This is a genomic window from Pseudomonas sp. GW821-FHT09H03 (assembly GCF_059415945.1).
In genome coordinates this window covers 56,372-112,098 of record NZ_JBWKOF010000009.1, presented here as the reverse complement: position 1 = coordinate 112,098, position 55,727 = coordinate 56,372, and the positions used below count along the sequence as shown (strand labels likewise).

The 55,727-nt window shown below is 61.0% G+C and carries 60 protein-coding genes (2 of these 60 running past the window's edge); 26 read left to right on the top strand and 34 right to left on the bottom strand.

Annotated features, from left to right (window positions below; genetic code table 11):
- The 13 genes from AC07OG_RS14870 to AC07OG_RS14810 all read right to left on the bottom strand — a co-directional run.
- Position 1, bottom strand: partial view of a S66 peptidase family protein gene (locus tag AC07OG_RS14870; protein ID WP_495067367.1) — a 1-nt sliver only. It extends 950 nt beyond the left edge of the window; just 1 of its 951 coding nucleotides falls inside the window; the start codon is cut by the window's left edge — 1 of its three bases falls inside, at position 1; its stop codon lies off the left edge, out of view.
- A gap of 174 nt (positions 2–175) precedes the next feature.
- Positions 176–1,198 carry a lipoyl synthase gene (lipA, locus tag AC07OG_RS14865; RefSeq protein ID WP_060543266.1) on the bottom strand — a complete coding sequence of 341 codons (1,023 nt, stop codon included), beginning with the start codon at positions 1,196–1,198 and terminating at the stop codon, positions 176–178.
- 1 nt (position 1,199) lies between these two features.
- Complete coding sequence (lipB, locus tag AC07OG_RS14860; RefSeq protein WP_060543265.1) at positions 1,200–1,847, bottom strand: lipoyl(octanoyl) transferase LipB; 648 nt, start codon at positions 1,845–1,847, stop codon at positions 1,200–1,202.
- Positions 1,847–2,122: a DUF493 domain-containing protein gene (locus AC07OG_RS14855; RefSeq protein ID WP_060543264.1), complete on the bottom strand. Its 276-nt coding sequence runs from the start codon at positions 2,120–2,122 to the stop codon at positions 1,847–1,849. Before AC07OG_RS14855 ends, lipB begins: the two co-directional genes overlap by 1 nt.
- An 87-nt stretch (positions 2,123–2,209) precedes the next feature.
- Positions 2,210–3,367 carry a D-alanyl-D-alanine carboxypeptidase family protein gene (locus AC07OG_RS14850; protein ID WP_495067366.1) on the bottom strand — a complete coding sequence of 386 codons (1,158 nt, stop codon included), beginning with the start codon at positions 3,365–3,367 and terminating at the stop codon, positions 2,210–2,212.
- 183 nt (positions 3,368–3,550) lie between these two features.
- The gene (locus tag AC07OG_RS14845) at positions 3,551–4,564 is read right to left on the bottom strand and encodes a septal ring lytic transglycosylase RlpA family protein (RefSeq protein ID WP_060543262.1); all 1,014 of its coding nucleotides are present in this window, start codon (positions 4,562–4,564) and stop codon (positions 3,551–3,553) included.
- Positions 4,564–5,574 (bottom strand): lytic murein transglycosylase B, encoded by a 1,011-nt coding sequence (gene mltB, locus AC07OG_RS14840; protein WP_060543261.1) that lies wholly within the window; start codon positions 5,572–5,574, stop codon positions 4,564–4,566. The genes AC07OG_RS14845 and mltB overlap by 1 nt, the downstream gene beginning before the upstream one ends.
- A gap of 17 nt (positions 5,575–5,591) precedes the next feature.
- Entirely contained in the window at positions 5,592–6,695 is a 1,104-nt protein-coding gene (gene rodA, locus AC07OG_RS14835; RefSeq protein ID WP_060543395.1) for a rod shape-determining protein RodA, read from the bottom strand.
- A 31-nt stretch (positions 6,696–6,726) separates the two neighbouring features.
- A complete protein-coding gene (gene mrdA, locus AC07OG_RS14830; RefSeq protein WP_495067365.1) occupies positions 6,727–8,622 on the bottom strand; it encodes a penicillin-binding protein 2 in 1,896 nt (631 codons plus the stop codon).
- A gap of 10 nt (positions 8,623–8,632) precedes the next feature.
- Positions 8,633–9,100: a 23S rRNA (pseudouridine(1915)-N(3))-methyltransferase RlmH gene (rlmH, locus tag AC07OG_RS14825; protein WP_003185785.1), complete on the bottom strand. Its 468-nt coding sequence runs from the start codon at positions 9,098–9,100 to the stop codon at positions 8,633–8,635.
- 9 nt (positions 9,101–9,109) lie between these two features.
- Positions 9,110–9,604 (bottom strand): ribosome silencing factor, encoded by a 495-nt coding sequence (rsfS, locus tag AC07OG_RS14820; protein ID WP_060543259.1) that lies wholly within the window; start codon positions 9,602–9,604, stop codon positions 9,110–9,112.
- Between the two features lie 73 nt (positions 9,605–9,677).
- Complete coding sequence (gene nadD / locus AC07OG_RS14815; protein ID WP_162237411.1) at positions 9,678–10,322, bottom strand: nicotinate-nucleotide adenylyltransferase; 645 nt, start codon at positions 10,320–10,322, stop codon at positions 9,678–9,680.
- A 46-nt stretch (positions 10,323–10,368) separates the two neighbouring features.
- Entirely contained in the window at positions 10,369–11,640 is a 1,272-nt protein-coding gene (locus AC07OG_RS14810; RefSeq protein ID WP_495067364.1) for a glutamate-5-semialdehyde dehydrogenase, read from the bottom strand.
- A 188-nt stretch (positions 11,641–11,828) separates the two neighbouring features.
- On the opposite strand from AC07OG_RS14810, the gene AC07OG_RS14805 reads away from it, so the two are divergent.
- The gene (locus AC07OG_RS14805) at positions 11,829–12,524 is read left to right on the top strand and encodes a DNA-3-methyladenine glycosylase (protein ID WP_218425422.1); all 696 of its coding nucleotides are present in this window, start codon (positions 11,829–11,831) and stop codon (positions 12,522–12,524) included.
- A 141-nt stretch (positions 12,525–12,665) separates the two neighbouring features.
- Complete coding sequence (locus AC07OG_RS14800) at positions 12,666–13,985, top strand: bifunctional DedA family/phosphatase PAP2 family protein (RefSeq protein ID WP_060543255.1); 1,320 nt, start codon at positions 12,666–12,668, stop codon at positions 13,983–13,985.
- 9 nt (positions 13,986–13,994) lie between these two features.
- Here AC07OG_RS14800 and AC07OG_RS14795 read toward each other — a convergent pair whose 3' ends face one another.
- Genes AC07OG_RS14795 through AC07OG_RS14785 form a run of 3 tightly spaced genes read right to left on the bottom strand, consistent with a single transcriptional unit; the run spans position 13,995 to position 15,672 of the window.
- Positions 13,995–14,585, bottom strand: a complete 591-nt coding sequence (locus tag AC07OG_RS14795) for an LON peptidase substrate-binding domain-containing protein (protein ID WP_060543254.1) — start codon at positions 14,583–14,585, stop codon at positions 13,995–13,997.
- Between the two features lie 11 nt (positions 14,586–14,596).
- A complete protein-coding gene (locus tag AC07OG_RS14790) occupies positions 14,597–15,313 on the bottom strand; it encodes an LrgB family protein (protein ID WP_495067363.1) in 717 nt (238 codons plus the stop codon).
- A complete protein-coding gene (locus AC07OG_RS14785) occupies positions 15,310–15,672 on the bottom strand; it encodes a CidA/LrgA family protein (RefSeq protein ID WP_495067362.1) in 363 nt (120 codons plus the stop codon). The genes AC07OG_RS14790 and AC07OG_RS14785 overlap by 4 nt, the downstream gene beginning before the upstream one ends.
- Positions 15,673–15,866: 194 nt before the next feature.
- On the opposite strand from AC07OG_RS14785, the gene AC07OG_RS14780 reads away from it, so the two are divergent.
- From AC07OG_RS14780 to AC07OG_RS14770, 3 genes are all read left to right on the top strand, one after another.
- On the top strand, positions 15,867–16,322 hold the full coding sequence (locus tag AC07OG_RS14780; RefSeq protein ID WP_060543251.1) for a MaoC family dehydratase: 456 nt from the start codon (positions 15,867–15,869) through the stop codon (positions 16,320–16,322).
- Between the two features lie 114 nt (positions 16,323–16,436).
- Entirely contained in the window at positions 16,437–18,155 is a 1,719-nt protein-coding gene (locus tag AC07OG_RS14775) for a C13 family peptidase (protein ID WP_495067361.1), read from the top strand.
- 27 nt (positions 18,156–18,182) lie between these two features.
- Positions 18,183–18,824, top strand: a complete 642-nt coding sequence (locus AC07OG_RS14770) for an oxidoreductase (RefSeq protein ID WP_495067360.1) — start codon at positions 18,183–18,185, stop codon at positions 18,822–18,824.
- 145 nt (positions 18,825–18,969) lie between these two features.
- Here the strand turns inward: AC07OG_RS14770 and AC07OG_RS14765 are convergent, their stop codons facing one another.
- The 4 genes from AC07OG_RS14765 to AC07OG_RS14750 all read right to left on the bottom strand — a co-directional run bounded on the left by AC07OG_RS14765 (position 18,970) and on the right by AC07OG_RS14750 (position 23,404).
- Positions 18,970–19,254, bottom strand: a complete 285-nt coding sequence (locus AC07OG_RS14765) for a YceK/YidQ family lipoprotein (protein WP_060543248.1) — start codon at positions 19,252–19,254, stop codon at positions 18,970–18,972.
- Complete coding sequence (gene ubiX, locus AC07OG_RS14760) at positions 19,247–19,879, bottom strand: flavin prenyltransferase UbiX (RefSeq protein ID WP_218425424.1); 633 nt, start codon at positions 19,877–19,879, stop codon at positions 19,247–19,249. Before ubiX ends, AC07OG_RS14765 begins: the two co-directional genes overlap by 8 nt.
- Positions 19,876–21,225, bottom strand: a complete 1,350-nt coding sequence (mpl, locus tag AC07OG_RS14755; RefSeq protein ID WP_495067359.1) for a UDP-N-acetylmuramate:L-alanyl-gamma-D-glutamyl-meso-diaminopimelate ligase — start codon at positions 21,223–21,225, stop codon at positions 19,876–19,878. Before mpl ends, ubiX begins: the two co-directional genes overlap by 4 nt.
- Before the next feature lie 268 nt (positions 21,226–21,493).
- Positions 21,494–23,404, bottom strand: a complete 1,911-nt coding sequence (locus AC07OG_RS14750; protein ID WP_495067358.1) for a sigma-54-dependent Fis family transcriptional regulator — start codon at positions 23,402–23,404, stop codon at positions 21,494–21,496.
- Positions 23,405–23,695: 291 nt separating this feature from the next.
- Between AC07OG_RS14750 and exaC the strand changes: the two genes are divergently transcribed.
- The 13 genes from exaC to AC07OG_RS14685 all read left to right on the top strand — a co-directional run bounded on the left by exaC (position 23,696) and on the right by AC07OG_RS14685 (position 38,713).
- Positions 23,696–25,216 carry an acetaldehyde dehydrogenase ExaC gene (gene exaC, locus AC07OG_RS14745; protein ID WP_495067357.1) on the top strand — a complete coding sequence of 507 codons (1,521 nt, stop codon included), beginning with the start codon at positions 23,696–23,698 and terminating at the stop codon, positions 25,214–25,216.
- A 186-nt stretch (positions 25,217–25,402) separates the two neighbouring features.
- On the top strand, positions 25,403–26,683 hold the full coding sequence (eutH, locus tag AC07OG_RS14740) for an ethanolamine utilization protein EutH (RefSeq protein WP_495067356.1): 1,281 nt from the start codon (positions 25,403–25,405) through the stop codon (positions 26,681–26,683).
- A gap of 98 nt (positions 26,684–26,781) precedes the next feature.
- Positions 26,782–28,176 carry an ethanolamine ammonia-lyase subunit EutB gene (locus AC07OG_RS14735; protein ID WP_060543242.1) on the top strand — a complete coding sequence of 465 codons (1,395 nt, stop codon included), beginning with the start codon at positions 26,782–26,784 and terminating at the stop codon, positions 28,174–28,176.
- Positions 28,177–28,184: 8 nt separating this feature from the next.
- On the top strand, positions 28,185–29,009 hold the full coding sequence (gene eutC / locus AC07OG_RS14730; RefSeq protein WP_495067355.1) for an ethanolamine ammonia-lyase subunit EutC: 825 nt from the start codon (positions 28,185–28,187) through the stop codon (positions 29,007–29,009).
- A 113-nt stretch (positions 29,010–29,122) separates the two neighbouring features.
- Complete coding sequence (locus tag AC07OG_RS14725; RefSeq protein WP_060543241.1) at positions 29,123–29,584, top strand: GNAT family N-acetyltransferase; 462 nt, start codon at positions 29,123–29,125, stop codon at positions 29,582–29,584.
- A gap of 233 nt (positions 29,585–29,817) precedes the next feature.
- Positions 29,818–30,474, top strand: a complete 657-nt coding sequence (locus tag AC07OG_RS14720; protein WP_218425430.1) for a DedA family protein — start codon at positions 29,818–29,820, stop codon at positions 30,472–30,474.
- A gap of 4 nt (positions 30,475–30,478) precedes the next feature.
- On the top strand, positions 30,479–31,288 hold the full coding sequence (locus AC07OG_RS14715; RefSeq protein ID WP_060543239.1) for a M90 family metallopeptidase: 810 nt from the start codon (positions 30,479–30,481) through the stop codon (positions 31,286–31,288).
- 113 nt (positions 31,289–31,401) lie between these two features.
- Entirely contained in the window at positions 31,402–31,929 is a 528-nt protein-coding gene (gene ppa / locus AC07OG_RS14710; RefSeq protein ID WP_003205933.1) for an inorganic diphosphatase, read from the top strand.
- Positions 31,930–32,158: 229 nt separating this feature from the next.
- Entirely contained in the window at positions 32,159–32,905 is a 747-nt protein-coding gene (locus AC07OG_RS14705; RefSeq protein WP_060543238.1) for a LexA family transcriptional regulator, read from the top strand.
- A 641-nt stretch (positions 32,906–33,546) separates the two neighbouring features.
- Positions 33,547–33,789, top strand: a complete 243-nt coding sequence (locus tag AC07OG_RS14700; RefSeq protein WP_007970180.1) for an exodeoxyribonuclease VII small subunit — start codon at positions 33,547–33,549, stop codon at positions 33,787–33,789.
- Positions 33,786–34,673 carry a (2E,6E)-farnesyl diphosphate synthase gene (gene ispA / locus AC07OG_RS14695; protein ID WP_060543228.1) on the top strand — a complete coding sequence of 296 codons (888 nt, stop codon included), beginning with the start codon at positions 33,786–33,788 and terminating at the stop codon, positions 34,671–34,673. The genes AC07OG_RS14700 and ispA overlap by 4 nt, the downstream gene beginning before the upstream one ends.
- Before the next feature lie 91 nt (positions 34,674–34,764).
- Entirely contained in the window at positions 34,765–36,663 is a 1,899-nt protein-coding gene (gene dxs / locus AC07OG_RS14690) for a 1-deoxy-D-xylulose-5-phosphate synthase (RefSeq protein ID WP_495067354.1), read from the top strand.
- A 166-nt stretch (positions 36,664–36,829) separates the two neighbouring features.
- Positions 36,830–38,713: a TonB-dependent receptor domain-containing protein gene (locus AC07OG_RS14685; protein WP_495067353.1), complete on the top strand. Its 1,884-nt coding sequence runs from the start codon at positions 36,830–36,832 to the stop codon at positions 38,711–38,713.
- 109 nt (positions 38,714–38,822) lie between these two features.
- Here the strand turns inward: AC07OG_RS14685 and AC07OG_RS14680 are convergent, their stop codons facing one another.
- From AC07OG_RS14680 to nrdR, 12 genes are all read right to left on the bottom strand, one after another.
- Complete coding sequence (locus AC07OG_RS14680) at positions 38,823–39,623, bottom strand: cobalamin-binding protein (RefSeq protein ID WP_495067352.1); 801 nt, start codon at positions 39,621–39,623, stop codon at positions 38,823–38,825.
- Positions 39,623–40,042, bottom strand: a complete 420-nt coding sequence (locus AC07OG_RS14675; RefSeq protein WP_495067351.1) for an MFS transporter — start codon at positions 40,040–40,042, stop codon at positions 39,623–39,625. Before AC07OG_RS14675 ends, AC07OG_RS14680 begins: the two co-directional genes overlap by 1 nt.
- Entirely contained in the window at positions 40,039–40,656 is a 618-nt protein-coding gene (ribA, locus tag AC07OG_RS14670) for a GTP cyclohydrolase II (RefSeq protein WP_060543223.1), read from the bottom strand. Before ribA ends, AC07OG_RS14675 begins: the two co-directional genes overlap by 4 nt.
- A gap of 245 nt (positions 40,657–40,901) precedes the next feature.
- Positions 40,902–41,639, bottom strand: coding sequence for a substrate-binding periplasmic protein (locus tag AC07OG_RS14665; RefSeq protein ID WP_495067350.1), 738 nt, complete (start codon positions 41,637–41,639; stop codon positions 40,902–40,904).
- A gap of 54 nt (positions 41,640–41,693) precedes the next feature.
- Positions 41,694–42,197 (bottom strand): phosphatidylglycerophosphatase A family protein, encoded by a 504-nt coding sequence (locus AC07OG_RS14660; RefSeq protein WP_060543221.1) that lies wholly within the window; start codon positions 42,195–42,197, stop codon positions 41,694–41,696.
- The gene (thiL, locus tag AC07OG_RS14655; RefSeq protein ID WP_495067349.1) at positions 42,194–43,159 is read right to left on the bottom strand and encodes a thiamine-phosphate kinase; all 966 of its coding nucleotides are present in this window, start codon (positions 43,157–43,159) and stop codon (positions 42,194–42,196) included. Before thiL ends, AC07OG_RS14660 begins: the two co-directional genes overlap by 4 nt.
- A 24-nt stretch (positions 43,160–43,183) precedes the next feature.
- On the bottom strand, positions 43,184–43,684 hold the full coding sequence (nusB, locus tag AC07OG_RS14650; protein WP_008053839.1) for a transcription antitermination factor NusB: 501 nt from the start codon (positions 43,682–43,684) through the stop codon (positions 43,184–43,186).
- On the bottom strand, positions 43,681–44,157 hold the full coding sequence (gene ribH, locus AC07OG_RS14645) for a 6,7-dimethyl-8-ribityllumazine synthase (protein WP_003228649.1): 477 nt from the start codon (positions 44,155–44,157) through the stop codon (positions 43,681–43,683). Before ribH ends, nusB begins: the two co-directional genes overlap by 4 nt.
- A gap of 91 nt (positions 44,158–44,248) precedes the next feature.
- Positions 44,249–45,340 carry a bifunctional 3,4-dihydroxy-2-butanone-4-phosphate synthase/GTP cyclohydrolase II gene (gene ribBA, locus AC07OG_RS14640; RefSeq protein ID WP_060543219.1) on the bottom strand — a complete coding sequence of 364 codons (1,092 nt, stop codon included), beginning with the start codon at positions 45,338–45,340 and terminating at the stop codon, positions 44,249–44,251.
- A gap of 31 nt (positions 45,341–45,371) precedes the next feature.
- On the bottom strand, positions 45,372–46,037 hold the full coding sequence (locus AC07OG_RS14635) for a riboflavin synthase (protein WP_060543218.1): 666 nt from the start codon (positions 46,035–46,037) through the stop codon (positions 45,372–45,374).
- A 47-nt stretch (positions 46,038–46,084) separates the two neighbouring features.
- Entirely contained in the window at positions 46,085–47,218 is a 1,134-nt protein-coding gene (ribD, locus tag AC07OG_RS14630; RefSeq protein WP_495067348.1) for a bifunctional diaminohydroxyphosphoribosylaminopyrimidine deaminase/5-amino-6-(5-phosphoribosylamino)uracil reductase RibD, read from the bottom strand.
- Positions 47,215–47,679 carry a transcriptional regulator NrdR gene (gene nrdR / locus AC07OG_RS14625; RefSeq protein ID WP_003228656.1) on the bottom strand — a complete coding sequence of 155 codons (465 nt, stop codon included), beginning with the start codon at positions 47,677–47,679 and terminating at the stop codon, positions 47,215–47,217. Before nrdR ends, ribD begins: the two co-directional genes overlap by 4 nt.
- Positions 47,680–47,797: 118 nt before the next feature.
- On the opposite strand from nrdR, the gene AC07OG_RS14620 reads away from it, so the two are divergent.
- The 3 genes from AC07OG_RS14620 to trxA all read left to right on the top strand — a co-directional run bounded on the left by AC07OG_RS14620 (position 47,798) and on the right by trxA (position 49,891).
- A complete protein-coding gene (locus AC07OG_RS14620) occupies positions 47,798–48,262 on the top strand; it encodes a YbaY family lipoprotein (protein WP_060543216.1) in 465 nt (154 codons plus the stop codon).
- A complete protein-coding gene (locus AC07OG_RS14615; protein WP_495067347.1) occupies positions 48,259–48,915 on the top strand; it encodes a class I SAM-dependent methyltransferase in 657 nt (218 codons plus the stop codon). The genes AC07OG_RS14620 and AC07OG_RS14615 overlap by 4 nt, the downstream gene beginning before the upstream one ends.
- A gap of 103 nt (positions 48,916–49,018) precedes the next feature.
- Positions 49,019–49,891, top strand: a complete 873-nt coding sequence (gene trxA / locus AC07OG_RS14610; RefSeq protein ID WP_060543214.1) for a thioredoxin — start codon at positions 49,019–49,021, stop codon at positions 49,889–49,891.
- Positions 49,892–49,966: 75 nt separating this feature from the next.
- On the opposite strand, the gene AC07OG_RS14605 is transcribed toward trxA, so the two are convergent.
- A complete protein-coding gene (locus tag AC07OG_RS14605; RefSeq protein ID WP_060543213.1) occupies positions 49,967–50,308 on the bottom strand; it encodes a hypothetical protein in 342 nt (113 codons plus the stop codon).
- A 135-nt stretch (positions 50,309–50,443) separates the two neighbouring features.
- On the opposite strand from AC07OG_RS14605, the gene AC07OG_RS14600 reads away from it, so the two are divergent.
- The 5 genes from AC07OG_RS14600 to AC07OG_RS14580 all read left to right on the top strand — a co-directional run bounded on the left by AC07OG_RS14600 (position 50,444) and on the right by AC07OG_RS14580 (position 54,519).
- Complete coding sequence (locus AC07OG_RS14600; protein WP_495067346.1) at positions 50,444–51,034, top strand: DUF2796 domain-containing protein; 591 nt, start codon at positions 50,444–50,446, stop codon at positions 51,032–51,034.
- Between the two features lie 65 nt (positions 51,035–51,099).
- Positions 51,100–51,810: an ABC transporter ATP-binding protein gene (locus AC07OG_RS14595; RefSeq protein WP_495067345.1), complete on the top strand. Its 711-nt coding sequence runs from the start codon at positions 51,100–51,102 to the stop codon at positions 51,808–51,810.
- A gap of 1 nt (position 51,811) precedes the next feature.
- The gene (locus tag AC07OG_RS14590; protein WP_495067344.1) at positions 51,812–53,077 is read left to right on the top strand and encodes an ABC transporter permease; all 1,266 of its coding nucleotides are present in this window, start codon (positions 51,812–51,814) and stop codon (positions 53,075–53,077) included.
- A gap of 11 nt (positions 53,078–53,088) precedes the next feature.
- Complete coding sequence (locus AC07OG_RS14585) at positions 53,089–53,607, top strand: DUF3299 domain-containing protein (RefSeq protein ID WP_218425443.1); 519 nt, start codon at positions 53,089–53,091, stop codon at positions 53,605–53,607.
- Between the two features lie 213 nt (positions 53,608–53,820).
- A complete protein-coding gene (locus tag AC07OG_RS14580; RefSeq protein ID WP_060543209.1) occupies positions 53,821–54,519 on the top strand; it encodes an OmpW/AlkL family protein in 699 nt (232 codons plus the stop codon).
- A 508-nt stretch (positions 54,520–55,027) separates the two neighbouring features.
- Here AC07OG_RS14580 and AC07OG_RS14575 read toward each other — a convergent pair.
- Positions 55,028–55,727: the 3' portion of an NAD-dependent epimerase/dehydratase family protein gene (locus AC07OG_RS14575; protein WP_495067343.1), read on the bottom strand. Its footprint extends 230 nt past the window's final position; the window shows 700 of its 930 coding nt (coding positions 231–930); its start codon lies off the right edge, out of view; it ends in the stop codon at positions 55,028–55,030.

The window sequence follows — 55,727 nt, the reverse complement described above, 5'->3', positions numbered from 1 at the left end:
TCCGTGAATCTCCCTGCGTGAAAACTTCAGCACACAGTAGTCAGGAACGGGAACAAACAGAAGAGGGTCAATCGTCCCGCAGGTTGCAGGAAAAAGCGGCCATCGCTGTAAGACAGGCAAAAAAATGCCCGCAGAGCTGTGGAGCCATGCGGGCATTTTCCGGTGAATCACCCAATCAGGCGCCGAGCAGCTCGGCCTTGACCAGTTTCGCCTGTTCGTCGGCGTGGTACGAGGAACGCACCAGCGGACCGGAGGCGACGTTCTTGAAGCCCATTTTGTAACCTTCCTCGGCGAACCAGGCGAAGGTGTCCGGGTGCACGAAGCGCTGAACCGGCAAGTGACTGCGGGACGGTTGCAGATACTGGCCCAGGGTCAACATGTCGATGTCGTGCTCGCGCATGCGCTTCATGACTTCGATGACTTCTTCGTCGGTTTCGCCGAGACCCAGCATCAGGCCGGACTTGGTCGGAATGTGCGGCATCATCTGCTTGAAGCGTTGCAGCAGGGTCAGCGACCACTGGTAGTCCGAACCCGGGCGCGCAGCCTTGTACAGGCGCGGCACGGTTTCCAGGTTGTGGTTGAACACATCCGGCGGCTCGGCGGCGGTGATTTGCAGCGCGATGTCCATGCGGCCACGGTAGTCCGGAACCAGGGTCTCGAGCTGCACGTTCGGCGACAGCTTGCGGATTTCACGGATGCAGTCGGCAAAGTGCTGGGCGCCGCCGTCACGCAGGTCGTCGCGGTCCACCGAGGTGATCACCACGTACTTGAGTTTCAGGTCGGCGATGGCGATGGCCAGGCTTTCCGGCTCGTTGACGTCAAGTGGCTTCGGCCGGCCGTGGCCGACGTCGCAGAACGGGCAACGACGGGTGCAGATGTCACCCATGATCATGAAAGTTGCGGTACCACCGGAGAAGCACTCGCCCAGGTTCGGGCAAGAGGCCTCTTCGCAAACGCTGTGCAGCTTGTGTTTACGCAACAGGGCCTTGATGCGGTCGACTTCCGGAGACACCGGGATGCGCACGCGAATCCAGTCGGGTTTCTTCGGCAGTTCGGTGGTCGGAATGATCTTCACCGGGATGCGTGCAACCTTCTCGGCGCCGCGCAGCTTTACGCCGGCTTCAACCTTGGCACGCGGGGCCGGACGCTCGGTGACATCCTGCGTCGGGATCATGGTTTGCACTGCATCAGTAGTCATATCAGTCGATTCCGCCCGTTAGGGTCGTCTGCTCAGCATAGTCGAGGTGTTTGACGAGCTGCGCACGCAGCCGGGCACTTACCTCGGCAAATTCAATCGATCCTGCGTGATCGCTCAGCTGGGTCATCGCCAGCCCGGCGTAGCCGCAGGGATTAATCCGTCGAAACGGTTCCAGGTTCATGTCCACGTTCAGGGCCAGGCCATGAAAGGAACAGCCGTGGCGGATCCGCAGACCCAGTGAAGCGATTTTCGCCCCGTCGACGTAGACGCCTGGTGCATCGGGCTTGGCCGCGGCGGTCACGCCGTAACTGGCCAGCAGCTCGATCAGGCATTGCTCCATCCGGCTGACCAGATCGCGCACGCCAAAACCCAATTTGCGCACATCGAGCAGCAGGTAAGCCACCAACTGACCCGGCCCGTGGTAAGTCACCTGACCACCACGGTCGACCTGCACCACCGGAATATCACCGGGAAGCAACAGATGTTCGGCCTTGCCCGCCTGGCCCTGGGTGAACACCGCAGGGTGCTCGACCAGCCAGATTTCGTCAGGGGCGTCGTTGCCGCGCTCGTTGGTGAAGCGTTGCATGGCATGCCAGACCGGCTCGTAAGCCATCTGGCCGAGCTCGCGAAAGCCCAGCGTGCCAGACATCACAGCACCATGTGCACGAAACCGGTGGCCCGCAGTTCGCTGTTGATGTTGTACAGCTGGTCCTGGTCGGTCGCGACAATGTGCAACTGAATGGTGGTGTATTTGCCGTTGCTGCTCTGGCGCTCGTCAACACGCTCATCGTTGATGGTGGCGTGTTTCCTGACGATGTCGATGATCCTGTCCTTGTTGCCCACGCCAGTATCGCTGATCACCTTAACCGGGTAATCAGTGGCAGGGAATTCGATCTTTGGCGCCTTTACTTCGGTATCGGTCATGGCGTAACGGCCTCGTAAGCGTAAGCCGTGGCGACGGGCATGGCCCCGCGCCGGATCAGCGCGGGGCCATGCAGGTGCACACTAAATTCAGTTGAACAAGCCGTAGAAGAATAGACGGATGCTATCCCACATGCGGCGGAAGATACCACCTTCCTCGACAGCGTCCAGAGCGATCAGATCGGCGCTGTGCACCACCTTGTCGTCCAGTTTCACTTCGACTTTACCGATCACGTCGCCCTTGGCGATTGGCGCGATCAGTTGCGGGTTCATGGTCATGCTCGCAGCGAGCTTTTTCAGCTGGCCTTTTGGCAGGGTCATGGTCAGGTCTTCAGCCAGGCCAGCCTTGACCTGGTTGGTGGAGCCTTTCCAGACAGGAGCCTGAGCCAGCTCGGTGCCCTTCTGATAGAAGGTCTGGGTTTCGAAGAAGCGGAAACCGTAGGTCAGCAGCTTCTGGGTCTCGGAGGCGCGAGCCACTTCGCTGTTGGTGCCGAACACCACGGCGATCAGGCGCATGCCATCACGTACAGCCGAGGACACCATGCAGTAGCCGGCTTCGTCGGTGTGGCCGGTTTTCAGACCGTCGACAGTCTTGTCGCGCCACAGCAGCAGGTTACGGTTCGGTTGCTTGATGCCGTTCCAGAAGAACTCTTTCTGCGAATAGATCGCGTAGTGAGCCGGGTCTTCGTGGATGATCGCGCGAGCCAGCACGGCCATGTCGTGAGCCGACGAGTAGTGCTCAGGGTTCGGCAGACCGGTCGGGTTCATGAAGTGGGTGTTGCTCATGCCCAGATCGGCAACGCTCTTGTTCATCATGTCGGCGAACGCATCTTCGCTGCCGGCGATGTGCTCGGACAGCGCCACGCTGGCATCGTTGCCCGACTGGATGATGATGCCGTGCAACAGGTCGCTGACAGTCACCTGCGAGCCGACCTTGATGAACATCCGCGAACCACCGGTACGCCAGGCGTTTTCGCTGACGGTCACCGGATCGTTTTCGCCAATCTGGCCACGACGGATTTCCAGGGTCGCAATGTAGGCGGTCATCAGCTTGGTCAGGCTGGCCGGCGGCAGTCGCTGGTCACCGTTGTTCTCGACCAGCACATTGCCGCTGCTGGCATCCATGAGCACGTAGGCCTTGGCGGCCAGTTGCGGTGGCGACGGCATCATCTCGGCCGCGAACGCGGCGGGTGAGAGGAGCAGCGGGACTAGCAGGAACAGGCGTTTGGCAAAGGTGGTGATGTTCATCCGTCTCTCGAAATCGCTAATGGAAACTTGCCCGCAGGCAAAACTAATCAAATGACTTTCTAACGAGTCATCGCGTGTTTAGTTGCTCACTCCAGTCACCCTTGCCGGGCTTTTGTTCTCGACGAGCCAACAACCTGGTTCACCCCCGACTGCGAGTGAACCGTCAATCAAGTCCTACGTATTTTACTCTGTCACTACGCTCGGCGAACCGAGGTTGGCCAGGCGCACACTGTTTTGCACTTGCTGGATTTCACCCGGCGATCCGATCGGCCCCAAGCGTACCCGATGCAGGGTTTGCTGATTGCGCACGATCGAGCTGATGAACACCGGAGCGCTCACCATCCCGCTGAGCTTGGATCTCAGGAGTTCTGCAGCGTCCGGGTTGGCGAACGCGCCCACCTGCAGATACTGGCCAGACGCTGCAGAAGCGGTTTTTTTGGTATCAAGCTGCACCGGCACCACGGCGGCAGCGTGTTGCTGTGGCGGCGGCGTCCATTGCTCAACGGTGCCGGTCGAAGGCGTAATCACCGGGGCGCTATTTTGCGCGACTTTTGGCTCGTTGAGCATCAGCGGCGCCGGCCGGCCCTTGGCAGCCCACCAGGCCTGCGGGTCGATGCCTTCGACCTTGACTCGCGCGGTACCGGTTTCGGCATAGCCGAGCTTTTTGGCGGCGGCGTAGGACAAGTCGATGATCCGGTCCGAATAGAACGGACCTCGGTCGTTGACCCGCAGGATCACGCTCTTGTTGTTGTCCAGGTTGGTTACCCGAACGTAACTCGGCAGTGGCAATGTCTTGTGCGCGGCGCTCATGCCGTACAGGTCATACACTTCGCCGTTGGCGGTGTTCTGACCGTGAAACTTGGTGCCGTACCAGGAGGCCGTGCCTGAAGCAACGTAGGTCTTGGACTCCTGCTGCGGGAAATATGTCTTACCCAGCACGGTATACGGGTTGGCCTTATAGGGCCCGGTGTGCAGAGTTGGCGTCGCATCAGGGATGCGCGAAACATCGACATCCCACCAGGGTGCGCCATCCTTGTGGGCACGGTTGATGTCCAGCCCCGGCGTGGTGCGCACGGCGGCGGTGGGGGCGGGTTTCTGAGGAGCCGGTGCACGACTGGTCGAGCAACTGGCCACCAGCACCGCCAATGCGGCGAAAGCCATCAGCTTCAGGGGTTTATCCATAGGCAATGCCCGCATTACTTGACGCCCCGTGCTTGGACCAGCTGTTCAGACAGTTGATGTACGGCCATGGCGTACATCACGCTGCGGTTATAACGCGTGATCGCGTAGAAGTTCTTCAGGCCCATCCAGTACTCGGGGCCATTGTCGCCTTCCAGGCGGAAAGCGGTAACCGGCATATCATCGCGCAGCGCATCATGACTTGACCACCCCAGAGCCCGCAACTCCCCGACGGTTTTCGTCGGTTCGATACCGGTGGTCAAACCTTCGTCCACCTGTTCGCCGCGTACATCGGCGCGACTGACCACCGGTTCGCCGGCAACCCAACCGTGACGCTTGAAATAACTGGCAACGCTGCCGATGGCATCGTCCGGATTGGTCCAGATATTGATGTGGCCATCGCCGTCGAAGTCCACGGCATAAGCGCGAAAGCTACTCGGCATGAATTGCGGCAGCCCCATCGCACCGGCGTAAGAACCTTTTAGCGTCAATGGATCAACCTGTTCTTCCCGGGCCAGCAACAGGAATTCACGCAATTCCTTGCGGAAAAATTCGGCACGGGGAGGATAGTCGAAACCCAGGGTCGACAGGGCATCGATCACCCGGAAATTTCCGGTATTACGGCCGAAAAAGGTTTCAACGCCGATGATCGACACAATCACCTGGGCCGGCACGCCGTATTCCTGCTCGGCACGGGCCAGTACCGCCTCGTGCTGACGCCAGAAGTCCACCCCGCGGGCGATCCGCGCGTCGGTGATGAACATCGGGCGATACTCGTTCCACTGCTTGACCCGTTCCGCGGGCCGGGAGATCGCATCCAGAATCGACTGCTTGCGCTCGGCTTCGCGGAACACTCCCATCAGTTGCTCACCGGCGAAGCCGTAGTCGCGGGTCATTTCACCTACGAATTCGGCCACCTGGGGTGAACCTTCATATTCGCCGGCCATTGCTGACTGCGTTGTGCCAAGGATGCTTACCAGGCTGACCCATGGCGCGTATCGAGTCACCCAGCCACGCATTGCTTGCATTGAAATCTTCACCTTATTCAAACCTGCGCGATCCACTTACGATGGGTATGGATCGACATCAAAACCCCAAACGCTGACAGCAGCGTCACCAGCGAAGTTCCTCCGTAGCTAATGAACGGCAACGGCACCCCCACCACCGGCAACAGGCCACTGACCATACCGATGTTGACGAAAACATAAACAAAAAACGTCATCGTCAGGCTGCCCGCGAGCAACTTGCCGAACAATGTCTGGGCCTGGGCCGTAATCACCAGGCCGCGCCCAATCAGCAACAGGTAAATCAGCAGCAGCGCGCAGATACCCACCAGGCCGAATTCTTCACCCATCACCGCGATGATGAAGTCGGTGTGGCTCTCCGGCAGGAAATCCAGATGCGACTGAGTGCCCAGCAGCCAGCCTTTGCCGAACACACCGCCAGAACCGATGGCCGCCTTGGACTGAATGATGTTCCAGCCGGTGCCGAGCGGATCGCTCTCGGGGTCGAGGAACGTCAGGATTCGCTGCTTCTGATAGTCGTGCATGATGAAGAACCACATGGCTATCGCCACAGGCACGGCAGCGGCGAGCACGCTGAGGATCCAGCGCCAGCGCAGGCCACCCATGAACAGCACGAACGCCCCACCGGCCAGAATCAGCAGCGAAGTGCCCAAGTCCGGTTGCCGCACGATCAGAATGAACGGGATGCCAATCAGCATGAGACTGATGCCCACGTGCTTGAGCTGCGGCGGCAAGGTGCGCTTGGACAGGTACCAGGCGATAGTCGCCGGCATCAGGATCTTCATGAACTCCGAAGGCTGGAAGCGAATGACGCCGGGAATGTTGATCCAGCGCGTAGCACCCATGGCGTTGTGACCCATTACGTCCACCACCACCAGCAACAGCACACCGACCACATAGCCGACCGGCACCCAGCGGGCCATGAAGCGCGGCTCGAACTGGGCGATGACGATCATCGACACCAGGCCGATGCCGAATGAAGTGGCTTGTTTGGCGAGCAGATCCCAGCTCTTGCCGCTGGCCGAATACAGCACGAACAGGCTACCGGCGGCCAGTGTCAGCAGCAGGATCAACAACGGGCCATCGATGTGCAGGCGTTGCAATAACGTCGCTCGACGACGCATCACATCCTCGCTGGAGAGCATGCGATCAAAATTATTCATCACGGGCGGTAGCCTCTGCACTGATAGGGTCGGCGTATTCGGGCTTCAACCGGCCGTCCGGGCCCAGCAGCCAGGCGTCCATGATTTGACGAACGACCGGCGCGGCGACGCCGGAGCCGGACTCACCGTTCTCGACCATCACCGACACTACGATTTTCGGGTCGTCGGCCGGCGCGAAGCCAACGAACAAGGCGTGGTCGCGATGGCGTTCCTGGACCTTGGAACGGTCGTACTTTTCTCCCTGCTTGATCGCGACCACCTGGGCCGTACCGCTCTTGCCGGCGATCCGGTATTGCGCACCGATCGCGGCTTTGCGCGCAGTGCCACGGGCACCGTGCATCACTTGCTGCATGCCATGGTTGACCTTGGTCCAGTCGGACGGGTCACGCAGGATGATGTCCGGCATCGGGTGCTCATCCACCGGCTTCTGGCCTTCGATGGTCCTGGCCAGGTGCGGACGGTTCCATACGCCTTTGTTGGCCACCAATGCCGTGGCCTGGGCCAATTGCAATGGCGTCGACTGCATGTAGCCCTGACCGATCCCCAGAATCAATGTTTCACCCGGGAACCAGGCTTGCCGACGGGTCGCGCGCTTCCATTCCCGGGTCGGCATAAGCCCCGGCGATTCTTCGAACATGTCCAGGGATACCTTCTGGCCAATGCCGAATTTGCTCAAATACGCCGACAACCGATCGATCCCCAGCTTGTGGGCCAGGTCATAGAAGTAGGTATCGTTGGAGCGCATGATTGCCGTATCCAGGTCGACAAAGCCGTCGCCAGTACGGTTCCAGTTACGGTATTTGTGATCGTAGTTGGGCAGCATGTAATAACCCGGGTCGAACACCCGGGAAGACGCGGTCACCACGCCCGCATCCAGCCCCGCGATCGCTACCGCCGGCTTGATGGTCGAACCCGGCGGGTACAGACCGCGCAGAACGCGGTTGAACAGAGGCCGGTCAATGGAGTCGCGCAATTCGGAATAGGCCTTTGAGCTGATTCCGGTCACGAACAGGTTCGGATCGAAGCTCGGCTGACTGACCATCGCCAGGACCTCGCCGGTTTTCGGGTCCAGGGCCACCACCGCACCTCGACGACCACCGAGCGCAGCTTCAGCGGCTTCCTGCAATTTGATATCCAGGCTCAGGACGATGTCCTTGCCGGAGATCGGCTCGGTACGCTTGAGTACCCGCAATACACGGCCCCGAGCGTTGGTCTCGACTTCCTCGTACCCCACCTGACCGTGCAACTCCGCCTCGTAGAAGCGCTCGATGCCGGTTTTGCCAATTTGATGGGTGCCGCTGTAACTCACCGGGTCCAGGGTCTTGAGCTCTTTCTCGTTGATCCGCCCCATGTAACCCACCGAGTGGGCAAAGTGCGCGCCCTGCGGATAATGACGGACCAGTTGCGCGACCACTTCCACACCGGGCAGGCGGAACTGGTTCACGGCAATACGGGCGATCTGCTCTTCGGTCAATTCAAACAGGATCGGCACCGGCTCGAACGGCCGTCGCCCCTGGCGCATGCGCTTCTCGAAAATCGCCCGATCCTCGGGCGTCAGCTCCAGCACTTCGACGATCACATCGAGCACCTTCTGCCACTCGCCAGAACGCTCGCGGGTCATGCTCAGGCTGAAACTGGGCCGATTGTCGGCGATCACTACGCCATTGCGGTCGAAAATCAACCCGCGGGTCGGCGGAATCGGCTGCACATGGACGCGGTTGTTTTCCGACAGGGTCGAGTGATAGTCGTACTGGATCACCTGGAGGAAATACAACCGGGCAATCAGCACGCCAATCAGCAGCACCACTGCGATGGCCCCGAACACGACGCGGCCACGCACCAGACGGGCGTCTTTTTCGTGGTCCTTGATGCGGATCGGCTGGGACATGAGGGCAGAACTACTTGTGGTAAGGGTGACCGGACAGCACGGTCCAGGCACGGTACAACTGTTCGCCGATCAAGATCCGCACCAGCGGGTGCGGCAAGGTCAGCGGCGACAACGACCAGCGTTGATCAGCCCGGGCACAGACTTCCGGCGCCAGCCCCTCGGGGCCGCCGACCATGAAATTGACCGTACGCGAGTCCAGCCGCCAGCGATCGAGTTCGACCGCCAGTTGCTCGGTGCTCCAGGGCTTGCCGTGGACTTCGAGGGTAACGATTCGCTCGTTCGGCCCGACCTTGGCCAGCATGGCTTCGCCTTCCTGGCGGATGAAGCGGGCCACATCGGCGTTCTTGCCCCGGGTATTGAGCGGTATTTCCACCAGTTCCAGCGCCAGCTCGGACGGAAGACGCTTGGCATATTCGTGCCAGCCTTCTTCCACCCATTTGGGCATGCGTGAACCGACGGCGATCAGTCGCAGTCGCACAGCGGTCCCTTATTGCTGGTCTTTGTTGAGCTTGGTGAAGTGCTCATGGGTGTTTTCCGGGCTGTGGTGAGCAGCGCTGGCCGAACGGCTCTGCTCGGCACCGGCCCACAGGCGCTCCAGGTCGTAGAACTGGCGAGCCGACGCGGTCATCATGTGTACGATGACATCGTCCATGTCCAGCAGGACCCAGTCGCTGTCGCCCTTGCCTTCTTCACCCAGCGGCTTGACGCCTTGAGCCTTGACCGCCTCGCGGACCTTGTCCAGCATCGCGCCGATCTGGCGGTTGGAGGTACCGGTAGCGATGATCATGTAGTCAGTGATGCTCTGCTTGTCGCGAACGTCGATCACCTGGATGTCCTGGGCCTTGACGTCTTCCAGGGCAGCTACGGCAACCTTGACCAGCTCTGCGCCGGCCAGAATCACGCCCGTGTGAGCCTCTACTGGCAGCGGGGCGCTCTTGAACGTGCCTTTGCGCTTAACTTTGGTTTGGTCTTTGTCTGTCATATAAAACTCGTTTTGCTCGTATGTTCGGGCGCTTCGATACACGTTGTTGCCACGTGCCTTGAAGCACTCCTATTCAGTTCGACGCACGGTAAAGTCCGTGCGCATCGATGTAGGCCAGGACCGCGTCGGGCACCAGGAAACGTACCGACTTACCGCTGGCCAGCAGTTGACGGATCTGGGTGGCGGATACCGCGAGCGGCGTCTGCCAGACGAATGCAATCTGTCCGCTCGGCCCTTTGAGGGCCAGCGGGTCGCTCACCGAGCGCGCGGCCAGCAGGTTGCGCAAGGCATCCGGCGGCTCGCTGTCGGCATCCGGGCGTTGCAACACCAGGATGTGGCAATGCTGGAGCAACTCTTCCCAGCGGTGCCAAGTGGGCAGGCCGCAAAAAGCGTCCCAGCCCAGAAGCAGAAAAACCTGGTCGTGCGCGGCCAACTCGGCCCGCATCAGTTCCAGGGTATCAATGGTGTAGGACGGTTTGTCCCGCTGCAATTCACGGGCGTCCACCACCAACGGTGCCACACCGGCCACCGCGCACTCGACCATCGCCAGACGGTCTTTCGCCGACACCTGCGGCGTATCCCGATGAGGGGGCCTGGCACTGGGTGTCAGGCGCAGCTCATCGAGCGCCAGTGTCTCGGCGACTTCCAGCGCACCGCGCAAATGGCCGATGTGCACCGGGTCAAAGGTTCCGCCCAGTACGCCAATGCGGCGAGGCACAGGTTCTGGGGCAGTGACCGGGGCTGACGGGTCGAAGTCGCCCAAGTCAGACCGGCTCCTGTCCGCGCAAATGGCCATCACCGACCACGATGTACTTCTCGCAGGTCAGCCCCTCAAGACCCACCGGGCCTCGGGCGTGCAGCTTATCAGTAGAAATGCCGATCTCGGCACCCAAACCGTATTCGAAGCCATCGGCGAAGCACGTCGGGGTATTGATCATCACCGACGCGGAGTCGACTTCAGCCACAAAACGCCGGGTGTCGCCCTGGTGTTCGCTGACGATCGAATCGGTGTGATGGGAACCGTAATGATTGATGTGCTCGATGGCCTGGTCCAGTCCGTCCACCACACGGATCGACAGGATCGCCGCCAGGTATTCGGTGCTCCAGTCTCCTTCGGTGGCCGGCAGCGCTTCGATGATCGCCCGGGTGCGCTCACAACCGCGCAGCTCGACGCCTTTTTCGCGGAACTGGGCGGCCATAGCTGGCAGGAAATCTTTCGCAACGGTTTGATCGACCAGCAGTGTTTCCATGGCGCCGCAGATGCCATAGCGGTAAGTCTTGGCGTTGAACGCGATGCGTTGGGCCTTGGCCAGGTCGGCGTGCTCACTGACGTAAACGTGGCAAATACCGTCCAAATGCTTGATCACCGGCACCTTGGCGTCGCGACTGACGCGCTCGATAAGGCCACGACCGCCACGGGGCACGATGACATCCACGTATTCGGGCATGGTGATCAACGCACCGACGGCAGCGCGATCCGTGGTTTCGACCACTTGCACCACCGCGGCCGGCAGATCGGCCTCGGCCAGGCCGCGCTGGATGCAGGCGGCGATGGCACGATTGGAATGAATCGCCTCGGACCCGCCACGCAGGATAGTCGCGTTGCCAGACTTCAGGCACAGGCTGGCGGCATCGATGGTCACGTTCGGCCGCGACTCGTAGATGATCCCGATCACGCCCAAAGGCACGCGCATCTTGCCCACCTGAATACCCGACGGCCGGTAGCTCATGTCACGGATAGCGCCCACCGGGTCCGGCAAGGCAGCAACCTGACGCAGCCCGACGATCATGCCGTCGATCCGTGCCGGAGTCAGTGCCAGGCGTTCCAGAAGCGCAGGCTCCAGCCCATTGGCACGGCCAGCCGCCAGATCCTGTTCATTGGCAGCGGTCAGCTCGGCGCGAGCGGCGTCCAGCGCATTGGCGGCAGCCTGCAGGGCGCGGTTCTTTTGCGCGGTGCTGGCACGGCCGATCACGCGGGAAGCTTCACGGGCAGCGCGACCCAGGCGGGTCATGTAGTCAAGAACGGACTCAGTCATGGTCTGGCGTGGCCTTTTCCAAGGTCGTGGCAAAGAGTAAAGCGGCAGATTATAGCTGCCGCGTCTCCTGACTAACAGCGGTGACGGGCGGATGGTCGAAATGGAGGGTGATTTGCCTGCATTCAGGCTCGATTAAGCTGCAAATTGTTATCATCACGACTCATTCAGCCCTTATTACGCCGCTTATCATGTCCGATCTGACTGTTCGCGCGAACGCAATGACCCAGCCCAAGGCACTTGGAGACGCCTTTTTCGATCGGGACGCCCAGGTCCTGGCCCGGGAATTATTGGGCAAGGTCATCCGCCACCGGATCGGCGACCTGTGGCTCAGCGCTCGAATCATCGAAACCGAAGCTTATTACTGCAGCGAGAAAGGCAGTCACGCCTCACTTGGCTACACGGAAAAGCGTAAGGCTTTATTTCTGGATGGCGGCCACATCTATATGTACTACGCCCGTGGCGGCGATTCGCTGAACTTCAGCGCCCAGGGGCCCGGCAACGCGGTGCTGATCAAATCGGCTTATCCGTGGGTCGATGAGATCAGCGGGCCGGCCAGCCTGGCGCAAATGATGCTGAACAACCCCGATACCCAGGGCCGTCCTCGCCCTTCGCAAAAGCTCTGCTCCGGGCAGACATTGCTGTGCAAGGCCCTGGGACTGAAAGTACCGGTGTGGGATGCCAAGCGTTTTGACCATGAAGTTCTGCTGGTGGAAGATGTCGGGCCGGTACCGACGCACATTATTCAGACCACGCGCCTGGGCATTCCCCACGGGCGTGACGAACATTTGATGTACCGCTTCGTCGACGCAGCGTATGCGCCCTACTGTACGCGCAACCCGCTGCGTCGCGGGCAAATCGAAGGTCACGACTACATACTGCTATGAACATCCCCCTGTAGGAGCGAGCCTGCTCGCGATGAATCTGAAGGCGACGCTTTTTTGCAGGCAGTGCGCGTCATCGTTCACGATCATCGCGAGCAAGCTCGCTCCTACAGGGGGAGGCACTTATAAACTGGAGTTTTGAATATGGGCCCATGGCTCGATAGCGTGACCGGATGGTTGGCGGTCAACCCGCAATGGCTGGCGGCGGCAGTGTTCATCGTGGCCTTTGTCGAATGCCTGGCGATTGCCGGGCTGATCGTGCCCGGCACGGTTTTGCTGTTCGCCGTGGCGGTGCTGGCCGGCAGCGGTGCGCTGTCACTGAGTGAAACCTTGCTGCTGGGCTTTCTCGCCGGCGTGCTGGGCGATGTGGTTTCGTATTTCCTCGGGCGCCACTTCCATCAGAACATCCGGCGCCTGCCTGGCTTGCGCCACCACCCGGAATGGATCGCGGGTGCCGAAGCCTATTTCCAGCGCTACGGCATAGCCAGCCTGTTGGTCGGGCGCTTCATCGGGCCCCTGCGGCCAATGCTGCCGATGGTCGCCGGCATGTGCGATATGCCCTTTCCACGATTCTTCGCCGTCAGCCTGCTGGCCGGCGCGGGTTGGTCAGTGGCTTATCTGATGCCTGGCTGGGCTACCGGCGCGGCGATTCGCCTGCCATTGCCCGAGGGTTTCTGGCTGCAGGCCGGGGTCGTTGCCGCCAGCATTGCGGCCATGGTCGGGATCAGTGCAACCAGCAGCCTGCGCCAACACCGCCGAGCCACGCTGTTCATTGCCGGCATGAGTTTGCTGATCCTTGCCGGTCTGTTTATCGGCTATCCGCACCTCAGCGCCCTTGATCAGGGGGTGATGACCCTGGTGCAGGAACACCGCAGCCCGGCGCTGGATGAAGTGGCCGTGGTTTTCACCTTGATCGGCGAGTTCCACTACATGCTGATGTTCAGTGGGTTGCTGGTAGCGCTGCTGCTTATTACCCGGCAGTGGCGGCATGCGATTTTCGCCTGCGCCACCCTGCTCTGCACATCGCTGGCCAATACCGGGACCAAGTTTTTCTTCGCCCGCGTGCGCCCGGAAGTGCTCAGCGATCCGCTGACCAGTTACAGCATGCCCAGTGGCCATGCATCGGGAGCGTTCGCTCTATTCCTGACCCTGGCCGTACTGGCGGGTCGCGGACAACCACCACGGATGCGCCTGACCTGGTTGCTGGTGGCTTGCTTGCCGGCACTGGCGATCGCCCTTTCCCGGGTCTACCTCGGCGTTCACTGGCCGACGGATGTCTTGGCTGGTGCGATGCTGGCGGCTTGTATCTGCGCGGCCAGCCTCTGGTTGACCCAGCGCCAGGCGCCGCTTACCGCTATGCCAACCAGAGTCTGGTGGCTGGTGCTGCCGGCACTGGTAGCGCTGTTCGGGTTCTTCGTATTGCGGCATTTGCCCCATACGCTGTTGCGGTATGCCTATCAGTAACCAGGCCTGTCAGGCAAACAACTCACCCTGCAATTCATCCAGCAGCGCCTGAATGGCATCCAGTCGCTGCTGCGGATCATCGAGTTGCAGCAGATCAATCTTGTCCACTTCGGCAAACGGCAACAGGTAGGCCAACTGATTGGCCAGCGATTGCTGACCAGTCGCTTCAGTACCCATGTTCAGGGCCTCGACCATAGGGTGCTCCGCCAGGGCCTTGAGCAAGGCGACCAGGTCGGCGTCCTCGTCCTGCAACGGTTGCTCCGGCTCGTCTTCCAGCCACTCGACCTCGGCGACGGTCAATTGATCGCGCTGGACTTCGCTGCGCAGCACATTGAAGCGCCGCGCGCCCTGCACGCGAATGCCCAACAGGCCATTATCCTGCTGCTTGAAATCGGTGATCAGCGCTTCACAGCCCACCAGCGCATACCCCTCGGGAGCAAGGCCAACTTCCTCGCCATCAAGGATGCATACCACGCCAAAGCCGCCGCCCTGCTTCATGCAGCGGCCGATCATGTCCAGGTAGCGCGCCTCGAAAATCTGCAAGTCGAGGATGCAGCCCGGAAATAGCACCGTGTTCAGTGGAAAAAGCGGCAGACTCATAGACATTTCCTTTACACCACCATCGATACCGCCAGCGGCAGCAACACCGCCGTGGCCACGCCCATCAGACTCATCGCCAGCGCGGCGAAGGCACCGCACTCTTCACTTTCCTGCAACGCCACCGAGGTGCCCACGGCGTGGGCGGTCATACCCAGGGCCATGCCCCGGGCTTCGGGACTGTGCACGCCGAGCCGGGTCAACAGGCTCGGGCCGAAGATCGCGCCGATCACACCGGTTATCAGCACAAACACAGCCGCCAGCGCCGCGACGCCACCGATCTGCTCGGCCACCAGCATGGCGATTGGCGAGGTCACGGACTTTGGTGCCATGGTCATCAGGATCATGTGTTCGGCCCCGAACCACCAGCCGAGCAGTACGCCCATTGCGGTGGCCACCACGCCGCCTATCACCAGCGTAGTAAATATCGGCCAGAACAACTGCCGAATCCGTCGCAGGTTGAGGTACAGCGGTACCGCCAGCGCGACAGTGGCCGGGCCAAGCAGGATGCTGAGAATTTCGGTGCTCTTGCGGTACTCGGCGTATGTCAGGCCACAACTCACCAGCACGCCGATCACCAACAACATGGAGAGCAGCACAGGCTGCAAAAAGATCCAGCGGGTTTTTTCGTAGGCTGCCAACACCAGTTGATAGGCGCCAAGGGTAATGCCGATGCCGAACAGTGGATGATGAATTACCGACGTCCAGGCGCCCTGCCAGTCCAGGATCATTGGCCGTCCTCAGGGTGCGTATGACGCTTGACCATGCGTTGCATCAGCACACCGGCAAAGGCCATGGACAGCAGCAGCGACAGAACCAGCGCACCGACGATGGCCCAGAAGTCGGCGGCAATGTCCTTGGCGTAAACCATCACACCCACCGCCGGCGGTACCAGCAGCAATGGCAGATAGCGCAGCAGGCTGCCGGCTGCCAGGTTCAACGACTCACCGACCTGGCCTCGACTGATGAGGTACACCAGCAGCAACAGCAGACCGACAATCGGACCCGGTAGCACCGGCAAAAACAAATGATTGATCGCCGTGCCGAGCAATTGGAACAGCACCAGCCATGTCAGGCCCCGTAACAACATCGTTGATCTCCCGCAAAAATCCATCACCCGCATTGGCACACGCATTATAAGCACGCCTGCGCTATGGATCGGCATTCGCCAAACGCATCGGCAGTTGACCGGGGCCTTTTGCCATGTTGATCTAAGGCAGTAAGCCGGGAGGTCGAAATCCCCCCTCAACAATTATAAAAGTGAAGAATCCAAGGAGTGTCTCAATGCCCTATGTTCCAGTTGCGGAGCTAAATGACTATATCGGCAAGGAACTTGGAAGTTCCGAATGGCTCACCATCGATCAGGAGCGCATCAACCTGTTCGCCGAAGCCACAGGGGATTTTCAGTTCATCCACGTCGACCCGGTCAAAGCTGCTCAAACGCCGTTTGGCTGCACCATTGCCCACGGCTTCCTGTCGCTGTCGCTGATTCCGAAACTGATGGAAGACATCCTCGTCATGCCTGAAGGCTTGAAGATGGTGATCAATTACGGCCTGGACAGCGTGCGCTTCATTCAACCGGTCAAGGTCAATTCGAAGGTGCGGCTCAAGGTCGAGCTGACCGAAGTCATCGAGAAAAAACCCGGCCAGTGGCTACTCAAGGCTACCGCCACCCTGGAAATCGAAGGCTCGGACAAACCTGCATACGTCGCCGAACCTCTGTCGCTTTGCTTCGTGTAAAACGTCCCGGATGCGAAACAGCTCACGCTGTTTCGCGCCCTCTCCCTGCTCCCGGCCCTATATATGGGCACATGGCTGCGGCATACTCGGTCGCCTAATTGCCCGGAACCCGCTATGCGCCCACTTGCACTCCTTGCCTTGACCCTGATGCTCACCGCTTGCGGGGACGGCGAATCGCCATTGCCTCCCGATGCCCGCCTGCCGGACGGCGGACGCTATCGCGGCGAACTGGTCAATGGAATGCTGCAAGGCCAGGGCCGCATCGACTATCCGAACGGCAGCTGGTACGCCGGCGAATTCGACAAGGGCCAGTGGCATGGCCGGGGCGAATGGCACGGCAGTAACGGCGAGGTTTATCGCGGGCAATTCAATCAGGGCCTGTTCGACGGCCAGGGCAGCCTGACCACCAGCGCCAGCAGTTACAGCGGCGGATTCAAGTCCGGGCGGCGCGACGGTGAAGGCACCCTCAAAGAAAACGGCATGACCTACCGCGGCGAATTCAAGGCCGATCAGTACTCCGGTCTCGGTCGCCTCGAACTCGAAGACGGCAGTAGTTATGAGGGCCAGTTCACCCGCGGCAAACCCAACGGCGAAGGCCAGCGTGGCGACAGCAGCGGCAATCAATTCACCGGGCATTTCGTCGACGGTCAGCTGGAAGGTAACGGTACATTCAACAGCGCCGATGGCGACATCTATGTCGGCGGCTTCAAGAACAATCAACTGCACGGCAAGGGACGCTACGAGAACGCCGACGGCGACGTCTGGCTGGGTCAGTTCAAGGAAGGTTCGCTCAATGGCAAGGGTGAGCTGATCGGTGCCGACGGCAGCCATTACATCGGCCATTTCAACGACTGGCGATTTACCGGCCAGGGTCGCTTGAACCTGGCCGACGGCAGCTTCTACACCGGGCAGTTCGACAACGACAGCTATCAGGGTCGCGGCACCCTGGTACTGACCGACGGCACCGTCATGAGCGGCACCTGGATCAACGGCCAGCGCGTGCGGGACGCCGACGGCAAATTGCTGCCTGACACACTGGAACTCGGCCTGCTGGCCCAGGGACGCCTGCTCGAAGAAGCACTGGCCAGCGTGCCGGCCTCGACCCCGGCAGTGGAACTCTATTCGCTGACCCTGGGTGGTGACGGCAAGCAGAGCGTGTTCCTGCGCGAGTCTGATTTCGTCGCCAACATGCTCACCTCGCGCTTCGGCGCCTATGGCCAGATCCGCCTGGTGAACCATCGCGACCACCTCGGCGACCGCCCGATGGCCACCCGGGAAAACCTGCGCCGCGCCGCTGTGACGCTGGCCGAACGCAGTGGCCCGGAGGATCTGGTTTTCATCTACCTGACCAGCCACGGCACCGCCGAACACGAACTGGTACTCGAACAACCACGCATGGAGCTGGCGGATCTGCCGGCCGACGAAATGGCTGCCGTCCTGGCCCCGCTGAAAAACCGTGACAAGGTCATCGTGATTTCCGCCTGCTACTCCGGCGGTTTCATCCCCGCCCTCAAGGATGAACGCACGCTGATCATCACGGCGTCCCGGGCTGATCGGGTGTCCTTCGGTTGCTCGGAAGAAGCCAACTTCACCTACTTTGGCGACGCCCTGTTTGCCCAGGCCCTGAACCAGACCGATGATCTGGAGCAAGCCTTCAAGCTGGCCAAGGCTACCGTCGCCGAGCGTGAACTGGCGGACGGTTTCGAGGCCTCCGAGCCGCAGCTCTGGGCACCGAAAACCGTCCTCTCGCACTGGCAGTTGTTACGCAAGCAACAGGCACGAAAGGCATTACAAAGTGTCTCTAACGACAGCAAGGATACAAACAGCAACTAAGCTGAACAGTATCAAGGGAGAAACACTATGTACTTGACGCCTCAACACGTGCTGCTTGCCGGAGCCACCGGCTTGACCGGTGAACACTTGCTGGATCGCTTGCTGAACGAACCAACGATCACCCGCGTGCTGGCGCCTTCTCGCCGGCCATTGGCCACGCACCCGCACCTGGAAAACCCTATCGGCGACCCCATTGTGTTTCTGCCGCAGTTGAACGGGCGCGTCGATATCGCCTATTGCTGCCTGGGTACCACCATCAAACAGGCGGGCTCCGAACAGGCATTTCGCGCGGTGGATCTGGACATGGTGGTGGCGTTTGCCAAACGCGCCCGGGAAATGGGCGCACGACACCTGATCGTGATCAGCGCCTTGGGGGCTGATCCGAAATCGTCGATTTTCTACAATCGGGTCAAAGGTGAGATGGAACTGGCATTGCGCGCGCAGGACTGGCCGCAGCTGACCATCTGCCGCCCTTCGTTGCTGCTGGGCGAACGCACCGAACCGCGCCTGGGCGAAAAACTCGCCGGCCCGCTGTCACGGCTGATCCCCGGTAAATACCATGGCATCGAAGCCTGCCAACTGGCCCGCGCGATGTGGCGCCTGGCCCTGGAAGAACAGGATGGCGTGCGGGTTATTGAATCCGATGAACTACGCAAATTAGGTAAATAGCGGACCTGTGGCGAGGGGGCTTGCCCCCGTACGGCTGCGCGCAAATCCTGTGCGTGTGGTGTATCTGTAAAACGGAGATGACCTTGTTGGGGGCTGCTTCGCAGCCCTACGGGGGCAAGCCCCCTCGCCACAAAAGCGCTTCCTCCTACAATCCCCCGGTCGCCTGAAAACCTACTCCAAGCACGGTCAGCAATGACAACGGCAACAGCAGCGTGTCGAGCAACGCACTGGCCGGCAGGTCGACGCCGGGATAACTCGGTGCTTCGGCACCGAATCGGTCCATGGCGCAACAACCGCCTTGGATCGCATACCAATCCAGACGAGTCCCCGAGTACACCACCGGCGCCCCCGGCTTGGCCGCGTCGAGGGTGCGTGCCGTGGCGCAACCAGCCAGTTGCAGCGCCAGCACAATCGCCAGCAGCTTATTCATCACTGGTCAGATGATGCTCGCCCCAGCGCGGCAGCATGTCCTGAGGAATGTTCAACAGGTTGAGAATCCGCGCCACGACGAAATCGATCAGATCATCAATGGTTTGCGGTTGATGATAAAAGCCCGGCGACGCAGGCAGGATCGTCACGCCCATGTTCGACAACTTGAGCATGTTCTCCAGATGAATGCTCGAATACGGCGCCTCACGAGGCACCAGAATCAGCTGGCGTCGTTCCTTGAGCGTCACATCGGCGGCGCGTTCGATCAGGTTGTTGCAAGCGCCCGTGGCGATGGCAGACAGGGTGCCCGTGGAGCACGGAACCACCACCATCGCCGACGGCGAGCCGGAACCCGAGGCCACCGGCGACATCCAGTCTTCCTTGCCGTAGACGCGAATCTGCCCTGCGGCAGCACCGGTGTATTCGGTGAGGAAGGCTTGCATCATCTGCGGCTTGGCCGGCAGCGTAACGTCGGTTTCCGTGGCCATCACCAATTGCGCGGCCTTGGAGATCAGGAAGTGCACTTCTCGATCTTCCCGCACCAGGCAGTCGAGCAGGCGCAGACCATACTGGGCGCCCGAAGCGCCGGTCATCGCCAGAGTGATGCGGTCCGGACCGTTGTTCATTTGAGCGCCTCGGCGAGTTTGCCGTGCAGGCCGCCAAAGCCGCCGTTGCTCATGATCACCACGTGAGTGCCGGGTTGAGCCTGGCTCTTCACACGCTCGATGATGCCTTCCAGGGAATCACTGACAATCGACGGTACGGTGCACAACGCAGCGGTGCCCGCCAGATCCCAGCCGAGGTTGGCCGGCGCGTACCAGATCACCTGATCGGCATCGACCACGCTTTCCGGCAAGCCATCGCGGTGAGCACCGAGCTTCATGGAGTTGGAACGTGGTTCGATGATCGCAATCAACGGAGCATCGCCGATGCGTTTGCGCAGACCGTCCAGCGTGGTGGCGATGGCTGTCGGGTGGTGAGCGAAGTCGTCATAGATGGTAATGCCACGCACGTCCGCGACTTTTTCCATCCGCCGCTTCACGCTCTTGAACGCGCTCAATGCGGCGATACCCATGGACGGCACCACACCGACATGGCGCGCGGCCGCCAACGTGGCCAGTGCGTTGGCGACGTTGTGCTGACCGGTCATGTCCCACTCGACCACACCTTGGGCGACGCCTTCGAACATCACTTCGAACTTCGAACCGTCTTCGCTGAGCAGCTTGACCTGCCACTGGCCGCCAGCGCCGGTGGTTTGCACCGGGGTCCAGCAGCCCATCTCGATGACGCGCTGCAAAGCCGGCTCAGTGGTCGGATGAATCACCAGGCCTTCGCTCGGGATGGTCCGCACCAAATGATGGAACTGGCGCTCGATGGCCGGCAGGTCCGGGAAGATGTCGGCGTGGTCGAATTCCAGGTTGTTCAGGATCGCCGTGCGCGGACGGTAGTGTACGAACTTTGAGCGCTTGTCGAAGAACGCGCTGTCGTACTCATCGGCTTCAATCACGAAAAACGGCGTGCCGCCCAATCGGGCCGACACCGAGAAATTCTGCGGTACGCCACCGATCAAAAAGCCCGGGCTCATGCCGGCGTGCTCCAACACCCAGGCAAGCATGCTGCTGGTGGTGGTCTTGCCATGGGTACCGGCAACCGCCAGCACCCAGCGCCCTTGCAGCACGTGATCGGCCAGCCACTGCGGCCCCGAGACGTAAGGCAGGCCTTTGTTCAGTACGTATTCCACGGCGGGATTGCCCCGCGACATGGCGTTGCCGATCACCACCAGGTCCGGCGCCGGATCGAGTTGCGCAGGGTCGTAGCCTTGGGTCAGCTCAATGCCCTGGGCCTCCAGCTGAGTGCTCATCGGCGGATAGACGTTGGCATCGGAGCCCGTCACGTGATGGCCCAGCTCTTTGGCCAGAACCGCCATCGAACCCATGAAGGTGCCGCAGATACCCAGAATATGAATGTGCATAGTCGACCTCGTAAAACATGGCCGCAGGTTAGCTTAGGGAGGGGAAAATCGCACTCTTTAGGTGAGGGGACCGAGGGATGGTGGCTTTGGCGTCTTGCGTTTTGCTCGAGATCCATCCCCTCACCCCAATGGGGAGAGGGGGAAGGGAGCTGATCTCGGTTGGTTTCATGTTCTCGGCTCACCTGGAAATATCAGGCCGCGAAATCATTGACAGACAACTCGGTCAGTCCCCTCTCCCTCCAGGAGAGGGTCAGGGCGCTTTTGAGGTCTACCGCGCAATCCCATGCTTACGCAACTTGCGATACAACGTATTGCGGCTCACCCCCAACTGCTGCGCCGTATGCGTCATATGCCAGCGCGTATGCTCCAGCGCATTGAGCAAGGCCAGCCGCTCAGCATCCTCCAGCGGATGCCCGGACGCCCCCTCAACCGGCAATGCCAGCGGCCGCGCCTGACGAATCATCGCCGGTAAATCCTCAAGCCCGATACGCCCGTTGTCACACAACGCCGCCAACGTTCGCAGCACATTGCGTAACTGCCGCACGTTGCCAGGCCAGGCAAAACTCAACAAGGCTTCCCGCGCCGGCGCGTCGATCAGCACGCTGTCCCCAGCGGCCTCTTCGGCCAGCAGGAAGTCGAGCAGTTGCGATTTGTCCGTGCGATCACGCAATGCCGGCAATGCCACTTCCAGCCCATTGAGGCGGTAATACAAGTCTTCGCGAAAACTACCGTCCTGCACCCGTCCCAGCAGGTCACGGTGGGTGGCGCTGATGATCCGCACGTTCACCGACTCCGGCTCGCCGCCGATCGGCACGACCTGCCGGTCTTCCAGCACTCGCAACAACCGTGTCTGCAGGGCCAGCGGCATATCGCCGATTTCATCGAGGAACAAGGTGCCACCATCGGCCTGTTGCAACTTGCCGCGCATACCTTCCTTGCGCGCACCGGTGAAGCTGCCACCGCGATAACCGAACAACTCGCTTTCAATCAGGCTCTCGGGAATCGCCGCACAATTGAGGGCGACGAAGGCTTTGTCGGCGCGTTGACTGGCGTGATGAATCGCTTTGGCGAACGCTTCTTTGCCCGATCCGGTTTCACCGTTGACCAGTAACGGCACGTCTCGCTCGTACACGCGCAGAGCCTTGCGAAAATCTGCCTGCAACGTCGCATCACCCAGGCAGATGCCAGGAATTTGCGCACGCTCTTCAACCACTGGCGCGGGCACCAGCGGCATGGGCGCGCGGCGGGCTTGCCCGCGCAACACTGCGAACAGGCAGCGCCCGTCACGGGTGCGCAACGGCCAACTGCCGCTGGCGTTCACGCACGCTCGGCCGAGCAGTTCGTCCAGTGAACAATCGAAGAACGCCTCAACCGGCTTGCCCAATAAACCGCCACGAATATGCCCCAACAGGTTCAGCGCACTCTGGTTGACCGCGCAGATCCGCCCTTCCCCGTCAAACGCCAGCAAGCCTTCGCTGAACAGCCCGACAGACTCGGCCTGTAAATGAAAACGCAGCAGCCATTGGTTATCGAAGCAGCGCAGGAAATAGCAGCTCTCGATCATCTTCGCCGACAGATTGACCAAGGCCATGGTGTGAAACTGACTCTGCCGGGAGACATCGCGTCGCGCCGAAGACACGTCGAGTACCGCCAGCAGTTCGCCATGGGGATCGAACACCGGGCTGGCCGAGCAGGTCAGCCCGGTGTGCCGACCGCGAAAATGTTCGTCCTGATGGATGGTCAGCGATTGCCGCTCCACCAGGCAGGTGCCGATGCCGTTGGTACCTTCGCAGGCTTCGCTCCAGTCGGCGCCGAGCCATAGCCCGGCGCGCTCGAAAATCCTGCGCTCGGCGGGGGCGGTGACGCAGTTGAGGATCACGCCGCGTGCGTCGGTCAGCAACACTGCGTGGCCAGCGCCCGAGAGTTGCTGGTGCAGGCTGGTCATCTCGTTGCCGGCGATGTGCAGCACTTGCTGCAAGCGCTCGCGACTTTCGAGGACGCGGCCGTGCTCCAGCACTGTCGGCGCCATGGTCTGGGCCGGGTCGAGGTGATAGTCCTCAAGGCAACGCAGCCAGGACCGGGCGATGGATGGATCGCTGCCAGGACCTTGCAGGTGGGCTTTGCCCTGGGTCACGGTCAGTACTTGCTGGGCATGGCGACTCAAGTGGTTGTCGTGCATTTCTTATTGTTCTCCCCGGTCCTCGGCGACGCGCACGTCCGAGCATCCTCCAGCCGGGCGGGCTTTGCAATGCTGGCGAGACTGGTCAGTCACTCGCTGTACCAGCAACGGTACAAAGTGTCACCCAGCTTGTACCGAAAGCGTCACAGCGGTCCTCCGCCCGTCCGACAAAAACCGCGCAAAGCCTTGATTTGCCTGAGCTGCAGGGCGCTGGCCCGGCCTTTGCTCTACGCTTATAACAAGCGCACATGCGCACCTCCCTATAAGCACAAAAGCAAGGAGAGACTCATCATGCGTTACGCTCACCCCGGTACTGAAGGCGCTATCGTTTCGTTCAAGAGCAAATACGGTAACTACATCGGCGGCGAGTTCGTCGCGCCTGTCAAAGGTCAGTACTTCACCAATACCTCGCCAGTGAATGGCCAACCCATTGCCGAATTCCCACGCTCCACGGCCGAAGACATCGACAAGGCCCTGGACGCTGCCCACGCCGCTGCCGATGCCTGGGGCGCCACGTCCGCCCAGGCGCGCTCGCTGGTGCTGCTGAAAATCGCCGACCGCATCGAACAGAACCTGGAACTGCTGGCAATCACCGAATCCTGGGACAACGGCAAGGCCGTGCGTGAAACCCTCAACGCCGACATTCCGCTGGCTGCCGACCACTTCCGCTACTTCGCCGGCTGCATCCGCGCCCAGGAAGGCAGCGCTGCCGAAATCGACGGCAACACCGTGGCCTATCACATCCATGAGCCACTGGGCGTGGTTGGGCAGATCATTCCGTGGAACTTCCCGATCCTGATGGCCGCCTGGAAACTCGCCCCGGCCCTGGCTGCCGGCAACTGCGTGGTACTCAAGCCTGCCGAGCAGACCCCGCTGGGCATTACCGTGCTGGTCGAACTGATCGGAGACCTGCTGCCACCCGGCGTGCTGAACATTGTCCAGGGTTACGGCAAAGAAGCCGGCGAAGCCCTGGCCACCAGCAAGCGCATTGCCAAGATCGCCTTCACCGGTTCGACCCCGGTCGGCTCGCACATCATGAAATGCGCCGCCGAAAACATCATTCCGTCCACCGTGGAGCTGGGTGGCAAATCGCCGAACATCTTCTTCGAAGACATCATGAAGGCCGAACCGTCCTTCATCGAAAAAGCCGCTGAAGGCCTGGTGCTGGCGTTCTTCAACCAGGGCGAAGTTTGCACCTGTCCGTCTCGCGCCCTGGTGCAAGAGTCGATCTACGACGACTTCATGAAAGAGGTGATGAAAAAAGTCCTGTCGATCAAACGTGGCGACCCGCTGGACACCGACACCATGGTCGGCGCCCAGGCGTCCGAACAGCAATTCGACAAAATCCTTTCGTACCTGGAAATCGCCAAGGGCGAAGGCGCCGAGCTGCTGACCGGCGGCAAAGTGGAAAAACTCGAGGGCAGCCTGGCGACCGGGTATTACATCCAGCCGACCCTGCTCAAGGGCACCAACAAAATGCGTGTGTTCCAGGAAGAAATCTTTGGCCCGGTAGTGAGCATCACCACCTTCAAGGACGAAGCCGAAGCCCTGGCCATCGCCAACGACACCGAGTTCGGCCTGGGTGCCGGTCTCTGGACCCGCGACATCAACCGCGCCTACCGCATGGGCCGCGCCATCAAGGCCGGTCGTGTGTGGACCAACTGCTACCACCTGTACCCGGCCCACGCTGCGTTCGGCGGTTACAAGAAGTCCGGCGTCGGTCGTGAAACCCACAAGATGATGCTCGATCACTATCAGCAGACCAAAAACCTGCTGGTGAGCTACGACATCAATCCGCTGGGCTTCTTCTGATCGAGCCTCCCGGCGACTTCGGTCGCCGGGAGGGGCTTGTTCCGGCAAGACCCATTTTTTGTCCAATGCATTCGGCCCCCGTCGGCGGCCGGATGCACGGCTGCACGCAAAAAAACGCAAAGGCCCGCGCGCCCTTGGTGAACACAGCGTCCGCGCTTGAAAACAACAATAAGGAAGGAGTCCGCATTGGATCAGATCGGCAACTACGTGCTCTATCTCATCATGTTCTGCGCCGTACTCGGCGCCTTCGCGGCGATCTACAACAGCGACGAAGGACTTGGTAAAGAATTCATGGAGGGTATCCACGCCACGGGGCACATCTTCGTGCCAGCGGCGGGGATCATGGCGTCCATCCCCTACCTGACCGTGGTCATCGAAAAAGCCTTCGGCCCGTTCTTCAGCTCCCTGGGCGCAGACCCGGCGCTGGCAGCGACCATGATCATCGCCTCGGACATGGGCGGCTATCACCTCGCCTCGGCCCTGGCGGCCAGCAAAGAAGCCCTGGTCATGGCGCTGATCACCGGGTTCATGGGCGGCGCAACCATTGTGTTCTCGATCCCGATGGGCCTGGCAATGCTCGACAAGCGTGACCATAAATACATGGCCCTGGGCATCATGTCGGGCATCCTGACCATCCCCCTGGGCGTGCTGATTGCCAGTGTCATCCTCGCGTTCAGCAACCCGCTGGTCCGGGAACTGGTGTCGACCAACGGCGAAGACACCTATCAATTGGCCCTGGGCCTGGGCAGCATCTTCGCCAACCTGTTGCCGATCCTGATCTTCGTCGTAGCCCTGGCCCTGGGCCTGCGCTTTTTGCCCGACCTGATGATCAAAGGCTTCATCATTTTCGGCCGCACCCTGGACGCGGCGATCAAGCTGGTGCTGGTGTTCTCCATCGTCGAGTACTTCACCGGCGTGTTCACCCTGGTGTTCGGCACTTGGGGGTTCCACCCGATCATCGCCGACGCCGAGGACCAGACCCGCGCCCTGGAAACCGCCGGCTATATCGGCATCATGCTGGCCGGCGCCTTCCCGATGGTCTACCTGTTGCGCAAATACCTGGGCAAACCGCTGGAAAGCCTGGGCAGCAAGATCGGCCTGAGCGCCGTTGGCAGTGCCGGCATGCTGGCCACCATCGCCAATATCCTGGCCATGTTCCGCCTGGTGCGCTTCATGCCGCCCAAAGACAAAGTGATCAACATTGCCTTTGGCGTGTGCGCGGCCTTCCTGCTGGGCGACCACCTGTCCTTCACCGCCAACTTCCAGCCCACCATCATTGTGCCGGTGCTGATTGGCAAGATAAGTGCAGGTTTCATTGCCGTGGGCCTGGCGTATTGGCTGTCGGTACCCAAGGCCTTGCAACTGGAGGCCGAGGACCGCGCCGCCGGGATCATTGCCAAGGGCGAGTACCTGGGCCTGCCACTGCCGGAAACCCTGCACCCCGACGGCACCAAGGCAACGGCCTGAGTCCGCTGCATTGAAGTGCGCTGCCCACACCGGGCGTGGCATGCTCAGCCACGGCCGGCCCCGGGCAGCGCACTGTCCCATTTGAAACGGAGACTGAAATGGCAAGTTTTTCCCATAGCGTGGGCGCCCAGACCTACCGCTTCGACGACCTCAAGGACGTCATGGCCAAAGCCAGCCCGGCACGCTCCGGGGACTTTCTGGCCGGTGTCGCCGCGCTCAACGATGGCGAGCGTGTGGCCGCGCAAATGACCCTGGCCGACATCCCGCTGAGTCACTTCCTGCAGGAAGCGCTGATTCCCTACGAAACCGATGAAGTTACCCGGTTGATCATCGACACCCATGACAAGCAGGCCTTTGCCATCGTCAGCCACCTCACCGTCGGCGATTTCCGCGACTGGTTGCTCAGCGACGCCGCCGACGAACACAGCCTGCGCGCGCTGGCCCCCGGCCTGACCCCGGAAATGGCCGCCGCCGTGTCGAAGATCATGCGCGTACAGGATCTGGTGCTGGTGGCCCAGAAAATCCGCGTGGTCACAAAGTTTCGCGGCACCCTGGGCCTGCGTGGCCGATTGTCCACGCGTCTGCAACCCAACCATCCCACCGACGAACCGGCCGGAATCGCTGCCAGCATTCTCGATGGCCTGCTGCACGGCAATGGTGATGCCATGATCGGCATCAACCCCGCCACCGACAGCATCGCGTCGATTTGCACGATGCTGGAAATGCTCGACGCAATTATCCAGCGCTACGAAATTCCCACCCAGGCCTGCGTACTGACTCACGTCACCACCTCGATCGAAGCCGTCAATCGCGGTGTACCGCTGGACCTGGTGTTCCAGTCGATCGCCGGCACTGAAGCGGCCAACGCCAGTTTCGGTATCAACCTGAACCTGTTGCAGGAAGGTTATGACGCCGGTCTGAGCCTCAATCGCGGCACCCTGGGGCAGAACCTGATGTATTTCGAAACCGGCCAGGGCAGCGCCCTGTCGGCCAATGCCCATCATGGTGTCGATCAGCAGACTTGCGAAACCCGCGCCTACGCCGTGGCACGGCATTTCAAACCGTTTCTGGTCAACACCGTAGTCGGCTTCATCGGCCCGGAATACCTCTACAACGGCAAACAGATCATCCGCGCCGGCCTCGAAGACCATTTCTGCGGCAAGTTGCTCGGCGTGCCCATGGGTTGTGACATCTGCTACACCAACCATGCCGAGGCCGACCAGGATGACATGGACACCCTGTTGACCCTGCTGGGCGTGGCCGGGATCAACTTCATCATGGGCATTCCCGGCTCTGACGACATCATGCTCAACTACCAGACCACCTCGTTTCATGACGCGCTGTACGCCCGCCAGACCCTTGGCCTCAAGCCGGCGCCGGAGTTCGAGCAATGGCTGGCGAAAACGGGCATCTTCACCCAGGCGGACGGCAAGGTCAGGTTTGGCAGCAACTTGCCAGCCGCCTTCCGTCAGGCCCTGGCACAACTGGGATGACTGCCGATATGGATAAACCACCCTACGATCCGCACAACCCTTGGCTGGAATTGCGCCGCCTGACCCCGGCAAGAATTGCCTTGGGCCGCACCGGTACCAGCCTGCCAACCCGCGCCCAGCTGGACTTCCAGTTCGCCCATGCCCAGGCGCGAGATGCCGTGCACCTGCCATTCGACCATGCGACCCTCAGCTCGCAGCTGGCCGAACAGGGCCGCGAAAGCCTGCTGTTGCACAGTGCGGCAATCGATCGCAACAGTTACCTGCAGCGCCCCGATCTGGGGCGAAAACTCAGCGATGCGTCGGCGCAGCGCATGCGCGAGTACGCTAGCGCCCATCCTGGCGGCGTGGATCTGGTGATCGTGGTCGCCGATGGCCTGTCGGCATTGGCGGTTCATCGCCACACCCTGCCGTTTCTGGCGCGCCTTGAAGAACAGAGCGCCGCAGATGGCTGGACCATGGCACCGGTCATGCTGGTGGAACAGGGGCGTGTGGCAATCGCCGACGAAATCGGCGAGTTGCTGGGAGCAAAAATGACCGTAATCCTGATCGGCGAACGCCCCGGCCTCAGCTCGCCAGACAGCCTGGGATTATATTTCACTTACAATCCCAAAGTCGGCCTGACCGATGCCTGGCGCAACTGCATCTCCAATGTCCGGCTTGAAGGGCTGAGCTATGGCGTGGCGGCACATCGTTTGCTTTATTTGATGCGCGAAGCCTGTCGGCGGCAGCTTTCAGGGGTCAATCTGAAGGACGAAGCGCAACTGCAAACGCTGGAAGCAGCCCCGGGCACAGAGCTCAAAGGCAACTTTCTACTCGACTCATCGCAAACCTGAACCGTTCCACATTGCGTTTGTGTGGCGGTTTCAGGCACGATCGTTCCGCGGCCGCCAAGGTTTCCCGTTGCCGTCAAATGACGTTAGACAGCCACTTGAAGACGAGACCTACGATGCGGATTATTCAAGCGACCCTCGAACACCTGGACCTGCTAGTGCCCTTGTTCGTCAGATATCGCGAGTTTTATGGTTCCCTGCCGTACCCGGACTCGTCGCGGGCGTTCCTCGAAAAACGCCTGCGCCGCAAGGAATCGGTGATCTACCTGGCCCTTGCCGATGATGACAACAACAAACTGATGGGCTTCTGTCAGTTGTACCCCAGCTTTTCTTCGCTTTCGCTCAAACGCGTGTGGATTCTCAACGACATCTTTGTCGCCGAAGACGCCCGCCGCCAGTTGGTCGCCGACAATCTGATCCGCACCGCAAAAAAAATGGCCAAGGAAACCAATGCCGTGCGCATGCGCGTTTCCACCAGCAGCAACAACGAAGTCGCGCAGAAAACCTATGAATCCATCGGATTCAAGGTGGATACCCAGTTCAAGAACTACGTGCTGCCGATCAGCGACGAACTGTAAATAGCCTCGCAAGAGATCGTCCGAACCGGCCCGAGCCTTCGGACGATCTTTGCACCACCCTGCCCGTCCCCCCGAAAACATCCCCCGCTACAATCTCGACGCGCTTTTCATCTCACGGCCCGTATAATGCCGACCTTTTCCGGCTTGTAAGAATAAACTACGCATGCATGTAGTCTTACGCGAAGTCATCCGCACAGGCCTGCTGAGCCGGGCCATCACCATAGGTGCTTTCCATGGATTTCAACCCGATCGATCTCATCCTGCATCTCGACGTCTACCTCGACATGCTCGTGACCAACTACGGGACCTGGATCTACGCGATTCTTTTCATGGTGATCTTCTGTGAAACCGGCCTGGTGGTCATGCCCTTCCTGCCGGGCGACTCCCTGCTGTTCATTGCCGGCGCCGTTGCGGCTGGTGGCGGCATGGACCCGGTATTGCTCGGCGGCCTGCTGATGCTGGCGGCGATTCTCGGTGACAGCACCAACTACCTGGTCGGACGAACAGCCGGGGAAAAGCTGTTCAGCAACCCGGACTCGAAAATATTCCGCCGCGATTACCTGCAACAAACCCACGATTTCTATGACAAGCACGGCGGCAAAACCGTGACCCTGGCGCGTTTCCTGCCCATCATCCGCACCTTCGCCCCGTTCGTCGCCGGCGTCGGCAAGATGCCGTACCCACGTTTCTTCGCCTTCAGCGTACTCGGCACCATTTTGTGGGTTGGCGGCCTGGTGACCCTCGGCTTCTTCTTCGGCAACGTGCCGTTCATCAAGCAGAATCTGTCGCTGCTGGTGGTCGGGATCATCCTGCTGTCGCTGTTGCCAATGATCATCAGCGTCGTGCGCAGCCGTCTCGGCGGCTCCAATCCCAAAGCCGAATCACGCTGACAGCATGTGGTCCCTCAGCGCCTGGCGTCGCCGGCGCATCCTGGCCAGGCACCCGATTGCCGATGACATGTGGCAACGGGTGCGCCATCACCTGAGCTTTCTCGATGGCATCAGCGCCGCCGAAGACCGCTGGCTGCGCGAAGCCTGCGTACTGTTTCTCGAAGACAAACACCTGACAGCCCTGCCCGGTGTCGAACTGCACCAGGAACAACGCCTGCTGCTCGCCGCCCAAGCGCAACTGCCGCTGCTGCATCTGGGCGACCTCAACTGGTATCAGGGTTTCCACGAGATCATTCTCTACCCCGACGACTTTCTCAGCCCCCAGCGTCATCGCGACGCCAGTGGTGTGGAGCACGAGTGGGACGGCGAACACAGCGGCGAAGCCTGGCAGCAAGGTCCGATCATCCTCGCCTGGCCGGGCGTGATGGCCAGCGGCGGCTGGGAAGGCTACAACCTGGTGATTCACGAACTGGCGCACAAACTCGACATGCTCAACGGCGACGCCAACGGCCTGCCGCCGTTGCACGCCGACATGCGGGTCAGCGATTGGGCCAGGATCATGCAAGAGGCCTACGACGACCTCGACCGGCAGCTGGAGCGCAACCCCGACGCAGAAACCGCCATCGACCCCTACGCCGCGGAAAACCCTGCCGAGTTCTTTGCCGTCACCAGCGAATACTTCTTCAGCGCCCCGGATCTGCTCCACGAAGCGTATCCACAGGTCTATGAACAGCTGCAACTGTTCTATCGACAGGACCCGCTGGGCCGGCTTCGGCAACTTCTGGCGCAAGATCCGGTCTACCGGGCTCACTGATGACTACACGACCTCTGGTACATGGCGTCGCCGTAGGAATATGCCTATAATCGCCGCCACTTTTTGGTCAATCCGGCCAAGTGTTTCTGGTCAACTAACGGGGGCAACGCCCAATGAGCTACAGCAAGATTCCGGCTGGCAAAGACCTGCCGAACGACATCTACGTCGCGATCGAGATTCCGGCCAACCACGCGCCGATCAAATACGAAATCGACAAAGACAGCGATTGCCTGTTCGTTGACCGTTTCATGGCCACCCCAATGTTCTACCCGGCCAACTACGGTTACATCCCGAACACCCTGGCTGACGACGGTGACCCCCTCGACGTGCTGGTCGTGACCCCTTACCCGGTTGCGCCAGGCTCGGTCATCCGCGCTCGCCCGGTCGGCATCCTGAACATGACCGACGACGGCGGCGGCGATGCCAAAGTCATCGCAGTTCCACACGACAAGCTGTCCCAGCTATACGTCGACGTGAAGGAATACACCGACCTGCCGCCACTGCTGATCCAGCAGATCGAGCACTTCTTCGCGAACTACAAAGATCTCGAAAAAGGCAAATGGGTGAAGATCGAAGGCTGGGCCGGCGCAGACGCCGCCCGCGAAGCGATCACCAAGTCGGTTGCGGCCTATAAAGGCTAAGTACAGCCAGTAGCTTTTAGCTGCTAGCGACAAGAAGAACCCCGGTTAAGCCGGGGTTTTTTTTGGCCGCGAAAAAGCACCAACCACACAGCACGTTTAATTCGATCTTATCTCGATATTTCCTGTTTAATTTTCCCCAAGAGCGTCTTACATCCGGTCTCGAATTTCCCGCTGATTTTGAACATAGCGTTTATTCAAAGCCTTATCCCGCGCCAGTAGACTCGTGTTTATGAAAAAGAACACCAGCGGCCCTCGCTTTAAAGAGCTACTTGAAGCAGCGAACATCACGACCACAGGATTTGCCGACTTCCTGGACACGGCACCGCAAAATGTACATAACTGGTACACCCGCGGCGTGCCCGCCCACTGCATGGAAGAAGTCGCCAGAAAACTGTCCGTCAACAGTGCTTGGCTGAAAACCGGCGAAGGCCCCAAGGACGCCCGGCACCTGCGCCTGCTCGACGACAGCGGCAATACCTTCGACGCCCAGACCATTCGTGGCGTCTACACGGTCGTCGAACCCACCGACGTCGAATTGCCTTTCTACAAAGAAGCCGTCACCGCCCCCGGTTCCAACAAAACCCACGTCATCGAAGATCGTGATCACTCCATCCGCCTGCCCCGCAGCCACCTCGACTCCCTGGAAGTCAAACACATCGACGCCATCTGCGCGCAGATGATCGGCAACAGCATGGCCGAGAAAATTGAAGACGGCTCCACCCTGGCAATCGACCGCGGACTGACCCAGATTATCGATGGCGAAATCTACGCCATCGAACATGACGGCATGCTGCGCATCAAGTACCTGCATCGAATACCCGGAAACGCGCTGCGATTGCGCAGCCATAACCGCGCCGAGTACCCGGATGAGATCTTCAGGGCGGCACAGATTGAAGAACAGAACATCAGGATATTGGGCTGGGTGTTCTGGTGGTCGACCTTGCATAAACGGCGGCCACAAGTGCCCTTCCTGTAAATGCACAACCCGCCGCCGCAGACGAAACCTGCGGCCGCACACCAGCAAAATCGCCCCACCCGACACACCAGACTGGGAATTCCCCAAAAAAATCAGTATGCTGCGCCCCACATTTGCGCATCGACCCGCCCCAACGCGGTTCAGATCGCATCGACCGGCAGATGACTTTCTCGCCAGGTCCCACAGCCGGACGCAAGATCCGGGTGTACGTTTTGAAGGCTGGCGCGGTTTACCAAAAATAAACCAAGCCAGTCCCCGAGAAGCCGGCCACAAGCCGGCTTTTTAATGCCTGAAGTATCGTCCATTGGGTGATGTCTCTCACAGATAACTGCCTCCTTCCAACAACGCACCCAATTGACCCTCTCCACCCTGCTTGCTCGGGCGCACCACCCTCATTCACCGACACCCACTCGGTGTAAAACACCAGCACCCACAAGCCTGAAACTCCACCGGCCAACCGTACACACTCCGCGGCCGTGAGCCGATTAGGGATCTATTCGGCTCACAAAATGAGCCGAATAGCTCCCGACCCCGGGTCCACCGCTCATATCACCCAAGGCCGTATCACCCTCGCTCATTTGCCCATAAACCCCATGTCTGCTAGTGTCGCGCCGGTTTAACGTCAACCGGAAATCGCCGCCATGGCCCGCAAAAAAGCTGCACTGGATTTCGAACAGTCCCTCGCCGACCTGCAAACGCTGGTGGAGCGTCTGGAGAATGGCGAATTGTCGCTGGAGGATTCGCTGGCCGCTTTCGAGCAAGGCATCGGTCTGACCCGTGATTGCCAGGCGGCGCTGGCCCAGGCCGAGCAAAAGGTTCAGGTGCTGCTCGAGCGTGATGGCGAGTTGGCCGAGGAACCCTTCGACGCGGATCAGCCAGAATGATTGCAACGTATTCGGCGACCAGCCAGGCCCGCGTCAATGCTGCCCTGGAGACTTTGTTCAGTGCGCCAAGCCCTGAGCTGGCGCGGTTGTACGAGGCCATGCGCTATAGCGTGATGAACGGCGGCAAGCGGGTACGTCCGCTGCTGGCCTATGCCGCGTGCGAAGCGCTGGGCGGCAAGGCCGAGCAAGCCAACGGCGCGGCCTGTGCGGTGGAGTTGATCCACGCCTATTCGCTGGTACACGACGATTTGCCGGCGATGGACGACGACGATCTGCGTCGCGGCCAGCCGACTACCCACAAGAAATTCGATGAAGCCTGCGCGATCCTGGCCGGCGATGGCTTGCAGAGCCTGGCGTTCACCGCCCTGCTCGATCCGCGCCTGAGCACGGTAGACGCCGAGATTCGCCTGCAAATGGTCAGTGCTTTGGCACAAGCGGCAGGCCCTGCGGGGATGGTCGGCGGTCAGGCGATCGACCTCGGTTCGGTCGGCTTGAAACTCGATCAGAAAGCCCTCGAATATATGCACCGGCACAAGACCGGCGCGTTGATCGAGGTCAGCGTCAAGCTCGGCGCTTTGGCCAGCGGCCTGGCCGAGGAAGACGAGCTGACGTCGCTGCAGACTTATGCACAGGCCATCGGCCTGGCGTTTCAGGTCCAGGACGACATTCTCGACGTCGAAAGCGATACCGAAACCCTCGGCAAACGCCAGGGTGCCGACATTGCCCGGGATAAGCCGACTTATCCGTCGCTGCTCGGTCTCGACGCCGCCAAGGCTTACGCTCTGGAGTTGCGCGATCAGGCCCTGCACGCGCTGCGACCGTTTGACGCGGCGGCCGAGCCGTTGCGCGAACTGGCCCGGTATATCGTCGACCGGCGCAGCTGACGGCGTTTCCGCCAAAAAAGACCTATGCGTGGGCAGGGTGCGATCCATCAGGTAAACTGCCGCATCTTTTATACCTATAACGATTCGCCTGATGCCCACGACGTTTCATGAGATTCCCCGCAAGCGCCCGACCACGCCACTGCTCGACCGTGCCAACACGCCGGACGGGTTGCGCCGGTTAGGCGAAGCCGAGCTGGAAACCCTGGCTGATGAGCTGCGCCTGGAATTGCTCTACACGGTCGGCCAGACCGGTGGGCATTTCGGCGCCGGCCTGGGCGTTATCGAGCTGACTATCGCGCTGCATTACGTGTTCGACACCCCGGATGACCGGCTGGTGTGGGACGTGGGTCACCAGGCTTATCCACACAAGATCCTCACCGATCGTCGCGAGCGCATGGGCACCCTGCGCCAGAAGGACGGCATTGCCGCTTTCCCGCGCCGCTCCGAGAGTGAGTACGACACCTTCGGCGTCGGCCACTCCAGCACCTCGATCAGCGCAGCGCTGGGCATGGCCATTGCCGCCCGCCTGCAGAACAGTGAGCGCAAGGCCATTGCCGTTATCGGCGATGGCGCGTTGACCGCCGGCATGGCCTTCGAGGCGCTGAACCATGCGCCGGAAGTGAACGCCAACATGCTGGTGATCCTCAACGACAACGACATGTCGATCTCGCGCAACGTCGGCGGGCTGTCGAATTACCTGGCGAAAATTCTTTCCAGCCGCACCTACGCAAGCATGCGCGAGGGCAGCAAGAAGGTCCTGTCGCGCCTGCCCGGCGCCTGGGAAATCGCCCGTCGTACCGAAGAATACGCCAAAGGCATGCTGGTCCCCGGCACCCTGTTCGAAGAGCTGGGCTGGAACTACATCGGCCCGATCGATGGCCACGACCTGCCGACCCTGATCGCCACCCTGCGCAACATGCGCGATCTGAAAGGCCCGCAGTTCCTGCACATCGTCACCAAGAAGGGCAAAGGCTTCGCCCCGGCGGAAGTCGACCCGATTGGTTACCACGCCATCACCAAGCTCGAACCACTGGACGCTCCGGCCGCTGCGCCGAAAAAAGCCAGCGGGCCGAAGTATTCCGGTGTGTTCGGCGAATGGCTGTGCGACATGGCGGCGGCCGACCCGCGCCTGGTCGGGATTACCCCGGCGATGAAGGAAGGCTCGGACCTGGTGGACTTCAGCGAGCGCTTCCCGCAGCGCTACTTCGACGTGGCGATCGCCGAGCAACACGCCGTGACCCTCGCGGCCGGCATGGCCTGTGAAGGCGCAAAGCCCGTGGTGGCGATCTATTCGACCTTCCTGCAGCGTGGCTACGACCAACTGGTGCATGACGTAGCGGTGCAGAACCTCGACGTACTGTTCGCCATCGACCGTGCCGGTCTGGTAGGCGAAGACGGCCCGACCCATGCCGGCAGCTTCGATTTATCGTACCTGCGCTGCATCCCCGGCATGGTCATCATGACCCCGAGCGACGAAAACGAACTGCGCAAAATGCTCACCACCGGTCACTTGCATAACGGTCCGGCGGCGGTGCGTTACCCGCGCGGCAGCGGTCCGAACGCCACCATCGAGAAAGACCTCGAACCGATCGAGATCGGCAAGGGGGTGGTGCGCCGCCAAGGCAGCAAAGTGGCCCTGCTGGTGTTCGGCGTGCAATTGGCCGAAGCACTGAACGTCGCCGAGAAGCTCGATGCGACCGTGGTCGACATGCGCTTCGTCAAGCCGCTGGATGAAGCCCTGGTACGGGAAATCGCCGGCAGCCACGAGTTGTTGGTGACCGTCGAAGAGAACGCGATCATGGGCGGTGCCGGTGGCGCGGTCAGCGAGTTCCTCGCCCGCGAGAACATCCTCAAGTCGATGCTGCACCTGGGCTTGCCGGACATCTACGTCGAACACGCCAAGCCTGCGCAGATGCTGGCCGAGTGCGGGCTGGATGAAGCAGGCATTGAAGCGTCGATTCGCGAGCGCCTGCGACTGCTGAACATTTAAACATCAGACATTTGCGAAACCCTGTGGGAGCGGGCTTGCCCGCGATAGCGGATTGACAGTCACCTCTTCATTGACTGACACACCGTCATCGCGAGCAAGCCCGCTCCCACATTGGTTTTGTACAACCCTTCAAGAATGTGTTCGCTCCAAGTACCAACGGACTGCCATGAAACTCTCCCCTCTCGCCCTGACGCTGACCTTGCTGCCAGCCGGCCCACTGCTGGCCGACTCCTTCGAACGCGATCAGGCCCTGAAACTGCCCGACGTGTTGATCAGCGCCAACCGCCAGGTCGAAGCGCGCAACGACAGCAGCGCTGCCAATACCGTGTTCACCCGCGAAGACATCGATCGCCTGCAACCCGACAGCGTCACCGACCTGTTGCGTCGCGTACCGGGCGTGCAAGTCTCGCAAACCGGAGGGCGCGGCAGTCTGCCGGGGGTTTACATCCGCGGCACGCAATCGGCCCAGAGCCTGGTGCTGGTGGACGGTCAGCGCATCGGCAGCTCGACCTCTGGCGACAGCAACCTGCAACACCTCAACATCGAACAGGTCGAGCGCGTGGAAGTGCTGCGTGGCTCCCGTTCGGTGATCTACGGCAGCGATGCGATTGGCGGGGTGGTGCAGATCTTCACCCGACGCGGTGGCGAGCAAGGCCTGCAGCCACGGTTGCACATGGGCGTTGGCAGCAACCAGACCTGGGAGCGCAGCCTCGGGTTGTCCGGCGGCGATGAAAAAACCCGTTTCAATCTCGGTGCCAGCCTCGATGAAACCGCCGGGATCAATCGCACCCACGAGTCTTACCCCAGCGATGGCGACCACGACGAGTACCGCAACAAATCGCTGAGCCTGAGCCTGAGTCATGCGCTCAGTGATGACATCGAAGTCGGCGCCAATGTGCTGAATAACAGCGGCAAGAGCGAATTCGACAACCCGTTCGGGCGCTTCGACATGACCACTTTCGAGTCGGTCCAACAGCAGCCCTACAGCGATTTCGATGTGAGTAGCGTCAGCAGCTACGCCGATGCGCGGATCCATGAACGCTGGAAAACCCGTGTCGAACTCGGTCACAGCGAAAACCGCGAAAAGACCCGCGACAAGCTCAGTGACGAACGCACCGTATTCAATACTTACCGCGACTCGCTGAACTGGCAGAACGACCTGACGCTCACCGAGCGCAACAGCCTGATGGTTGGTGGCGACTGGTATGAGGACCGGGTCAACAGCAGTACGGCGTACGATGAAGACAGCCGCTGGAACCGCGCGGCGTTTATCCAGCATCGCTATCAGGCCGACCGTTTCTCCACTGAACTTGGCCTGCGTCACGATGATAACCAGCAATTTGGCAGCCAAAATACCTGGAGCGGCACCTTTACCCTGCCGCTGAACCCGGATAACGAAGTACTGCTGACCTACAGCGAAGGCTTCCGCGCGCCGACCTTCAATGACCTGTACTACCCCGACTTCAGCAACCCCGACCTGAAGCCTGAAACCTCGAAAAGCTACGAGTTACAGTGGCGCAGCCAGTTGAGCGAAAACAGTCGCCTGGAGGCCTCGCTATACCGCACAGACCTGCAAGACGCGATCATCTTCGGCAGCAATTCGCGCCCGGAGAACGTCGCTTCGGCGCGGATCAACGGCTTCGAAGCGGCGTTGAAGCAGGAACTGTTCGGCTGGCAGAGCAACCTCGGCGTGGCGATCATCGATCCGCGCGACCGCGACACCGGCCACACCCTGGCCCGACGCGCCCGGCGCACCCTGAGCCTGGATCTGGATCGGCAGTTCGATCGCCTCGGTCTCGGCGCCAGTTGGCAGGCGGTCAGCAGCAGCTATGACGACGTGAACAACCAGCAGTCGTTGGCTGGGTATGCGTTGTTGGGGCTACGAAGCAGATGGGAGCTCAATCGTGAAATCCAGCTGGAGCTCAAGGTCGACAACCTGCTGGACAAGGGTTACAGCCGGGCGATGTACAGCCATGACGGCAATCAGTATGGGTATCGTGAGGAAGGTCGGGCGTGGATGTTCGGGGTGAGCTGGACACCGGAGATCTGATCTGAAATTTGTATCGCCTGCATAGACCTCTTCGCGGGCAAGCCCGCTCCCACAGGTTTAGCGCGATCCTGTGGGAACGGGCTTGCCCGCGATTGCAGACGCCTCGGTCTCAGCGCTCGGGCGCGATCAAGTGGCAGAGTTTTGCTGTCGCTTCAATCATCTGCCCACTCGGCCGCTCCAGCCCTTTATCGGTCACCAGTCGCAACTGCCCCTGCGCTACCGCCGCCACCTGCGGCCAGGCCTGCCACGCATCGAGCTGGACCTGATCGCTGGCCAGGATCACCTCGGGATTACGCTGTAACACGGCTTCCACGCTGACCTGCGGTGCCGGCAATGTCTGGTCCCCGAACACGTTCCGCGCGCCGCAAACCTCGAGCGCATCGCTGATGATCTGTCCGCCGCCAACGGTGTACAACGGGCGGTCCCAGACCTGATAGAACACCCGCAACGGCGTGTCCCGTCGATAGCGCTGACGCAATTCATCCAGGCGCCGGCGCAAATCGCCGGCCAACGAAGTTCCACGCTCAGCCCGACCGAGCTGGGCAGCGATGGCCTCGATCTGCGCGGTGAGTTGTTGCAGATTATGGGGCTCGGCAACGTAGGTCGGGATGTTCAAGCGTTTGAGCTGGTCACGCTGGGCCGGGCCGACGCTAACGGGCCATAACAGCAACAGATCGGGTTTCAGACTGACCAGGCGCTCCATGTCCAACTGGCCGTAGCGGCCAACGGAGGGCAGGTTCTTGAGTTCGGCAGGTCGTTCACCGGCGTCCAGCACACCGACCAGGAGGTCGGCGGAACCCAGTTCAACGACGATCTCCGAGAGCGATGGCGCGAGGCTGACAACCCGTTCGACCGCCACTGCCGGGCCGCTGGCCGCCAGCAGCAAAACCGCCAGCCAGACAGCGCGCATCAACCGAGTTGACGCGGAATACGGTAAAGGTAGAACAACACCGCGGTCGACAGTGCCAGCAGCATCAGCGGCACAGCTTCGAGGCCTACGAAAACCGCCAGGGCACCAATCCAGGCGGGCAGCCCGGCGGCCAGGAAGGCCGTACGACGTTTGGCGGCGAGACTGATCCAGGCAGCGGGCTCTTCAGGAGTGTCCAGGGCTTTCTGGGTAGCGATCAGCGCGTGCTTGTAGCCGCCGAAGAACTTCAGGCTGACAAACATCGAGGCTACGCCGGCGATGAACAACGGCATCGCCAGCACCGGCAGAATCGCCTCACCCTGACCAAACACCGCGTTGATCACCAACAGCGGCAACAACGCCAGCGCCAGGTATTGCCACCAGTTGACGGACAGTCGCCGCCGGACCTGACCGCGGGTCACGCCCGGTCTACCTCACCCTGATGTTCATTGCCCATCATGTGGTCGAGTTTGCTCGCCTTGGTCGCCAGATACAGCTTGTTGTGCGGGTTGTGACCGGTATGCAGCGGCACACGCTCGGCAACCACGATGCCCATGTCGGTCAAGGCTTTGACCTTGCGCGGGTTGTTGGTCATCAGGCGCAGGGATTTGACGCCCAGGTGCTCCAGCATCGGCAGGCACATGGCGTAGTCGCGCTGATCGGCCGCGAAGCCCAGGCGCTCGTTGGCTTCAACGGTATCGGCGCCGCCGTCCTGCAATTCATACGCGCGGATTTTGTTCAGCAGACCGATGCCACGGCCTTCCTGACGCAAGTAAAGCAACACGCCACGACCTTCGCGGGCGATGGCCTGCAACGCGGCTTCAAGTTGCGAGCCGCAGTCGCAACGCTGGCTGAACAAGGCGTCGCCGGTCAGACATTCGGAGTGCAGCCGGCCGAGTACCGGGGCACCGTCGGCGAACTCACCCAGGCTCAGCACGACGTGCTCGCGGCCGGAGGCTTCATCGAGAAAGCCATGCATGGTGAATTGCGCAAAAGGCGTTGGCAGCTTGGAAGCGGCGACAAAAACGACAGGCACCGTTGTGCTCCTGATCTAAAGTCTGTAGTTCGCAAAGCCGGCATTGTAACAGCAGGTTCCAGCCGACGCTTAGGCTGAATTATCGGCCATAACGATCTAAATGTTTGATATTCACCCCCCTAAAACCCTGTGGGAGCGAGCCTGCTCGCGATGGCGCAATGGTAGTCGACACATGAATTGACTGATACACCGCTATCGCGAGCAGGCTCGCTCCCACAGGATTATCGTCCGCCACCAGACTATGGTCAGTTTGAATCAAACGGATAAGGCTGTTTCCAGCGCTCGAAGACGGGCTTGAGCTCGCCGTTTTTCACCAGTTGCTCCATGCGCTGGTCGAACAATGCCATCAGGGCGCGAGCCTTGGGGGTCTTGGCGAAACACAGATACAGCGGCAATTCCGCAATATGGCTGCGGCGTAACTGCGATGGATCCTTGGCGCGACTCATGACGTAATCGACTTCTGTCAGTGCATCAATGTAGAAGTCGGCGCGATTGCGGGTCAGCATCGACACGATGCCGGTTCGCCGCATCACTTCGTCATAGCGACGCACGTTGGGAAGGTAATGCTGGTAGCCGTAGCCGCGGACCCAGGCCAGCCGGTAGTTGCCCAGGGTTTGTAAGGTCGGCACCGGAGTGCTGGCGAGCCCCAGGGCGTAGATATGATCGGTATCGAAATTCCAGCGCGGATACAGCACTTCGCTGGACTCGTCACGGTAGGAACCGACACAGGCGTCGACCTCGCCGCGCTCGGCCAGGCCCACGGAGCGCAAGTAGGGCTCGGTGCGGATATTCACCTTCACGCCTGCCGGTTCGAAGACGTGTCGCAGCACGTCCCAAGCCAATCCATGACCATCAGCGGCGGTGTAGTCTTCCCACTCTTCGCTCGCCAGTTGAATCACCGATGGCGGAGTGTCGACGTCTCCCGCCCGGGCGAAAGAGCAAAACACCGCAAACAGCAGTACCAATATCCCGCGCAGAGCCATCCTTAGTTCTCCCGACTGACAGTTCTCCTGATTAACCCCTGGCCATCCGTCTGGTCAGTTGAAAAACCACACCAGCCCCTGCATCGCCAACCAGGCAAACACCCCGGCCAGGACGTCATCGAGCATGATCCCGACGCCACCATGCACATGCCGGTCGATCCAGCGGATCGGCCACGGCTTGAGAATATCGAAGAAGCGGAACATCAGGAAACCCGCTAGCAGCCATTGCCAACCTTCCGGCACCAGCCACAGGGTGATCCACATCCCGACCATCTCGTCCCAGACGATGCCTTCGTGGTCGTGCACGCGCAAATCGTCGGCCACTTTGCCGCACAGCCAGAAGCCGAACAGCATGGTGATGCCGAGCATCAGCCAGTAAGCCCAGTCGGGCATCATCTGCCATAACGGGATAAAGGGTAGCGCAACTAACGAACCCCAGGTTCCCGGAGCCTTTGGCAAGGTGCCCGAGCCGAAGCCGAACGCCAGAAAATGCCACGGGTTACGCCAGACCGACGGCGGTACGAATTCCGCCGGGACCTGCTTGGGGTGATCTGTCACGGTGACTCCCGAAAATGTTGATAACCCCGGGTTTGCGGGGTGATGTCTTGTCCATCGGCATCCAGCAGCGTTACGCCCTGCCCGTCCACCACTCGCCCGATCACATGGATCGGCCAGCCATCCGCCAGCAACAGCGGCAACTCGACGGACGGCAAGGTAAAAGCCAGCACGTAATCGTCACCACCGCTGAGCGCAGCGTCTTGGGCAGCCGCTTGGCCAAGGAATGCAACCAGCGCCCTGGACAACGGCAAACGATCGCGCTCGACCTCAATGCCAACCTTCGATGCCAGCGCGATATGTCCACAGTCAGCGAGCAGGCCATCGGAGATGTCCAGCGCTGAAGTGGCCTTGCCACGCAGGGCTTGCCCCAGGCGAAGCTGCGGTTGCGGCGACCAGTAATGCGCCAGCAGAGGATCGGCAGTGGCCGCTTCAGCGCTGCGCTGGCCGAGCACCAGCGGCAAGGCGCCAGCGGCATTGCCCAGCTCACCGCCGACACACAACAGGTCGCCCGGTTGCGCGCCGCTGCGGGTCAGGGCCAATCCAGCCGGCACACGGCCGAACACCGTCATGGTCAGGCTCAACGGCCCGCGGGTGGTATCGCCGCCCACCAGTGCCACGCCGCAGCTTTGCGCCATGAGGTTCAAACCACGGGCATAGGCTTGCAGCCAATCGGCAGTCACCGTCGGCAAGGTCAGGGCAAGGGTAAAGGCAACGGGGGTGGCGCCCATGGCGGCCAGGTCGCTGACGGCCACGGCCAGCGAGCGCTGACCGAGCAGAAACGGATCGCAGGGGTCGGCGAAATGCACACCGGCCACGAGGGTGTCGGTGGAAATCGCCAACTGCTCCCCGGGAGGAACAGCCAGCAAGGCGCAGTCATCGCCGATCCCGAGGGCAACGCCTTCGCCGCCCTGCGCACAAGGCGCGGCGGCGAAGAAATTGCGGATCAGCTCAAACTCGCCCATCAGGACACTGGATTCAAGCGCAGGTTAGCGCTTGAACGCCTTCACTTCAGCTTCACGCAGACGCGGGGCCAGCTTGTCGAGCACACCGTTGACGAACTTGTGGCCGTCGGTGGAACCGAAGACCTTGGCCAGTTCGATACCTTCGTTGATCACAACGCGGTACGGCACGTCGACGCGCTTGAGCAGTTCCCAGGTGGACAGGCGCAGAACCGCCAGTTCAACCGGGTCCAGCTCTTCGATGGTCAAGTCCAGGCAAGGCGTGAGTGCAGTGTCGATTTCGGTCTTGAACTGCGGAACCCCGTGGAGGATTTCGCGGAAGTAGGCACCATCGACATCGGTGAAATCGTTATCGACCCGGAATTGCGCTTCGATCTCGTTCAGCGACTGCTTGGCCATGTGCCATTGGTACAGCGCCTGAGTCGCGAGCTGACGGGCTTCGCGACGCTTGACGCTTTTCGATGGCTTGCCGGCGTCCGCAGGCTTTGGATCGCGCGGGTTGAAACGATCGCTTTCGTCGCTAATCACTTGGCCTCCAACTGCGCCAGCAGGCTGACCATTTCCAGGGCGGACAGGGCAGCTTCGGCGCCTTTGTTACCGGCCTTGGTGCCGGAACGTTCGATGGCTTGCTCGATGGAATCAACGGTCAGGACGCCGAAAGCGACCGGAACGCCGAACTCCATGGAGACCTGGGCCAGGCCCTTGGTGCACTCGCCAGCCACGTATTCGAAGTGCGGAGTACCGCCACGAATGACCGCGCCCAGGGCGATGATTGCTGCGAACTCGCCTTTCTGAGCGACTTTCTGCGCAACCAGCGGGATTTCGAAGGCGCCAGGTGCGCGGATGATGGTGATGTCGCTTTCGCTCACGCCGTGGCGAACCAGGGCATCAACTGCACCGCTGACCAGGCTTTCAACGACGAAACTGTTGAAACGGCCCACTACCAGAGCGTAGCGGCCTTTAGGGGCGATGAAGGTACCTTCGATGGTCTTCAGGGTCATTCGATAGATCTCTTAAAGAGCCGGGACGCGTCTCGTACGCGTCCCTCGGTGATATTTGAACCGCGAATTCAAGGCCGGGAACAACCGGTCATTATTCGGAGGGCACGTATTCTACAACTTCCAGATCGAAACCGGATATCGCATTAAATTTCATTGGTGCCGACATCAGGCGCATTTTGCGTACGCCGAGGTCACGCAGGATCTGCGAACCGGCACCCACAGTGCTGTAGGTGGTCGGTTTTTTCACCGCTGTGTGATCGGCGGTTTCGCGGATATGCGCCAGCAACACGTCGCCATCGAGTGGGTGACCGAGCAGCAGCACCACACCGCTACCGGCCTCGGCAACCGCGGACATGGCGGCGCGCAGGCTCCAGCGGCCCGGTTGCTTGACCATCAACAGGTCGCGCAGCGGGTCCATGTTGTGCACACGGACCAGGGTCGGTTCTTCAGCGCAGACAGTGCCCAGGGTCAGGGCCATGTGCACATCGCCCTCCACGGAATCACGATAGGTCACCAGGTTGAATTGGCCCAGTTCGCTGTCCAGCGGCTGCTCGGCAATCCGCTGAACGGTACGTTCGTGGATCATCCGGTAGTGAATCAGGTCGGCGATTGTGCCGATCTTGATGTCGTGTTCTGCAGCGAAGGCTTCCAGTTCGGCGCGACGGGACATGGTGCCGTCGTCGTTCATCACTTCGCAGATCACGCCACTGGGCTCGAAACCGGCCATGCGCGCAAGATCACAGGCGGCCTCGGTGTGGCCAGCACGAGCCAGGGTGCCGCCGGCCTGGGCCATCAGCGGGAAGATGTGGCCGGGGCTGACGATGTCTTCAGCCCGGGCATCACGGGCAGCGGCAGCCTGGACAGTGCGCGCACGGTCGGCGGCGGAGATGCCGGTGGTCACGCCGGTGGCCGCTTCAATGGAAACGGTGAACTTGGTGCCGAAACCGGAACCGTTGCGCGGTGCCATCAATGGCAGCTTGAGCGTTTCGCAGCGCTCGCGGGTCATCGGCATGCAGATCAGGCCACGGGCGTGCTTGGCCATGAAGTTGATGTGCTCGGACTGGCAGCACTCGGCGGCCATGATCAGGTCGCCTTCGTTCTCGCGGTCTTCGTCATCCATGAGGATGACCATCTTGCCTTGGCGGATGTCTTCAACCAGTTCTTCGATGCTATTGAGCGCCACAAGGCACCCCCCTTCTTTCGAAATTAGAGCTTCAGGATTTGAGGTAGCCGTTTTGGGCCAGAAAGCTTTCAGTAATGTTGCTGCCCGATGCTGGCTCTGCGGCCTTGTCGCCGAGCAACAGGCGCTCCAGGTAACGGGCCAGCAAGTCCACTTCCAGATTCACCCGGCGGCCTGGCTGGTACGACGCCATGATGGTTTCGCTCAGGGTGTGCGGAATGATAGTCAGCATGAACTCGGCGCCATCGACCGCGTTCACGGTCAGGCTGGTGCCGTCGACGGTGATCGAGCCTTTATGGGCAATGTACTTGGCCAGATCTTTTGGCGCACGGATGCGAAACTCCACGGCACGCGCGTTTTCGGTACGGGCAACCACTTCGCCCACGCCGTCGACATGGCCGCTGACCAGGTGCCCGCCGAGGCGAGTGGTCGGGGTCAGGGCTTTTTCCAGGTTGACCGGGCTGCCGCTTTTCAGGTCATTCATGGCGGTGCAGTCGAGGGTTTCGCGACTGACGTCGGCAGCGAAGCCGTTGCCCGGCAGTTCAACCGCTGTCAGGCACACGCCGTTGACCGCGATGCTGTCGCCCAGCTTGACGTCGCTCAGGTCGAGCTTGCCGGTGGCTACGTGGACCCGCACATCTCCACCTTTAGGGGTCAATGCACGAATACTGCCGATGGATTCGATGATGCCGGTGAACATGGGGTTCTCCTCGAGAACAAGGCCAGCGCTATAGCGATGGCCGGGAATTATACGCTCGCTGCTGGCGAAGGAATGGCAGTGACCCGCCAGTCATCGCCAACCGCGCGAATTTCGGTAATTTTGAGCTCGGGCGCATCCTTCATTTGCACGAGCGGCCAGTCCAGCAGCGGCCGCGCCGAAGAGCCCAAAAACTTGCCGGCAATGAAAATCTGGAACTCGTCCACCAATCGGAGCTGAGCAAAAGCTCCGGCCAGACGCGGGCCGGCCTCGACCAACACTTCATTGACTCCGCGAGCGGCAAGTTCGACCAGCAGCTGACGCAGGTCGACCTGACCATCGTAGCCAGGCACGATCAGGCATTCCGGGCCGTTGGCGTATTGCTCTTCAACCGCCACGCAAGTGGCGACCAGCGCCGGGCCGGCCTTGAAAAACGGCGCATCCAGCGGCACCCGCAAACGACCGTCGACCAATACGCGCAGCGGCGGCCGGCTCATGGCCAGGGCAGTTTGCGCGGCATCCAGACCCAGTTCATCGGCACGCACGGTCAAACGGGCGTTGTCCGCCAGCACCGTGTCGGCGCCGGTCAGCACCACACTGGCCTGGGCGCGCAGACGTTGTACCGCAGAACGCGCCGCCGGACCGGTGATCCATTGGCTCTCGCCGCTCTCCATCGCCGTACGACCGTCCAGGCTCATGGCCAACTTGACCCGCACGAACGGCAAGCCGTGTTCCATGCGCTTGAGGAAGCCTTGATTGAGTTTGCGCGCCTCGCTTTCCAGCACGCCGCTATCGGTGGCGATGCCCGCCTGGGCCAGACGTTGCAGGCCGCGACCGGCCACTTCCGGGTTCGGATCCTGCATTGCCGCCACTACCCGCGCGACACCGGCATTGACCAGCGCATCGGCGCAGGGCGGCGTGCGGCCATGGTGGCTGCAGGGCTCGAGGGTCACGTATGCCGTGGCGCCCCGGGCCTGTGCACCGGCGGCACGCAAGGCGTGGACTTCGGCATGGGGCTCACCGGCGCGCTCATGCCAGCCTTCGCCGACGATCTGCCCGTCACGCACGATCACGCAGCCAACCCGAGGGTTGGGGTGGGTTGTGTAATGACCTTTGCGCGCCAGTTCCAGGGCACGGGCCATGAAATGAGCGTCGAGGATGGCAAGCTCTGCGGGCGAGGTCATTCTTTCACCGGCTCACGGGCCAGGCGATCGATCTCTTCGCGGAACTCGTTGAGGTCCTGGAAGCGGCGATACACCGAAGCGAAACGGATATAGGCGACTTCGTCGAGCTTTTGCAGCTCGGCCATCACCAGTTCGCCGACCACGAGGGATTTGACCTCGCGTTCGCCGGTGGCGCGCAGTTTGTGTTTGATGTGCACCAGCGACGATTCGAGGCGCTCGACACTCACCGGGCGCTTTTCCAGCGCGCGCTGCATGCCGGCGCGGAGCTTTTCTTCGTCGAACGGCTGGCGACTGCCGTCGGTTTTGATCAGGCGCGGCAACACCAGTTCAGCCGTCTCGAACGTCGTGAAACGCTCGCCGCAGGCCAGGCATTCACGCCGGCGGCGCACCTGTTCGCCCTCGGCGACCAGACGTGAGTCGATGACCTTGGTGTCGTTGGCACCGCAGAAGGGACAGTGCATGGTGGCAGGCAACAAAAAAAGGGAGGGCCATGGTAGCGCATCCCCGTGGCAAGACAAGCCATAGGGTTTGCGGTATACAGATTGGTTATATATGGATTACGTCTTGCCGGAGCCGCAAATGTCCCTGAGACCACTCGTTTTGCTCAGTTTTTTCAGCCTGCTGGTCGCTTGCAGCAGCGATGCCCCCAAGCCCCAGCCGCCAACGCCAGGCCCTGCACCAGAACAGGCGCAGAAGAAAGCCCGGGAATCGGCGAATCTCGGTCCACTGCCGGCGTATCAGCGCGAATTGAGCGGTACGCTGCAAGGTGTGCCGGCAGGGGCTGAAGTGGAGCTGGCGCTGCTGGTGATCGACGAAAAAGATCGGCCGCAGCAATTGCTCGCCAGTTCCAACCTGATCGGCAACAACCAGGCGCTACCGTTTCACCTGCGCTTCAACCCCGAATCGTTCCCGGTCGGCGCCCGTGTAGAGCTGCGTGGCCGCGCCAGTCAGTCCGGCCAGTTGATCCTGCACCTGCCGTCACAGCTGATTAGCCAGCCGACCACCCAGGCGCTGGGCCAATTGCAATTCGTCAAAGCGCCATGAGTGCACCGCACGACCTGCAACAGGCTTTGGGCGAATTGCTGGGTGATGCGCAGCTGGTCGCCTGTCAATTACCGGGGACCGATCTGAAGTTGTGGTTGATTGATGGCGACAACATGGACCGGGCCTTCAGCCCGGAAGAAACCCGGCGGATCCTGCATGAACCGCCTTATTGGTGTTTTTGCTGGGCCAGTGGCCTGGCGGTGGCACGTCATCTCGCCGACTTCCCTGAGTGGGTCAAGGGCAAGCGCGTGCTGGATTTCGGCGCGGGCTCCGGCGTGGCCGGGATTGCCGCAGTGAAGGCCGGGGCGCTGGAAGTGGTGGCTTGTGACCTTGACCCATTGGCGATTGCCGCCTGTCGGGCGAATGCTGAACTCAATGATGTCGAGCTCAGCTATTCGACGGACTTTTTTGCCGAGGCCGATCGCTTTGATTTGATCCTGGTAGCCGATGTGCTCTACGACCGGGCGAACTTGCCGTTGCTGGATGAATTTCTCAGTCGCGGCCGGGAAGCGTTGGTAGCCGATTCACGGGTGCGCGATTTTCGTCATCCGCTGTACCGGCGCATCGAGATGCTGGAAGCCATGACCCTGCCGGATCTGGCCGAGCCACACGAATTTCGGCATGTAAGCCTGTACCACGCCTCCCGGCCTTGATTGATTGATCGTTCCCACGCGTGGGAACGATCGGTGTCCTGTCTTCCGGCCGCCCCCCGTCAAGCCGTATAGTTGCCCCATTCACGCTTTTACGAGATCCCCCATGAGTCAGCCAACGCCGTACATCTTCGACGCCACGACTGCCGATTTCGACCAGTCAGTAATCGAGAACTCCTTTCACAAGCCGGTGCTGGTGGATTTCTGGGCCGAATGGTGTGCGCCTTGCAAACAGCTGATGCCGATGCTGCAGGCCATCGCCGAGAGCTATCAGGGCGAACTGCTGCTGGCCAAGGTCAACTGCGACCTCGAACAGGACATCGTCGCTCGCTTCGGCATCCGCAGCCTGCCGACCGTGGTGCTGTTCAAGGATGGCCAGCCTGTCGACGGTTTCGCCGGTGCGCAACCGGAGTCAGCCGTTCGCGCCCTGCTCGAACCCCACGTGCAAATGCCGCCACCGGCCGCCGCCGACCCGTTCGAACAGGCCCAGGCGCTGTTCGACGACAGCCGCTTCGCCGATGCCGAAGCCCAGCTCAAAGTGCTGCTGGGCGAGGACAACACTAACGCCAAGGCGCTGATCCTCTACGCCCGCTGCCTGACCGAGCGCGGTGAACTGACTGAAGCGCAAACCGTACTCGATGCGGTCAAGAGCGACGAGCACAAGGCCGCCCTGGCCGGTGCCAAAGCACAGATCAAGTTTCTTGGCCTGGCCAGGGACTTGCCGGACGCCGCCGACCTCAAAGCCCGCCTGGCGAAAGACCCACTGGACGACGAAGCGGTGTATCAACTGGCGATCCAGCAACTGGCCCGTCAACAGTACGAAGCCGCCCTGGATGCATTGCTCAAGTTGTTCATGCGCAACCGCAGCTACAGCGAAGGTTTGCCGCACAAGACCTTGCTGCAGGTGTTCGAGCTGCTGGGCAACGACCACCCGCTGGTCGGCACCTACCGTCGCAAGTTGTTTGCCGCGCTTTATTAAGATCAACAGATCGCAGCCTGCGCCAGCCCCACACGGACACTGCAGGAGCTGGCGCAGGCCGCGAGCTTTTGCGGTTTATTCGAGCCAGCGGTAGAGCGGCGTATCCCCGCCGCTCTCGACCTTCACGTCGGGACTATGGCGCAACCGCACCAACAGGCGCTTGCCCGCCCCCGCACTGCCGGTCAACCCTTCCAGCTGGTCGAGCAAGTCCGGCCCGCTGAGTTGCCCGGCCTTGCGCAACAAATCCCTGGCGATCTGCCACAGCGCATCATCCTGATTCAGCGGTTTTGCCGTTGGCGCGCTGGCTGCGGTTTTCTCCACCTGCAGCTGCGCGCCCAAGCGTGCCCAGTCGCTGTCATCCATCTCCAGCGTCAAATCCACCGGCCAGTCGCCGATGTTTCCGCGAATTCGCAACATAGCTCTGCTCCCGCACATTTCTTGCGTGCATGCTCCCACGGGACTTGTGCAACGCCAAGCAGACGGTCAAACTCTCCGCACTAATGTAATAAGATTACATAACATTATCTTCACTTTACCTTTCGGAGAATCGCCATGCGTCATCTGCTTCTCGCTCTGCCGTTTGCCTTGTTGCCACTGGCTGTCGCCCAGGCCGCCGACGAACATGATCATGAGCACGGCAGCCTTGGCGCCCATGAACACGGCGTCGCTCGCCTGAATGCGGCGTTGAGCGGGCAGACTCTGGAACTGGAACTGGAAAGCCCGGCGATGAATCTGGTGGGGTTCGAACATGCTGCCGCCAGCGATGACGACAAGGCTAAAGTCGCCTCCGCCCGCGCCCGCCTTGAAAAACCCCTGGCTCTTTTCAGCCTGCCAAAGGCCGCAGGTTGCGTGGTGCAAAACCAGGGACTGGAAAGCCCGTTGTTTGGCGACAAACCGCATGCCGACGATGATCACGATGAAGACGCCAAGGCCGAAGTGGCCCACGAGCACCATGAGGGTCACAGCGAAATCCACGCGCTTTACCAGTTCACCTGCGCCGCTCCTGGCGAGCTGAAAACCCTGGACCTGGTAAATGTTTTCAACACCTTCCCGGCGACCCAGAAGATTCAGGTACAACTGATCGGCCCGAGCGGCCAGCAAGGCGTTGAAGTGACGGCCAAGGCTGCCAGCCTAAAATTCTGATCCGCCCAAAAGTCCCCTGTCCAACAGGTCCAACACAGGTCATCAACATTCATGAAATCGGCTAAATGACCCAAGCACTCATCGAACTGTCCGACCTGGGCTTCAGTTGGCCCGGTCACCCGCTCTTGCTGGATATCCCGGCGTTTCGTCTGGAGCGAGGGGAAACCCTGTTTCTCAAAGGTCCCAGCGGCAGCGGCAAGACCACCCTGCTGGGCCTGCTCGGCGGCGTGCAAAAGCCGGATCGCGGCAGTATTCGCCTGCTCGGCCACGAACTGAGCGAAATGTCCGCTGGTGCCCGCGATCACTTTCGCGTCGATCACACAGGCTACATTTTCCAGCAGTTCAACCTGCTGCCGTTTCTGTCAGTGCGCGAGAACGTCGAACTGCCCTGCCACTTCTCGAAACTACGTGCCGCACGGGCCAGGCAGCGTCACGGCAGCGTCGACAAGGCCGCAGCCACCCTGCTCGCGCACCTGGGTTTGCAGGATGACAACATCCTCGGCCGCCGCGCCGATTCGCTGTCCATCGGCCAGCAACAACGAGTCGCGGCCGCGCGGGCATTGATCGGTCAGCCGGAACTGGTGATCGCCGACGAGCCGACTTCGGCCCTCGATTACGACGCCCGGGAGAACTTCATTCGCCTGCTGTTCGCCGAATGCCGCGAAGCCGGCTCGAGCCTGCTGTTCGTCAGCCATGACCAGAGCCTGGCGCCGCTGTTCGATCACAACCTGTCGCTGGCCGATCTCAATCGCGCCGCCACGCCCGCAGAGGTTTGAGATGTATCTGTTCCGTCTAGCCATGGCCAGCCTGGCTAACCGCCGTTTCACCGCGATCCTCACCGCGTTCGCCATCGCCCTGTCGGTGTGCCTGCTGCTGGCCGTCGAGCGTGTACGCACAGAAGCCAAGGCCAGTTTCGCCAGCACCATCAGCGGCACCGACCTGATCGTCGGCGCCCGCTCCGGCTCGGTCAACCTGCTGCTGTACTCGGTGTTCCGCATCGGCAACGCCACTAACAACATCCGCTGGGACAGCTTCGAGCACTTCGCCAATAACCCGAAGGTGAAGTGGGCGATCCCGATGTCCCTCGGCGATTCCCATCGCGGCTATCGGGTCATGGGCACCACCGAGGCGTACTTCGAGCACTACCAGTACGGGCGCCAGCAACATCTGGAACTGGCGGATGGCCGCGCCTTCGCCAGCGACCCGTTCGAAGTGGTGCTCGGCGCTGAAGTCGCCGAGGCACTGCACTACAAGCTCGGCGACAAACTGGTGCTGGCCCATGGTGTGGCGGCGATCAGCCTGGTCAAACATGATGACAAGCCGTTCAACGTGGTCGGCATCCTCAAGCGCACCGGCACCCCGGTGGATCGCACGCTGCACATCAGCCTCGGCGGCATGGAAGCGATTCACATCGACTGGCACAACGGCGTTCCGGCACGGGGCGATGGGCGCATCAGCGCTGATCAGGCGCGCAACATGGACCTGACGCCGCAAGCGATTACCGCGTTCATGCTCGGCCTCAACAACAAGATTTCGACGTTTGCCCTGCAGCGCGAAATCAACGAATTCCGTGGCGAACCGATGCTGGCGATCCTGCCGGGCGTGGCGTTGCAGGAGCTGTGGAGCTTGATGGGCACGGCAGAAAAAGCCTTGTTCGTGGTCTCGCTGTTTGTGGTGCTGACCGGGTTGATCGGTATGCTCACGGCGATTCTCACCAGCCTCAACGAGCGTCGCCGGGAGATGGCGATCCTGCGTTCGGTAGGCGCTCGCCCCTGGCACATCGCGACGTTGCTGGTGATGGAAGCCTTTGCCCTGGCGCTGTCGGGCGTGATTGCTGGCGTGGCCCTGCTGTACCTGTGCATCGCGGCGGCCCAGGGTTATGTGCAGGCCAACTACGGTCTGTATCTGCCGCTGGCCTGGCCCAGCCAATATGAATGGACACTGCTTGCTGGCATCCTGATCGCCGCGCTGCTGATGGGCAGCGTGCCGGCCTGGCGGGCCTACCGCCAATCCCTGGCCGATGGTTTGTCGATCCGTTTATGAGGATGTTGAAAATGCCCCGCGCTGTACTTGCGCTGTTGATGCTGGTTGCCCTGCCCCTGTGGGCGGCGCAGCCAAAAGACCTGACCTGGTCGGAAATGATTCCGCCGGACGCGCCCAAGGAAGTGCCGAACATGACGCCCCTGCACGACCTCTCGCAGATGAGCAGCGCGCTGTCGGCCGAGTCAGCGCCGGCAGCCAGGCAGGACATGCCCAACGCGCCAGTGGTCAAGGCCCTCGACGGCCAGGACATCCGCCTGCCGGGCTACATCGTGCCGCTGGAAGTGAGTGAGGAAGGTCGCACCACGGAGTTTCTGCTGGTGCCGTATTTCGGCGCCTGCATTCACGTACCGCCACCGCCGTCGAACCAGATCGTGCATGTCAGAAGTGAAGTGGGCGTGAAACTCGATGAGCTGTATCAGCCGTACTGGATCGAGGGTGCGTTGCAGGTAAAGGCGTCTACAAGCGAGTTGGCGGACGCCGGATACCAGATGGAGGCGGACAAGATTTACCTGTATGAGCTGCCGGAGTGAGCCCCCATTGGTCCGCCGTCGTTCAGAAAATAGTTTTCGCGAGCAAGCCCGCTCCCACTTTAAGCCCAGGTGCGACTGGCGCTCCGACGAAGGCTTCATCAAAACCACAATAAAATACAAACCCCGTTCACTTTGTTGAGCTAAATCAAGGTAACTACTAAATAGCGAGCTACCATTGGGCATAGAAAATTTTAATGTCCTCTGGAGCCCCCCATGAACAAGTCCTTGCTCAGCGCTTCGCTGGTTGCCCTCGCGCTCGCAGCCCCGCTCGCCAATGCTTTCGAAGCCGGTGACATCATCCTTCGTGCCGGCGCCATCACCGTTGACCCGGAAGCTGACAGCTCCAGCGTCAAGGTCGATCAAGGCCCGCTGGCAGGTGCAGACCTGGGTGGCAAGGCAACCCTGAGCAGCGACACGCAGCTGGGCTTGAACTTTGCCTACATGCTTACCCCTCACCTCGGCATCGAGCTGCTCGCCGCGACCCCGTTCGAACATGACGTAAAAATCAAGAACACCGCGCTGGGCCCAGCCAACGGCAAACTCGGTAGCATCAAACAGCTGCCGCCCACCCTGAGCCTGGTGTATTACCCACTGGATCCAAAGTCGAAGTTCCAACCGTACGTCGGCGGTGGCATCAACTACACCTACATCTACGACGAACACGTCGGCAGCCGAGCCGAGTCCGCCGGCTTCAGCAACTTCAAGGCGGATAGCTCCTGGGGCCTGGCCTGGCAGGTCGGCGCCGACTACATGTTGACCGACAACGTGATGATCAACGCCCAGGTGCGCTACATCGACATCGATACCACCGCCACAGTGGAAAACAACGCCATTGCACCGGGCACCCGGGCCAAGGTTGACGTGGATGTGGATCCGTTTGTCTACATGATCGGTCTGGGCTACAAGTTCTAAGTAACGTTCACGTGGTGGTGAATGAGGCCGTGGCGAGCAGACTCAATACTGATGGCGACCGTTACAGGCTCGACCTGGAGCAAGCTCCCTCGCCACTGGAATTGCACAGTTTGTAGTGGCAAATTCCGGCCGTGAAAAAGGCGCCTTCGATAGGCGCCTTTTTCATTCATAGCTACCTGAAGGAGCGAGCATGCTCGCGATGGTCGTTAACGATGACGCGGGAAGTCTGGTTCCCCATGGTGCTCTTGAGTCCATCGCGAGCGTGCTCGCTCCTACAGTAGTCGAGCGCATTCCCCTGTAGGAGCGAGCATGCTCGCGATGGTCGATAACGATAACGCGGGAGTCTGGTTCCCCGCGGCGTTCTTGAGTCCATCGCGAGCGTGCTCGCTCCTACAGTAGTCGAGCGCATTCCCCTGTAGGAGCGAGCATGCTCGCGATGGTCGTTAACGATAACGCGGGAGTCTGGTTCCCCGCAGTGTTCTTGAGTCCATCGCGAGCGTGCTCGCTCCTACAGTCCCAGCAACCGTGCCAGCCCGACGCTCATGGGGGTTTGCTCGCTGGCAGCGAAGCGCTCCAGCAAGCGCCGGTTGTCGGCCCGGGAATGACGAATGTCACCGGAGCGTGCCGGGCTGTAGCTCACCGGCGGCAGCTCACCGACCACTTCTTCAAGGGCCTGGAGCATCTGCTTGAGAGTCGTCGCCTGGTTCCAGCCGACGTTGACCGCGCCCACTTCGACCTGGGGTTTCTCGATGGCTTGCACCAGCAAGTCGACCAGATCCTCGACATAGACAAAGTCGCGGGTCTGCTCACCGTCACCGAACACGGTGATCGGCAAGCCTTTCAGCGCGCGCTCGCTGAAAATACTGATCACCCCGGAGTACGGCGAGGAGGGATCCTGGCGCGGGCCGAAGATGTTGAAGAAACGGAAAATCACCGGCTCCAGAGCATGCTGGCGCCGATAGAAATCGAAATACTGCTCACTGGCCAGCTTGTCCACGGCGTAGGGCGTCAACGGCGCTTTAGGCGTGTCTTCGTCGATCGACTGGCCTTCGCCGTTGTTGCCGTATACCGCTGCACTGGAGGCAAACAGCACGCGTTTGACTCCAGCCTGACGCATGGCCTCACAGACGTTCAGCGAGCCGATGAAGTTGCTTTGGTGGGTCTTCACCGGATCGTCCACCGAAGCCTGCACCGAGGCCACCGCCGCC

What these genes read in the sequence shown, in the direction of transcription:
- lipA (WP_060543266.1), bottom strand. Translation starts at nt 1,198, where the DNA reads ATGACTACTGATGCAGTGCAAACCATGATCCCGACGCAGGATGTCACC.
- lipB (WP_060543265.1), bottom strand. Translation starts at nt 1,847, where the DNA reads ATGTCTGGCACGCTGGGCTTTCGCGAGCTCGGCCAGATGGCTTACGAG.
- AC07OG_RS14855 (WP_060543264.1), bottom strand. Translation starts at nt 2,122, where the DNA reads ATGACCGATACCGAAGTAAAGGCGCCAAAGATCGAATTCCCTGCCACT.
- AC07OG_RS14850 (WP_495067366.1), bottom strand. Translation starts at nt 3,367, where the DNA reads ATGAACATCACCACCTTTGCCAAACGCCTGTTCCTGCTAGTCCCGCTG.
- AC07OG_RS14845 (WP_060543262.1), bottom strand. Translation starts at nt 4,564, where the DNA reads ATGCGGGCATTGCCTATGGATAAACCCCTGAAGCTGATGGCTTTCGCC.
- mltB (WP_060543261.1), bottom strand. Translation starts at nt 5,574, where the DNA reads ATGCAAGCAATGCGTGGCTGGGTGACTCGATACGCGCCATGGGTCAGC.
- rodA (WP_060543395.1), bottom strand. Translation starts at nt 6,695, where the DNA reads ATGCGTCGTCGAGCGACGTTATTGCAACGCCTGCACATCGATGGCCCG.
- mrdA (WP_495067365.1), bottom strand. Translation starts at nt 8,622, where the DNA reads ATGTCCCAGCCGATCCGCATCAAGGACCACGAAAAAGACGCCCGTCTG.
- rsfS (WP_060543259.1), bottom strand. Translation starts at nt 9,604, where the DNA reads ATGACAGACAAAGACCAAACCAAAGTTAAGCGCAAAGGCACGTTCAAG.
- AC07OG_RS14810 (WP_495067364.1), bottom strand. Translation starts at nt 11,640, where the DNA reads ATGACTGAGTCCGTTCTTGACTACATGACCCGCCTGGGTCGCGCTGCC.
- AC07OG_RS14805 (WP_218425422.1), top strand. Translation starts at nt 11,829, where the DNA reads ATGTCCGATCTGACTGTTCGCGCGAACGCAATGACCCAGCCCAAGGCA.
- AC07OG_RS14800 (WP_060543255.1), top strand. Translation starts at nt 12,666, where the DNA reads ATGGGCCCATGGCTCGATAGCGTGACCGGATGGTTGGCGGTCAACCCG.
- AC07OG_RS14795 (WP_060543254.1), bottom strand. Translation starts at nt 14,585, where the DNA reads ATGAGTCTGCCGCTTTTTCCACTGAACACGGTGCTATTTCCGGGCTGC.
- AC07OG_RS14790 (WP_495067363.1), bottom strand. Translation starts at nt 15,313, where the DNA reads ATGATCCTGGACTGGCAGGGCGCCTGGACGTCGGTAATTCATCATCCA.
- AC07OG_RS14785 (WP_495067362.1), bottom strand. Translation starts at nt 15,672, where the DNA reads ATGTTGTTACGGGGCCTGACATGGCTGGTGCTGTTCCAATTGCTCGGC.
- AC07OG_RS14780 (WP_060543251.1), top strand. Translation starts at nt 15,867, where the DNA reads ATGCCCTATGTTCCAGTTGCGGAGCTAAATGACTATATCGGCAAGGAA.
- AC07OG_RS14775 (WP_495067361.1), top strand. Translation starts at nt 16,437, where the DNA reads ATGCGCCCACTTGCACTCCTTGCCTTGACCCTGATGCTCACCGCTTGC.
- AC07OG_RS14770 (WP_495067360.1), top strand. Translation starts at nt 18,183, where the DNA reads ATGTACTTGACGCCTCAACACGTGCTGCTTGCCGGAGCCACCGGCTTG.
- AC07OG_RS14765 (WP_060543248.1), bottom strand. Translation starts at nt 19,254, where the DNA reads ATGAATAAGCTGCTGGCGATTGTGCTGGCGCTGCAACTGGCTGGTTGC.
- ubiX (WP_218425424.1), bottom strand. Translation starts at nt 19,879, where the DNA reads ATGAACAACGGTCCGGACCGCATCACTCTGGCGATGACCGGCGCTTCG.
- mpl (WP_495067359.1), bottom strand. Translation starts at nt 21,225, where the DNA reads ATGCACATTCATATTCTGGGTATCTGCGGCACCTTCATGGGTTCGATG.
- AC07OG_RS14750 (WP_495067358.1), bottom strand. Translation starts at nt 23,404, where the DNA reads ATGCACGACAACCACTTGAGTCGCCATGCCCAGCAAGTACTGACCGTG.
- exaC (WP_495067357.1), top strand. Translation starts at nt 23,696, where the DNA reads ATGCGTTACGCTCACCCCGGTACTGAAGGCGCTATCGTTTCGTTCAAG.
- AC07OG_RS14735 (WP_060543242.1), top strand. Translation starts at nt 26,782, where the DNA reads ATGGCAAGTTTTTCCCATAGCGTGGGCGCCCAGACCTACCGCTTCGAC.
- eutC (WP_495067355.1), top strand. Translation starts at nt 28,185, where the DNA reads ATGGATAAACCACCCTACGATCCGCACAACCCTTGGCTGGAATTGCGC.
- AC07OG_RS14725 (WP_060543241.1), top strand. Translation starts at nt 29,123, where the DNA reads ATGCGGATTATTCAAGCGACCCTCGAACACCTGGACCTGCTAGTGCCC.
- AC07OG_RS14720 (WP_218425430.1), top strand. Translation starts at nt 29,818, where the DNA reads ATGGATTTCAACCCGATCGATCTCATCCTGCATCTCGACGTCTACCTC.
- AC07OG_RS14715 (WP_060543239.1), top strand. Translation starts at nt 30,479, where the DNA reads ATGTGGTCCCTCAGCGCCTGGCGTCGCCGGCGCATCCTGGCCAGGCAC.
- ppa (WP_003205933.1), top strand. Translation starts at nt 31,402, where the DNA reads ATGAGCTACAGCAAGATTCCGGCTGGCAAAGACCTGCCGAACGACATC.
- AC07OG_RS14705 (WP_060543238.1), top strand. Translation starts at nt 32,159, where the DNA reads ATGAAAAAGAACACCAGCGGCCCTCGCTTTAAAGAGCTACTTGAAGCA.
- AC07OG_RS14700 (WP_007970180.1), top strand. Translation starts at nt 33,547, where the DNA reads ATGGCCCGCAAAAAAGCTGCACTGGATTTCGAACAGTCCCTCGCCGAC.
- ispA (WP_060543228.1), top strand. Translation starts at nt 33,786, where the DNA reads ATGATTGCAACGTATTCGGCGACCAGCCAGGCCCGCGTCAATGCTGCC.
- dxs (WP_495067354.1), top strand. Translation starts at nt 34,765, where the DNA reads ATGCCCACGACGTTTCATGAGATTCCCCGCAAGCGCCCGACCACGCCA.
- AC07OG_RS14685 (WP_495067353.1), top strand. Translation starts at nt 36,830, where the DNA reads ATGAAACTCTCCCCTCTCGCCCTGACGCTGACCTTGCTGCCAGCCGGC.
- AC07OG_RS14680 (WP_495067352.1), bottom strand. Translation starts at nt 39,623, where the DNA reads ATGCGCGCTGTCTGGCTGGCGGTTTTGCTGCTGGCGGCCAGCGGCCCG.
- AC07OG_RS14665 (WP_495067350.1), bottom strand. Translation starts at nt 41,639, where the DNA reads ATGGCTCTGCGCGGGATATTGGTACTGCTGTTTGCGGTGTTTTGCTCT.
- thiL (WP_495067349.1), bottom strand. Translation starts at nt 43,159, where the DNA reads ATGGGCGAGTTTGAGCTGATCCGCAATTTCTTCGCCGCCGCGCCTTGT.
- ribH (WP_003228649.1), bottom strand. Translation starts at nt 44,157, where the DNA reads ATGACCCTGAAGACCATCGAAGGTACCTTCATCGCCCCTAAAGGCCGC.
- AC07OG_RS14635 (WP_060543218.1), bottom strand. Translation starts at nt 46,037, where the DNA reads ATGTTCACCGGCATCATCGAATCCATCGGCAGTATTCGTGCATTGACC.
- ribD (WP_495067348.1), bottom strand. Translation starts at nt 47,218, where the DNA reads ATGACCTCGCCCGCAGAGCTTGCCATCCTCGACGCTCATTTCATGGCC.
- nrdR (WP_003228656.1), bottom strand. Translation starts at nt 47,679, where the DNA reads ATGCACTGTCCCTTCTGCGGTGCCAACGACACCAAGGTCATCGACTCA.
- AC07OG_RS14620 (WP_060543216.1), top strand. Translation starts at nt 47,798, where the DNA reads ATGTCCCTGAGACCACTCGTTTTGCTCAGTTTTTTCAGCCTGCTGGTC.
- AC07OG_RS14615 (WP_495067347.1), top strand. Translation starts at nt 48,259, where the DNA reads ATGAGTGCACCGCACGACCTGCAACAGGCTTTGGGCGAATTGCTGGGT.
- trxA (WP_060543214.1), top strand. Translation starts at nt 49,019, where the DNA reads ATGAGTCAGCCAACGCCGTACATCTTCGACGCCACGACTGCCGATTTC.
- AC07OG_RS14605 (WP_060543213.1), bottom strand. Translation starts at nt 50,308, where the DNA reads ATGTTGCGAATTCGCGGAAACATCGGCGACTGGCCGGTGGATTTGACG.
- AC07OG_RS14600 (WP_495067346.1), top strand. Translation starts at nt 50,444, where the DNA reads ATGCGTCATCTGCTTCTCGCTCTGCCGTTTGCCTTGTTGCCACTGGCT.
- AC07OG_RS14595 (WP_495067345.1), top strand. Translation starts at nt 51,100, where the DNA reads ATGACCCAAGCACTCATCGAACTGTCCGACCTGGGCTTCAGTTGGCCC.
- AC07OG_RS14590 (WP_495067344.1), top strand. Translation starts at nt 51,812, where the DNA reads ATGTATCTGTTCCGTCTAGCCATGGCCAGCCTGGCTAACCGCCGTTTC.
- AC07OG_RS14585 (WP_218425443.1), top strand. Translation starts at nt 53,089, where the DNA reads ATGCCCCGCGCTGTACTTGCGCTGTTGATGCTGGTTGCCCTGCCCCTG.
- AC07OG_RS14580 (WP_060543209.1), top strand. Translation starts at nt 53,821, where the DNA reads ATGAACAAGTCCTTGCTCAGCGCTTCGCTGGTTGCCCTCGCGCTCGCA.